Genomic DNA, 56,761 nt, shown 5'->3' on the forward strand with positions numbered 1-56,761 from the left:
GCACGACGATCCAGCCGCCGGCGGGCTTGCTGGGGAGGACGAAGTTGCCCGCGTAGGTGGCGCCGTTGGCGAGCGTGATGACGTCGCCCGGCTGGGCGGCGTCGAGGGCGGCCTGCAGGTCGCCGCCCGCCGGCACGGCGATGACGCGGCCGGTCTGCGCGGGCATGCGCGTGTCGACGGTCGCGCGCGGCAGCTCCGGCGTGGTCTCGGTCGTCGGCGCGGGCGACGTCGGGAGGGGCGCCGGGGTCGGCGACGTCGTCGGAGTGGAGGCCGGCACGTCGCTCGCGACGCGGGTCCAGCGCTGGGCAGCGGTGCCCGTGCAGTACTGGAGCGTCGCCTGCTGTCCGGCGCTCGCGCCGCCCTGCACGCACAGGCCGTTGGCGAGCTTCAGCTCACCGGCGGCCGAGAGCGTCCAGGTCTGCGTCGGCGCACCTGGAATGCAGGTCCACGTGCCGAGCTGGTCCCCGACCCCGCCGCCAGCGCCCCAGTCGTCGAGGCACTGCGCACCGGCGAAGACGGTGAGCAGCGCGGGGGCGCCGGCGGCTGCGCCCTGCCACTGCTGCCCGGCCGTGCCGGCGCACGTGCTCAGCACCGCGCCCACGCCGGTGGCGTTCCGGTCGCCGGCCACGGAGAGGCAGAGCCCCGTCGCGGCGTGCACCAGCGTCCCAACCGTGGTCGTCGGATCGGTCGTGGGGGCGGGCACCGGCGCGGGCGCCGGCACCATCGTCGGCGCGGCGAGGACGAGGAGCGTCGCGCTCTCGGAGGCGAGCGAGTTGCGCGCGGTCACGACGGTGCTGCCCGTGGCCAGCGCCGTCACCATGCCCTGCGACGAGACCGTCGCGACGGCCGGGTTCGACGAGCTCCACGTGGTCGCCGTGGCGATCGTCTTGCCGCGGCGACGCGGCAGCGCCTCGGTCAGCTGGAGCGCCTCGCCAACGACGAGGGTGTCGGCCGTGGCGCCGTTGGTGAGGCCGAGGGTGCGGACGGCATCACGACCTGGCGTCAGGGCCGTGCGGGGCGCGGAGACGTCCGAGCACGCGGCGAGGAGCGCGGCCGCCAGAAGGCCGCGCGTCAGGGTGCGCATCACTGCAGAATCCTGTGGGGAGGGTCCGGAGTCCTGCGGCAACCCGACCGGCGTGGCCCCGGTGTCCCGTGGGCGGTAGCCTCGTGGCTTTGCGTCCCCGGCTTTCGCCGGGTTTGCCTTTGTCGCGACTTCCCAGGAAGCAGCGATCCAGCCGCCGTGCACCGGCGCGATGGCGCCGGCCCGACTCGTACGTGGGGGGAGGAGGGGGGGACGTGCGACACTGAGGCTAGCGCGCCACAGTCCGCGGAGACGTGATCTGGATCACCACCGGCACCGATGCGTCTGCTCTCGCCGGCGCGGCCCGGCGCGCGCGGCCACTTTCGGGCGATCTTCGGGTATATTCCCGACACGCAATCGCTTGGACGTTCCCGACCCGCCCGGTAGTGTGCACCCCATGATGGCCAGAGCCGAGATCACCACCCCCGAGATCATCAGCGAGGAGAGCGTCGTCGAGCTCTCGCTGCGTCCGCAACGCCTGGCGGAGTTCATCGGCCAGGAGAAGGTGAAGGGCAACCTGCGGATCGCGATCGCCGCCGCCATCGCGCGGAAGGAGCCGCTCGACCACACGCTCTTCCACGGCCCCCCGGGCCTGGGCAAGACGACGCTGGCCGAGCTGATCGCGCGCGAGCTGAGCGTGAACATCCACACCACGAGCGGCCCGGCGATCGAGAAGCCGGGCGACCTGGTGGGGAAGCTCACGAACATGCGCGAGGGGGACATCCTCTTCATCGACGAGATCCACCGCCTGCGTCCCGTGATCGAGGAGTTCCTCTATCCGGCGATGGAGGACTACAAGATCGACATCCGCCTGAGCGAGGGCCCGAAGGCGCAGACGATCACGATGCCGATCGAGCGCTTCACGCTGGTGGGTGCGACGACGCGCTTCGGCATGCTGACGTCGCCGATGCGCGCGCGCTTCGGGATCGTGGAGCGGCTGAACTACTATCCCGAGGACGCGCTCGAGCTGATCGTGCGCCGCACGGCGGACGTGCTGAAGGTGCCGTGCGACGCGGGCGGAGCGGCGGAGATCGCGCGCCGCTCGCGCGGCACGCCACGCATCGCGAACCGCCTGCTGCGCCGCGTGCGCGACTACGCGGAGGTGGAGGCGGGCGGCGCGATCTCGAAGGAGGTGGCGGACCTGGCGCTGCGCCGGCTGGACGTCGACGAGTTCGGGCTGGACGACATGGACGCGCGCGTGCTGCGCTGCATCATCGAGAAGTTCGACGGCGGACCGGTGGGCATCTCGACGATCGCCGCCGCGGTGGGTGAGGACGGCGGCACGATCGAGGAGGTGTACGAGCCCTTCCTCGTGCAGCACGGCTTCCTGCAGCGCACCCCGCGCGGCCGCATGGCGACGTCGCAGGCGTACCGGCACTTCGGCTACGAGCCGCCGGCGGGCGGGGCGAACGCGCAGCCGAACCTGTTCGGAGGCTGAACGGCGAACTGCATCGACAGGATGACCAGGAGGCTCCGCGTGGCGCGCTGCTCCAAGCGCCGGTGCGGAGCCTCCTGGTCATCCGGTCATCCTGTCGAAGTCGTTCCGGGAATCGCGCGCCGACCCCATTCGCCTTTGGAGAGGATACGGATTTTTCGGATGTAGCGGATGCTTCGGATCGCTCCGCGTGGCGGCGACGTTTCAAGCGCCTGGGTGGAGCGATCCGAACGATCCGTTCCGATCCGGAGCATCCGTATCCTCCGGAGCATCCGTATCCTCACCACAGGGCAACAGCCCGGGCGCGACGACGACTGTCGAGGGCACGGAGCACGATCCGCCGCCCGCAGTCCGCAGCGCTACGCCGTCGCCAACTCGACGAGGAGCGGAAAGTGATCGCTCGCCGTGCGGGCCTCGGCGGGCGCCGCGAACACCTCGCAGCGGCCGATCCGCGCCTGGTAGCGCCCCGGCGTGAACAGGTAGTCGAGCCGCACGTGCGGCTCCCACGTCGGGAACGAGTATCCCGGCTCGCCCGCGTGCAGCGTGCGCCACGCGTCCACGTAGCCGCCGTCGAGCATCGTCTGGATCGTGTCGCGCGCGATGTCGCGGCCGCTGAGCCAGATCATCGCGCGGATCCACCGTGGAAAGCCGCGCACCTCCAGCCGCTCGCCCGGCGCCAGCGCGTTGAAGTCGCCCGCGATCGCGTGGAAGCCATCCTGGTGCGCCCGGATGCCGTCGAGCAGCGCGCGGATCTCGCGCGTGCGCCGCATCTCGCTCCACTTCGAGAACCACGCGTTGAGGTGCAGCCCGAACAGCCGGCACCCGACGTCGCCCAGCTCCACCTCGAGGAAGGCGTGGCGCGAGCCGCGCGGGTGGTGCCACGCGTGGGACGTGACCGCGTGGCGGCTCAGGTAGCCCGTCGAGTGCCCGATGCGCGCGCCCCACTCGTGCAGGCCCGTCGCTTCCGACAGCCGCCGCACGACCGTGGGATCGCTCGCCTCCTGCAGCATCACCACGTCCGGGTCGGCGGCGCGGATCACCGCCGCCAGCGCGTCCTCGCGCCCGGTGCCGCCGTACTTGATGTTGTAGCTGAGGACGCGGAGCGTCACCCCGCCGCGCGCGCGCCCTCCGCGCCCTCCGCGCCCGACGCGTCGTCCTCCGCCTTCTCGGCCTTCTCGAGGATCGTGAAGTACGGCTGGTCCATCACGATCTCGCGCGCGTACTGCACGAAGTCCGACGTCGCCTGGATGTTCACCGGACGGCCCGCCAGCTCGCACAGCTTTCGCCGCAGCGGGAGCAGCGCCGGCGCCGCGTCGGGGTGATCCTCGCCCATCGGGACGCTGTGCACGCCCGGGATGTGGAACTCGTCGTACAGCTTGAGCATGTCGCCGCCGACCAGCGTCAGATCGAGGTCGCTCGTGCCCGGCCCGTCGGCGTCGAACGGCGCCCCGTCGCTCCACCGGCAGCCGATCACCACGCTCCCGCGCAGGATCACGCCCACGTCGGGCGGGATGGCCTGGCGCAGGGTGGCGACGAACTGCTCGTAGCGTGAGGCGTCGCCGTCGAAGGCCAGCTGGATGATGCGATCGCGGACCGCCTCCGGCGGCATGGCGCGGGTCTCGGCGGTGGCGGCGTAGACCGCGGCGGCGACGTCGTTCATGGGAGCGTGTGGGGGCGGGAGTCGCCCCGCGGAGTGCAATGTCGGGGCCGGCCCGCCGGTCGTGGACCCTGCCCCGTTATCCTTCGCGCCATGCCCGGCAGCCGCACCTCCGACTACGACTTCGCCCTTCCCGAGCACCTCGTCGCGCAGACGCCGCTGGCGCGCCGCGACGCCAGCCGGCTGATGGTCGTCGACCGCGCCAGCGGGTCGATCGCCCACCGCACCTTCGCCGACCTGGCGACGCTCGTCCCCGCGGGCGACGCGCTGGTGGTCAACACGACGCGCGTCTTCCGCGCGCGCCTCCTCGGCGTTCGCGACAGCGGCGCGCCGGCCGAGGTGCTGCTGCTGCGCGCGACGGGTCCGGCGGAGTTCGAGGCGATGGTGCAGCCCGGCGCGAAGCTGAAGCCGGGACGCCGCGTCACGATCGCGCCCGACCTCGCCGTCGAGGTGCTGTCGGTCACCGAGCGCGGCACGCGCCTGGTGCGGCTGCACGCCGACGGCGACCCGATGACGGCGGTCGAGCGCCACGGCCACGTGCCGCTGCCGCCCTACATCCACCGCGCCGACGCGCCCGAGGACGCCGCGCGCTACCAGACCGTGTACGCGGCGCGGAGCGGCTCGGTGGCGGCGCCGACGGCGGGGCTGCACTTCACGCCCGAGCTGCTCGACGCGCTGGCCGCGCGCGGCGTGCGGCGCGTGGACGTCACGCTGCACGTGGGCGCGGGCACCTTCAAGCCGGTGGAGGTCGAGGACCCCGCCGCGCACGTGATGCACGAGGAGTGGTACGAGGTCTCCACCGACGCCGCCGACGCGCTGCAGCGCGTGCGCGCCGCGGGCGGCCGCGTGTGGGCCGTCGGCACGACCTCCGCGCGCACGCTGGAGAGCGCGGCCGATCCCGACGGCCGCGTGCGCGCCGAGGCGCGCGACACCGCGCTGTTCATCCGCCCGGGCTACCGCTTCCGCGCGGTCGACCACCTGATCACCAACTTCCACCTCCCGCGCTCCACCCTGCTCATGCTCGTCGCCGCGCTCGCGGGCCACGAGCTGACGATGCACGCCTACGCCGAGGCGGTCCGCGAGGGCTACCGCTTCTACTCGTACGGCGACGCGATGGTGGTCGTCTGACGCCCATGGCCTTCGAGCTCGAGATCACGCACACGCAGGGGCGCGCCCGCGCCGGCACCTTCACCACGCCGCACGGCACCGTGCAGACGCCCGCCTTCATGGCGGTCGGCACGCTGGCCACGGTGAAGGGCCTCGACCCGCTGGACCTGCGCGCGATGGGCGCGCAGATGATCCTCGCCAACGCGTACCACCTGCACCTGCGGCCCTCCGACGCGCTCGTGCGGCAGATGGGCGGGCTGCACCGCTTCATGGCGTGGGACGGCTCGATCCTCACCGACTCCGGCGGCTTCCAGGTGTTCTCGCTGGAGGGGCTGCGGAAGATCGACGAGGACGGCGTGGACTTCCGCAGCCACATCGACGGGTCGTCGCGCCGCTTCACGCCCGAGAGCGTGATGCGCATCGAGCGCAACCTCGGCGCCGACGTCATCATGCAGTTCGACCACGTGCCGCCGGGGCAGAGCGACGTACCCGTGGCGCGCGACGCGATGGAGCGCTCGCTGCGCTGGCTGGCGCGCTGCCGCGACGAGTTCGCGCGGCTGCTGCGCGAGGACGCGGACGCGCCGACGCCCGAGCAGGCGCTCTTCCCGATCGTGCAGGGCGGCATCCACGCCGAGCTGCGGCGCGAGAGCGCGCGCGCGATCGTCGACATGGGCGCATGGCGCGGCTTCGGCGTCGGCGGCCTCTCGGTGGGCGAGGCGAAGCCCGACATGTACGCGATGCTCGAGGTGGTGGACGACGTGCTCCCCACCGACCGGCCGCGCTACCTGATGGGCGTCGGCTACCCCGAGGACCTGGTCGAGGGCGTGCGCCGTGGCGTCGACCTGTTCGACTGCGTGGCGCCCACGCGCATGGGGCGCAATGGTGCCGCGCTGACGCAGGACGGCCGCATCAACCTGCGCAACGCGCGGCACCGCGACGATCCGGGCCCGCTGGACGAGGGGTGCGACTGCACGGTGTGCACGCGCTTCTCGCGCGCCTACGTGCGGCACCTCTTCACGTCCGACGAGATCCTCGGGCTCCGGCTCCTGAGCCTGCACAACGTGCACTTCCTGGTCGCGCTGATGCAGCAGGCGCGCACGACGCTGGCCGACGGCACCTTCGACGCGTGGAGCACGGAGTGGCTGGCGCGCTACCTGGCGGGCGAGCGCGCGAGAGGCGCGGTGGCGCGGCCGGTGACCCCACACCCCAAACGGTGAAGCACTGCGGGCTGCGGACTGCGGATCTACGACTCATCGGGACACGCCGTCGTAGAATCCGCAGTCCGCAGCCCGCGGTCCGCGGCGCAGTTCACGGCTGCGTCGGCGCGCTCGCGACCACCGGCAGCGTCATCGTCGTCTGGGCCAGCCGGTGCTGCAGCCACTCGCGGTCCGGGGCGCTGAGCAGGGGCGAGCGGGTCAGCAGCGCGCTCTTCTCGACCGACGCGCGCGCGCGGTCGTTGTCGCGCAGCTCCTGCGCGATCGCCGCCACGTCCGCGTAGGCCGACGCCGCGTTGAAGACGTCGCCGCGCGCCAGCGCCTGGTCGGCCGCGCGCTGCATCAGCGACAGCGCCATGCCGGGCTGCTTGAGCGCGTGCCGCACGTACGCCGCCGTCTGCAGGCTCCTGAACGCCTGCGGGTCCTCCGGCGCGCGCAGCGAGGCCGCCTTCTCGCGCAGGCCCGCGGCCTTGGCCCACTTGCGGCGCGAGCCCGTCTCCTCGTACGCGACGGCGCGCTCGTCCAGCCGATCCGCCTCGGCCGTGCGCGCGGAGACCTGGATGGGAGCGAGCGGCTGCTGCGCGCGCGCACCGGCGGGCAGCGCGAGGGCGGTGACGACGGCGGCGGTCCAGAACAGGGGGCGAGTCGAGGCGCGCATTGAGGACTCCTGCGATCTGGCGTGAGGCGTGCGGCGGAGAACGGCTTCTCCGGACCGGTGGAGGGCGTGACCCGTTCCGGTCCCGTCTCCCCTACGTGGTCTGACACGCCGCGATGCGCGCCGGCTGTTTGCGTGTCGTTCGCGAGCGGTGATCTCTCGGGAGCCGCGCCGCGAGGCCGGATTCCCTCCGCACCGCGGAACGGGCCTCTGGCCCCTGCGCACGTCGCACTGGGAGCGCCGCGGGCTCGGGTCGGGACGAATTCGCAGCCCCGAGCGCGCGGGCCGTGTTAGCTTTCCCGCCTCACCTCCGCCCGTCCCATGTACCCGACGCTCCTCCTCCTGCAGGCCACGGCGAACCCGATCTACGGGACGCTGTTCATGTACGTCGCGATCGCGGCGATCTTCTACTTCATCCTCTGGCGCCCGCAGCAGCGCCAGCGGAAGCAGCACGACCAGACGATCCGCGCGCTCAAGCGCGGCGACGAGATCGTCACCGCCGGCGGCATCGTGGGCGAGGTCGTGCACATCAAGGAGCAGACGGCCGGGCAGCCGACGCCCGAGGACCAGATCACGATCCGCTCCGGCGAGTCGCGCCTGGTGGTCGAGCGCGGCCGCATCGTCCGGGTGGGCGCCGCGCGCGGCGCCGCCACGCCCGCGCCCTGAGGCGCGCGCCCGTGTCCGTGCTCGACATCCACGTCCTCGGCGCGCCCATCCTGCGCCAGGAGAGCGAGCCCGTCGCCGAGATGACGCCGGAGCTCCGCCGGCTGGTCGACGACATGTTCGAGACCATGTACGTCGCCAAGGGGATCGGCCTCGCGGCACCACAGGTGGGGCGCCGCGAGCGGCTCTTCGTCGCCGACGTGGACGACCAGCCGCTCGTGCTGGTGAACCCCGAGATCGTGCTCGCCGAGGGCTCGGCGCGCGGCGAGGAGGGGTGCCTGTCGATCCCCGAGATCTACGGCGACGTGGACCGCCCGTCGCGCGTCGTGATGCGCGGCCTGGACCGCGATGGCCGGCCCATCGAGGTCGAGGCGGTGGACCTGCTCGCGCGCTGCATGCAGCACGAGCTCGACCACCTGAACGGGAAGCTCTTCCTCGACTACCTGGGCCTGTTCAAGCGGCGGTCGGCGATGCAGAAGTGGGAGCGCGAGAAGGCGAAGTATCCGTCGCTGCGCCGCGCGCTCATCACCGCGAAGGAGCTGGCCGAGCAGCACAACGAGGAAGCGCTCTAGCCCGGTGAAGATCCTCTTCTGGGGCACCCCCGACTTCGCCACGCCCCCGCTGCGCGCGCTGCTCGGCGAGGGCTTCGACGTCGTGGGCGTCGTCACGCAGCCCGACCGCCCGCGCGGGCGCAGCCGCTCGCAGCTCGATCCGTCGCCGGTGAAGCAGGTCGCGCTGGCCGAGGGACTGCCGGTGCTGCAGCCGGAGAAGCCGCGCGGCGACGCGTTCATGGACGAGGTGCGCGCGCTCGCGCCCGACCTGTCGGTCGTCGTGGCGTACGGGCACATCCTGCCGAAGGCGGTGATCGACCTGCCGCCGCGCGGGACGCTCAACATCCACGCGTCGCTGCTGCCGCTGCTGCGCGGCGCGGACCCCATCCGCGCGGCCATCCGCCAGGGCTTCGCGCACACGGGCGTGGCGATCATGCGCATGGTGCCGGCGCTCGACGCGGGGCCGGTGCTGCACACGCTGCAGACGCCGATCGCCGACGACGAGACGTACGGCGAGCTGACGGAGCGCCTGTCCGAGCTCGGCGCGCTGGCGCTGATGGAGGCGCTGGCCCTGATGGCGACCGGCACGCTGCACGAGCAGCCGCAGGACGACGCGCTCGCGACCTACGCGCCCAAGACCGAGCGCGAGCACGCGCGCATCGACTGGACGCGCCCCGCGGAGGACGTCGCCCGCGCGATCCGCGCCTACGACCCGCGCCCGGGCGCGTTCGGCGCGCTGCGCGGCGCGGACGTGAAGCTGTTCGGCGCGCGCGCCGTCCCCACCGAGGAGCGCCCCGACGTCACCACGGGCGAGGTCATCGCGCTCGGCCCGCAGGGGATGGACGTGAAGTGCGGCGAGGACGCGGTGCGCGTGCTCTATGCGCAGCCCGCCGGCCGGCCGCGGCTGTCGGTGGCCGACTGGGCGCGAGGGCGCGGGGTGGAGTTGGGAGACGTGTTCTCAGGGCCGCCGGCAGAGGTCGTGACCTGAGCTGCGGGCTGCGGATCTGAACGACGCACCGCTCTGACAGGATGATAGGATGAACAGGAGGCTCCGCCGTGCGCGATGTCCCAGGCGCTCGGCGGAGCCTCTTCGTCATCCCGTCATCCCGCCCGGTGCCGTTCCGACTCCCGCGCGCCGCACCCTCTTGCCCATTGGGGGATCCGGATGCTCCGGATGCGAACGGATCCTTCGGATCGTCCCGCGTGGCCGCGACGTCCCAGGCGCCGGGCCGGAGCGATCCGTTCGATCCGTTCCAATCCGCAGAATCCGCATCCCTCCAAGAGGCCGACAGGTCCGGCGCGCCGAGGCATCCTCAGCGGCCGTGCACGCAGCTCGCACCACGCAGCCGCCTCACGAGCCACCGCCCGCGGGCCCGGCCCGGGCTCCCGCGTCCCGCTATGTTTCGTCCATGCCGCCCACCGACGCGCCGCCCATGCCCCGCCGCCCGATCATCGGCGGCGTCACGCCCGCGCGTGTGCTCGCGGCCGAGACGCTCGCGGACCTGCGCAAGGGATTCCTGCTGGACCCGTCGTTCGAGCGGCGGGCCGGGGGGCTCGACGCGCGCGACCGGCGCTGGGCCCAGGAGCTCCTGTGGGGGACGCTGCGCAAGCGCGGCTGGCTGGACGCGCTGCTGGCGGCGCGCGTCAGCGGCGGCCTGGCCCGCCTCGACGCGGACGTGATCGACCTGCTGCGCCTGGGCGCCTACCAGCTGCTCGAGATGACCAGCGTGCCGCCCTACGCCGCGATCGCGCAGACGGTGGAGCTCGCCAAACGGCGGCACGGGATCGGGGCCAGCAAGCTCGTGAACGCGGTCCTGCGGCGGCTGGAGCGCGACCGCGCGGCGCACGGGGCCGAGTCGCTCGCGGGTGTCGTGCCGGCCGACGCCCGCGAGGCGCTGGCCGCGCGCCACTCGCATCCGCAGTGGCTGGTGGAGCGCTGGGCCGACCGCTGGCCGCTCGACGAGGTGGAGGCGCTACTGGCCGCCAACAACCGCGAGGCGCCCGTCGTCGCGCGCCCGTGGGGCCTCTCGGCCGACGCGCTCGCGGCGGAGCTGACGGCGGCCGGTGTCCGTCTGGCCGAGCCGGCGCCGGGCACCGTGTGGGCGCGCGACAGCCTGCAGCTCGCGCCGGGCGCCGCGCTCACCGAGCTCGGGGCATTCCGGCAGGGGCACTTCCACGTGCAGGACCCCGCCTCGACGCTGGTGACGCAGTACGCCGCCTTCCCCGAGGGCGCGACCGTCGCCGACCTGTGCGCGGCGCCCGGCGGCAAGGCGCTGGAGCTGTCGCGCACCGCGGCCGTGGTGTACGCGGGCGACCGGTCCTACGTGCGGCTGCAGCGCGTGCGCGCGAACCTGCGGCGCCTCGCGGTGGAGAACGTCATCCCCTTCGTCGGCGATGCGCGCGAGCCCGCCGTCGGAGCGGTCGACGCGCTGCTGCTCGACGCGCCGTGCACCGGGACCGGCACCTTCCGCCGCCACCCCGACGCGCGATGGCGCCTGAAGCCGTCCGACATGGCCGTGATGCCGGCGCTGCAGCGGCAGATCCTGCGTGCGGCCGCGCGCATCGTGAAGCCGGGCGGGCTGCTGGTCTACAGCACCTGCTCCATCGAGCCCGAGGAGAACGACGCGCCGGTGGACGACTTCCTGGCCACGCACCCCGAGTGGACGCCGGAGCCGCCGCCCGCGGGCGCGGTGCCCGACGCGGTGCTGGACGGCGGGCGCCTGCGCGTGCTGCCGCAGCGGCACGGCGTGGACGGCGCGTTCGCGGTGCGCCTGCGCCGGGCGGGCTGACGATGGCGACCCAGGCCACCCCGTCCCCCGCCGCGCCGCCCGCGCGCACCGTGCCGCGCTGGCGCTCGCGTGCGCGCGGCATCCTGCCGTACGTCGTCACGGGCGCGTCGGGCTTCGTGATCGGCTACCTGATCGTGTACCTGTTCGTGTTCCCGTCGCAGCTGGTGCCGAGCGACCGCCCGGTGCCCGAAGTGGTGGGGCTGCTCGACACCGACGCCCAGCAGCGGCTGCGCGACGCGGGCTTCGTCCCGCAGCTCGGCGAGCAGCAGGCCAACGCGTCGGTGCCGCCGAACACGGTGCTCAAGCAGAATCCCGTCGCGACGTCGCGGAAGCCGAAGGGGACGACGGTCGTGATCGACGTCGCCGTCGAGCCCTGAACGACGCTGCGGGCTGCGGGCTGCGGGTTCGGATCCGCAGTCCGCAGTCCGCAGCTCCCATCTCGCAATTCTGTACGTGCCCACCAAGATCGCTCCTTCGATTCTGAGCGCCGACTTCGCGCGCCTCGCCGACGAGATCGCGATGTGCGAGGCCGGCGGCGCCGACATGATCCACGTCGACGTCATGGACGGCCGGTTCGTGCCGAACCTGACGTTCGGCGCCAAGGTCATCGACGCCGTGCGGCGCTGCACCGCGCTCCCCATCGACGTGCACCTCATGGTCGTCGAGCCGGAGCGCTACTTCGACGACTTCGCGAAGGCGGGCGCGAACGTCTGCACGATCCACGTCGAGGTGTCGCCGCACCTGGACCGGCAGCTCGCGCGCATCAAGGAGCTGGGGATGCAGGCCGGCGCGACGCTCAATCCGGCGACGCCGCTCGTGACGCTCGAGGAGGTCGCGCGCGACCTCGACCTGCTGCTCATCATGAGCGTGAACCCGGGCTTCGGCGGGCAGCGCTTCCTCGAGTACAGCGTCGACAAGATCGCGCGCGCCCGCCGCATGCTGGACGCCGCCGGCAGCCGCGCGCTGCTGGAGGTCGACGGCGGCATCACGCGCGACACGATCCTCCGCTGCCGCCGCGCGGGCGCCGACACCTTCGTCGCCGGCAACGCGATCTTCGCCGCCGCCGACCCGCGCGCCGAGATCGCGGCGCTGCGCAACGCCAGCCTGGAGACCGCATGACCGCGCGCGCGCAGTGGACCCTCGTCCTCGGCGTCATCGCCGCGCTGGCGCTGGGGCTGTGGGCCGCCACGCACCTGCTGAAGGACGAGCTCTATCACGTCGAGGTGGGCAGCGAGGCGCCGCGCTTCGCCGCGGTCACGCTCGACACGCCGGCGAAGCCGCGCACGCTCGACGACTACAAGGGCCGCGTCGTGCTCGTGAACATCTGGGCGACGTGGTGCCCGCCCTGCCGCCAGGAGATGCCCAGCCTGCAGGCGCTGCACCGCGACTTCTCGCCGCGCGGCTTCCGCGTCGTCGCCGTCAGCATCGACGACGCGGGCGCCGAGCAGAAGGTGCGCGACTTCGTGCAGGAGTTCGGGCTCACCTTCGACGTGCTGCACGATCCCGCGGGCGCCATCCAGAAGCAGTACGCGACCACCGGCGTGCCCGAGAACTTCGTCATCGGCGCCGACGGCACGGTGCGCAAGAAGGCGTACGCGCAGGACTGGAACTCGCCCGAGAACCGCGCGCTGATCGCGCGGCTCCTGGACGAGGCGGGCGCGCCGGCGGCCGGCGCGGCGACGACGGCCGGAACGCGCTGACGATGCCGGGACGTGGCGCCGACCGCCGCGCGACCGACCGCGACGACGAGCGCCGCGCCGAGACGTGGGCGCTCGGCCGCGGCACGGCGATGCTGCTCGCGATCGGGCTCGCGGCGCTGCTCTGGCTCGCCGTGCAGCTGGAGCGCGCGACGCACGTGGTGACGGAAGCGGAGACCGCGCGCACGGTGAGCGCGGAGACCACGCGGTGAGCGCGCCGTGAAGACGCTGCGCGTGCTCGGCATCGAGACGTCGTGCGACGAGACGTCGGCCGCGGTGGTGGAGGGGCATCGTGACGACGTCGCGCTGCGCTCGCTCGTGATCCTGTCGCAGGACGTGCACCGCCTGTTCGGCGGCGTGGTGCCCGAGCTGGCGAGCCGCGCGCACCTCACGAGCGTCGTGCCCGTCGTACGCCGCGCGCTCGACGACGCGGGCGTGGGCGTGCGCGACCTGGACGCGGTCGCGGTGACGCACGCGCCCGGGCTCGTGGGCGCGCTGCTGGTGGGCGTGAGCTACGGCAAGGCGCTGGCGCACGCCGCGGGCGTGCCGCTCGTCGGCGCGCACCACATGGAGGGCCACCTCTTCGCGACCGCGCTGGAGCACGCGGACGCCACGCCGCCGTTCACGGCGCTGCTGGTGTCGGGCGGGCACACGCTGCTGCTGGACGTGGCGGCGTGGGGCGACTACCGGCTGCTGGGCGCGACGCGCGACGACGCCGCGGGCGAGGCGTTCGACAAGGTCGCGAAGCTGCTCGGCCTTCCCTACCCTGGCGGCCGCCACATCGAGCGGCTGGCGCGCACCGGCACGCCCGACCGCCACCGCTTCGCGCGGCCGATGGTGCGCGCCAACCAGACGCCCGCCGACGCCGATTACTACGACGTCTCGTTCAGCGGGTTGAAGACCGCGGTGCTGCACGCCGTGCGCCGTGCCGAGGCGGAGGGGGCCGACGCGCTGGACGCCGAGCGGCCGCACCTCGCGCGCGGCTTCCAGGACGCGCTGATCGAGACGCTGGTGGAGAAGACGTACCGCGCCGCGCGCGCGTTCGACCGCCGGCGCGTGGTGCTGGGCGGCGGCGTGGCGTGCAACGGCGCGCTGGTGGCCGCGATGCGCCGCCGGCTGGAGCCGCGCGGCGCGACGGTGTTCGCGCCCACGCCGCGCCTCGCCACCGACAATGCCGCCATGATCGCGCGCGCGGGGCTCTTCCGCCTGGAGCGCGGCGAGACCGCCGACCTGTCGCTCAACGCGTACGCGACGCTGCCGATGCCCGGGCTCGTGGACGAGCGCCGCACCGGACGCGCCGAGTGGCGCGCGGGCGCCGCGTCCGGCTGACCCCCCGCCGGCGCCCCGCCTATCTTTTCCGCATCCCCGACGCCCACTCCATGAATCTCGCCGCTCCGTTCGTCCACGCGCCGTTCTCCCTCGACATCGGCCCGCTGCAGCTCACCGGCTTCGGGCTCGCAGTGCTCGCGGCGTTCGGGCTGTCGCAGATCGTCACGATGCGCGAGCTGACACGGCGCGGCCACGACCTCTACGCGCAGACCACGCCCGACATCGTCTTCGCGGCGCTGCTCGGCTTCCTGATCGGCGCGAAGCTGTACTACGTCGTGCTCACCGGCGACCCGGGCGCGATCTTCAGCCGCGGCGGCTTCGTGTTCTGGGGCGGCTTCATGGGCTCCGTGGCGCTCTGCTGGCTCACCATCAAGCGGAAGAAGCTGAGCTTCGCGCGCTACGCGGACGTCGCGGGCATCGCGATCGCGGGCGGCTACGCGGTGGGACGCACGGGGTGCTTCGCCGTCGGCGACGACTACGGCCGGCCGTGGAACGGGCCGCTCGCGTTCACCTTCCCGAACGGCGCGCCGCCGTCGACCGCGGCCAACATGCAGGACCTGTTCGGCATCCCGCTCGCGCCGGGCACGCCGCCGAACCAGGTGATCGCCGTGCACCCGACGCAGCTGTACGAGACGGCGATGGGCTTCGTGATGTTCCTCATCCTCTGGCGCTTCCGCGACCACGAGCACGCCGAGGGGTGGCTGTTCGGGCTGTACTGCGTGCTGGCGGGGATCGAGCGGTTCATCGTCGAGTTCTTCCGCGCCAAGGACGACCAGCTGACGTTCGGGCTGACGACCGCGCAGGTGATCGCGATCGCCATCGCGCTGGTGGGCGTGATCGTGATGGTCGCGCGCCGCACGCCGCGTCCCGGCGCGCCCGGCATCCACGCGACCGCCGCGGCGGCCTGACGTCGCGGGACGGCATGCCCGGCGCCGCGGTCCACGTCCCCGTGCTCGCGGGTCGGCACGTGCGGCTGGAGCCGCTCTCGCTGGCGCACGTGCCGGGGCTGTGCGAGGTCGGGCTCGACCCGGAGCTGTGGCGCATCACCGTGTCGTACGTCGCCACGCCCGCGGACATGCGCCGCTACGTCGAGGCGGCGCTCGCGGACCGCGACGCGGGGACGGCGTTTCCCTATGCGCAGGTCGAGGTCGCGACGGGACGCGTGGTCGGGAGCACGCGCCTCGCCAACTGGGCGCCCACGCACCGCCGCATCGAGATCGGGTGGACGTGGATCGCGCCGCCCTGGCAGCGCACGGCGATCAACACGGAGGCCAAGCTCCTCCTGATGACGCACGCCTTCGAGTCGCTGCTGTGCCAGCGCGTGGAGCTGAAGACGGACGCGATCAACGATCGGTCGCGGGCGGCGATCCTCCGGCTCGGCGCGGTCGAGGAGGGGACGCTCCGGCGGCACACGGTGACCGACCTGGGGCGGACGCGGGACACGGTGTTCTTCAGCGTGCTGTCCGACGAGTGGCCGCGCGTGAAGGCGGGGCTGGAGGCACGGCTGCTGCCTCGCTGACCGCCTGCTGACTCCATCCGGCGGCCCCTCGTCCGCAATCCCGAATGCGATTGACGTGATTGCGGCCCCATGTCAGATTACGAGGGCGCGAATGAGAACCGTTCTCAACACGCGTCCCGCTTCCGTCGCTCCGTCCCGATCCGCGTGCTGAGCCTCTTCGCCCGCCGTCCGCGTCCGTCGCGCGCGCTGACCGTCGTGTCCGCGCCCGAGAGCGACGCGTCCGCCACGGGATCTGCGACGACGGCCGCCCGCGCGATCACGCCGCCCGCGTCCTGCCCGCTGGCCGCCTGCGGCCCCGGCGCCCGCGCCACGGTGCTCGCGCTCTGCTGCGGCCACGCCGACGCCTGCCGCCTCCGCGCGCTCGGCTTCAGCGAGGGAACGCAGGTGGACGTCGTCGACGCCCGCCACGCCATGCTGCTCGACGTGCGCGGCACGCGCATCGCCCTCGGCCCCGCGCTGACGGCCGGCATCACCGTCCAGCCGCACGCGGGCTGACGGTGGCCTCCCCGCCCGTCACGGCGGGCGGACTCGACGCGAGGACCCCCGGCAGCACGGCCCCCGCGGCCCCGATCCACGACGCGCGCCCGCTCCGCGTCGCCCTCATCGGGAACCCGAACACGGGGAAGACGACGCTCTTCAACGCCCTCACCGGGCTGCGGCAGAAGGTCGGCAACTTCGCCGGCGTCACCGTCGAGCGTCACGAGGGGAGCTACCGCACCGACGACGGCCGCCGCGTCGCGGTCCTCGACCTCCCCGGCAGCTACTCGCTCTCCGCCGGCTCCCCCGACGAGGCGATCGCCCTCGAGGTGCTGATCGGCCGCGGGAAGGACGTCCCGCTCCCGGACGTCGTGGTCGTCGTGATCGACGCGCAGCACCTGGAGCGCAACCTCTTCCTCGCGGGCCAGGTGCTGGAGCTCGGCCTGCCGGTCGTCGTCGCGCTGAACCAGATCGACGCCGCCGTCGCCGCGGGCGTGACGATCGACGTCCCGGAGCTGATCCACGAGCTGGGCGTCACGGTCATCCCCACGGTCGCGAAGCGCGGCGAGGGCGTGGACGCGCTCAAGCGCGCGATCGCCGCCGCCCCAGGCTTCCCGCCGGCCGAGCGGCGCTTCGCGCTGCCGCCGGCGGCCGAGGAGGCGCTGGCGCCGCTCGCGGCGCGGCTGGAGGACGCGGGGCTGCCCCGCTCCGCCGCGCGCATGGAGGCGCTGCGCCTGCTGGGCGTCGCGCACCCCGAGGCGCACCTCGCCGACGTGCCCGACGCGGCGCCGTTGCTGGCGCGGGCGCGCGACGTGCTGACGACGGCCGGCCTCGTGCCCGAGCGGCTGGAGGCGGAGCTGCGCTACGGCTGGATCGCGGGCGTGCTGGCGCGCAGCCTCACGCGCGCCGCGCCGCGCGGCCGCACCGCGACGCACCGCATTGACAGCGTGGCGCTGCACCGCGTGTGGGGCCCGCTGCTGTTCGTGACGCTGATGGCGCTCGTCTTCCAGGCGATCTTCACCTGGGCGACGCCGCTGATGGACGCGATCGAGGGCGTGGTGGGGTGGATGGGCGCGCGCGTCGGCGACGCGCTGCCGCCGGGCGACCTGCGCTCGCTCGTCGTGGACGGCGTGTTCGCGGGCGTGGGCGGCGTGCTGGTGTTCCTGCCGCAGATCGCGATGCTCTTCCTGTTCATCGGCATCCTCGAGGACAGCGGCTACATGGCGCGCGCCGCGTTCCTGATGGACGGGCTGATGCGCCGCGTGGGGCTGCACGGCAAGAGCTTCATCCCGATGCTCTCGGGCTACGCGTGCGCGGTGCCGGGCATCATGGCCGCGCGCACGGTCGAGAACCCGAAGGACCGCCTCGCGACGATCATGGTCGTGCCGCTCATGAGCTGCTCGGCGCGGCTGCCGATCTACGCGCTGCTGATCGGCGCGTTCGTGCCGCCGGTCGCGCTGCTCGGCGGCGCGATGACGCTGCAGGGCGTGACGATGCTCGGCATGTACTTCCTGGGCACCGTCACCGCGCTGGGCGTCGCGGCGGTGTTCAAGCGCACGCTGCTGCGCGGCCCCGCGCGCCCGATGATCCTGGAGCTCCCCGCGTACCGGCTGCCGAGCGCGAAGAGCCTGCTGATCGGCGTGTACGGACGCGCGCTGATGTTCGTGCGCCGCGCGGGCACGGTGATCCTCGCGCTGTCGATCGTGCTCTGGGCGCTCGCGACCTACCCGAAGACGACGCCCGACGCGTCGCTGCCCGAGGCCGCGCAGCAGGAGCAGCAGCTGGAGCGCTCCTTCCTCGGCCGCATCGGCCACGCGATGGAGCCGGCGGTGCGCCCGCTCGGCTACGACTGGAAGATCGGCGTGTCGATCGCCGCCAGCTTCGCGGCGCGCGAGGTGTTCGTCAGCACGATGGGCACGATCTATGGCGTCGGCGACACGGAGCAGGACGACGCGGCGGCGCTGCGCGAGAAGCTGCGCGCCGAGCGCGATCCGCGGACCGGCCGCGCAGCATACACGCCGCTGGTGGCGATCGGGCTGATGGTGTTCTACGTCTACGCGCTGATGTGCATGAGCACCATGGCCGTGACGGTGCGCGAGACGGGCGGCGGCCGCACCGGCTGGAAGTGGGCCGGCGTGCAGTTCGCCTACATGCTGGGACTCGCCTACGTGGCGGCGCTGGTCGTGTACCAGGGCGGCCGCCTGCTGGGATGGGGCTGATGGAGATGCAGACGCTGATCGTCATCGCGATCGTCGCGGTGGCGCTGCTGTTCGTGGGTCGCCGCGCGTGGAGCACGCTGCGTCCGAAGCGGGACGCGGGCTGCGGCCACGACTGCGGTTGTGGACCGGCCGCGTCGCGCACCGAGGGCGACTGGTCCAAGACCTGAGCGCGATGACCATGCACCGCTCGTGGGCGGGCGCGCTCGTCACGCGCATGCTCGTCACGCTCGCGCTCGTGCCGGCGGCTGCGCTGGCGCAGGCGCCCGCCACCGCCGACGTGCCGCGCGTGACGCTCGTGCTCTCGGCCGGCGGCGGCTCGGCCTTCGCGGCGCCGTCGATCCACGACGACCATGCCGCGGTGCTCGGCCTCGTGGGCGCGCGGCGGCAGCTGTGGCGCGCCGTGATGCTGGAGGGTGCGCTGCAGCTGCAGACGTCCTTCGTGCGCGGCAGCGACCTGCTGCTCGTGTGCGTGCCCGTGTCGCCCGGCAGCGACCGGTGCCGGGCCCGCAGCCTCGGCCCGCGCGCCCTCGCGGCCGACGCGTTCGTGAGCGGCCTCGCGCGCGTCGGCGTCGAGCGCCGGCTGGGCACGGGCGGCCCGTTCGTGCGCCTCGCGACCGGCGGCGGCTACATGACCGAGGTGCGCCAGCCGTTCGCGACGCTCGCCGGCGGCCTCGCCTACGGCGGCCGGCGTGCGCGCGTGGCGCTGGAGCTCGATCGCTGGTGGTCGCGCGTGGACGTCGCCGAGGCGACGATCTCGATGCGGAATCCCGAGGACCGCAGCACGCGCACGCTGCACGAGGGCGCGACCTCCACGTTCGTGCGCCTGGGCCTCGATATCCCCGTCGGCGCGCGATGAGGCGCGCCGCGCGACTGGCGATCGCCGTCGCGCTGGTGGCGACCGCCCGCCCGCTCGCCGCGCAGCGGCTCGCGTGGGACGTGAGCGCCGGCGTCGGCGCGATGCCCGACGCGTTCAGCGCGCGCTGCGGCGCCGGCGGTCGCTCGAGCGGCGGCGGATTCCTGCTCGGCGTCGCGGGGCGCTGGCGACTGCCGCCGCTCGTCGTGCTGGAGGCGGACCTCTCGACGGGCATCTCGACGTTCGCGAAGGGGTGCGACGCGGTGCTGCGCGCGCGCGCGACCCCGCTCGGCGATGGCCGCGTGGCGGAGCGCGAGTTCGTGGGCTACGCGGTCGAGACGCGCGATCCCGCGTTCTGGGCCGCGTCGCTGCGCGCGGGCGTCGAGACGCCGGAAGGCGCACCGCGGCGCGTGCCGCTGCTGCGCGCGACCGCGGGCGCTGGGCTCGTGCGCAACGCGGCCAAGCCGCAGCTCGAGCCGCTCGTCGTCCTCGCGGGTGGCGTGGGGACGCGCGGGCGCGGCGCGCGCGTGATGCTCGAAGGCGAGTGGACGTACTTCCGTGCCGATGCTCGCGAGCGCCTCACGGTCGTGCGTCCGGCGACGGCCACCACGCCGCGTTCCGTCGAGAGCACGTCCGAGGGCGCGATCCGGCTGCCGCAGGGGTGGACGGTCGCACGGCTGCGCGTCGAGTTCCCGATCGGCGCGCGACGGCGCTGAGGCGCGACTGCCTCTGGCGCCCCGGGGTACGGGGTGCCATCTTCGGGATATGTTCGGCATTGTCGCCGATCCCGGAATGGACGCAACTTCAGGGCGCGTCCAATCCTGGAGAAGCCATGCCGCCGCGCCCCGCGGCCCCGCGCCGTCCCGACCGCCCCGACGTCGAATCCGCCGATGCGCTCTCCGGTCCCGCGCTCCGCACGTTCTTCCGCATCGCCGACGCGTGGCGGCTGAGCCCCGGTGAGCAGATGACGCTCCTCGGCGGGCCGCCGCGGTCGACCTTCTACAAGTGGCGCGAGGGCGGCGTCGTGCGCCTGCCGCGCGACGTCCTCGAGCGCATCTCGTACGTGCTCGGCATCTACAAGGCGCTGCAGATCCTGTTCGCCGAGCCGGCGCGCGCGGACGCGTGGATCCGCCATCCGAACGACGCGCCGCCGTTCGGCGGCCGCACGGCCCTCGACCGCATGCTCTCGGGCAACGTCGCGGACCTGTACATCGTGCGGCAGTACCTCGACGCGCAGCGCGGCGGCTGGCCGTGAGCGAGGCCGTCCCGGCGGACGGGCCGCCGACGGCGGGCGCGCCGTCGCCGGACGCGGTGCCGGTGACCGCGGTGCGCTGGCGGCCCTGCTACCGGGTGGTGCCGAGCCGCTTCCCGCCCATCCAGCTGTTCGAGCGCGTCGCCGATCCGGCGGACCTCGACGCAGTGTTCGCCGTCGAGGCGATGACCGACGACAGCGTGCGGGCCTCGGTGGGCGACCTCTCGCGCGTCCCGCCCGACGAGCGCGTGACCGGTGCGGGCGCGGGCTACGTGATGGCGCCGTTCACGCACGTCGCGCCGCCGGGCGGCCGCTTCACGGACGGGACGTTCGGCGCGTACTACGCCGCGCGGACGCTGGAGACCGCGGTGGCCGAGACGACGTATCACCGCGCGCGCTTCCTGCGCGCGACGCGCGAGCGGCCGATCGAGCTGGACATGCGCGTGCTCGTGGCGACGCTCGACGCGCCGCTGCACGACCTGCGCGGGCTGCAGGGCCGCTACCCGGCGCTGTACGACGCCGAGGAGTACGGCGCGTCGCAGGCGTTCGGACGCGCGCTGCACGCGGCGGGCGCGTGGGGCGTGGTGTTCGACAGCGTGCGGCATCCGGGCGGCGAGTGCGCGGCGGTCCTGCGCCCGCGCGGCGTGTCCGAGTGCCGGCAGGGGCTGCATCTCGCCTACGTCTGGGACGGCGCGCGGATCGCGATGGTCTACGAGAAGCGCTCGTTCCGGCCATGAGCCGGCGCGCCGCGCTCACGCTGCTCGCGCTGCTGGGCGGCTGCACGAGCGCGGGCGTGCGCGACGGCGTGCGCACGATCGAGCACGACGCGCTGCAGCGGGCCGCGACCACCAACGGCGCGAACGCGAGCCTGCTCGTGGCGCGCCGCACCGAGGCGGGCGTCGTCATCGTGGACCTCGGCTGGCGCGGCGCGGAGCGGGCGCTCGAGGACGCGCTGACGCGGCTCGGTGCGCGACCGCGAGACGTCGTCGCCGTGCTGCTGACGCACAGCCATCGGGACCACGTGGGCGCGTGGCGCGCCGTCGCGCACGCCCCGTTCTACGTCGGCGCGGGCGAGCGCGCGCGGCTGCTGGGACGGGCGTCGCACCGTGGCTGGATTCCGCGCCTGGCCGACCACCTGCGCAGGCCGTCGCTGCCCGACGCACGGCTGGACGTGCGCGAGCTCGCGGGCGACACGGCGCTCGTCTTCGGACGCGACACGGTGCGCGCGTTCGCGCTGCCGGGACACACCGTGGGCAGCCTCGCATGGCTGGTGGGCGACGTGCTGCTCGTCGGCGACGGCGCGTCGCACGCGCCCACCAGCGGACGCCTGACGCCCGCGCGGCGCGGCTTCTCGGACGATGCCCGCGCCGCGCGGCGGAGCCTCGTGCGCCTGCGCGCGGCGGTCGCGCCGTATCACGTACGCGCGCTCTGCACGGCACACGCGCGCTGCGCCACAGCCGACTCGATCACCTGGCGGCGGCTCACGCGCGGTGACTGAGCGTGACACGCCGGACCCGTTGGCCTATTGGGGAGGATACGGATCCTCCGGATGACACGGATGCTCCGGATCGTTCCTCGTTGAGCGAGGTGCGTCGCCGCCACACGGAGCGATCCGAAGCATCCGCTAGATCCGGAGCATCCGTTTCCTCCCCAAGAGCTACAGGGCCCGGCGCGCCGGTGTCACCCGACGTCAGCCTCCAGCACTACGACCGCCGCCGCGGTGTGCTCGGCGTGCGTCAGCGACAGGTGCGCGCGGGTCACGCCCAGCTCCGCCGCACGCTCCGCCGCACGGCCGTGGAAGCGCAGCGTGGGACGTCCGTCCCACTCGACCACGACCTCGATGTCGCGCCAGCCGATGCCGCGCGCGTGCTCCGTGCCGGCGAGCGCCTTGTACGCCGCCTCCTTCGCCGCGAAGCGTGCGGCCAGGTGCCGCGCGGGCTCGGCGCGGTTGGACGCGTAGGCCGCCTCGCCTTCCGTGAACAGCCGCGACGTGGCGCGCTCGCCCTTGTCGGCGAGCATCTCCGCGATGCGCGCGATGTCCACCAGGTCGAGGCCGAGGCCGACGATCATCCCGAGATCACCACGCGGTCACTGCGCGGCGCGCAGCACGTACAGCGTCTGGCGGCGCGTCTGGCCGCCCGCGCGCGCGAGCACCAGATACGCGCCGTTGGCCAGCGCGGTCTGCGAGCCCACGTCCCACGTCACCTCGTCCACCGTCGCGTCGGCCGCGGTACGCCACACCAGCCGGCCGGTGAGGTCGTACACGAGCACGTCGCCCGCCGTGCCGACGAACGGCCACGTGAAGCGCACGCGGTCGCCGCGCACCGGGTTCTCCGAGGCGATGAACGCGATCGCGGCGTTCGGATCGGTCGCGACGCGCGGCAGGTGCCCCACGAGCGCGATCTCGTCGACGTCCCACGGCAGCGCCGACGAGCGCAGCTCCAGCTGCAGCGTCGCGCCACGCACGCCACCGACCTCGCGGCTCTCCGGGTAGAAGAGCGGCGCGTCGCCCGCGACCGTCAGCACGCGCTCGGGAAAGGTGCGCCCGCCGTCGCGCGACAGCCACACGGTGCCGTTGCGCGAGGGACCGAACGCGTCGCCCGCGTGCCGCGACCAGAGCGCGACCGTCACCGTGTCCACGTCGTCCGGCACGCGCACCGCGGGCGAGCGCAGCGTCGCGTTGCCCAGCGTCCGCCACGCCCGTGTGCCCGCGAGCGGCGGCAGGCCGGTGGGCGCGAAGCCCGTCGCCGTCCATCCGCTGTCGGCCGGCTCCGCGCCGCCGGCGAGCAGCACGCGGTAGCGCAGGCTGTCGCGCCCCGCGCGCACCGCGACCTCCGACGGTCGCGCGGGCAGCGAGTCGGCGACGGAGCGGCGCTGGTAGCGGCCGCCGTTCAGCGCGTCCACCGTCGCGCGGCGCGGTGCGCCGTCCACCGTGATCGCGGCCGGCGCGGCGCCCGAGCGCACGCGCACCATCGGGCTCACGGACTCCAGCGCCACGCGCGGCGCGGCGTAGCCCGTCGTGGGCGAGCGCCAACGCGACGGATCGCCCGCCGCCTCGATCGCGTCGAGCGCGAACGGCAGGTTGTCCTCGAACAGCGTGCGGAGCTTCGCCTCGTCGTCCGGGAACTCGAAGCCGTAGAACGTCGCGCCCTCGAAGCCGCTCGAGATCTCGGGCGTGAAGCTGACGGTCCCGAAGCGCTCCGACGCGAAGTCGGTGTACTCGCCGTTCGTCGGATAGAGCTGCCACGACGGCTCCGGACGCTGGTAGCCGTACGGTGCGCCGGGGAGCCGGTCGCGCACCGCCGGCCGCTCGTCGGTGCCGGCGAGCGCGCGGTAGATGCTCAGGTCCCCCGGCAGCAGTCCGTAGCGCCATCCTTCCGGATAGAGCAGCAGCCCCGCGAAGGTGTGGTAGCTCACCGAGACCACTGGCGGATGCAGCACGTGGAAGCGCTCGATCGCCTGCGTCTCCAGCTCTGACGCGGCCGACCCGCCGCGGAAGACCTCGCTGCGCGGATCGGGCGAGGAGCCGAGGTCGTCGACGCCCCAGCGCACCGAGTGGTTGCGGTTGAGGTCCACGCCGACGACCGGCTTCCCCTCGAACGTGCCCTGCTGCCGGCGGTTCTTCCGCCACAGCCGGTCGTTCGTGAAGGTGTACTCGTAGCCGTCCGGGTTCGCGACGGGCACGATCCACACGTCGCGCCGCGCCACCAGCGAGTCGAGACGCGCGCTCGGCGCCGGCGGCGACACGAGGTGGCGCAGCAGGCGCAGCGTCATCTCGGTCGCGGCCCACTCGCGCGCGTGGTACGTCGCGAGGAAGATCACGTTGGGGCGGCGCGTGTCGTCGCCCGCCGGGCCGACCTTCGCCGCGAGGATGGGACGCCCTTCCAGCGTGCGGCCGAGCGTGTCGACGTGCACACGCGTCGGGTGCGCGCGCGCGAGCGAGTCGAGGTACGCGCGCACGCCGCGGCGCGGGTCGTCGTAGCTGCGGTAGACCGTCGTCTGCGCCGCGTCGGCCGCGGTGCGCGGGCGCGGCGCGCGCATCTCCGTCGTCGTCGCGCCCAGGCGCTCCAGCCGCGCGCGCTCGGTGGAGTCGACCACCACCAGCCGCTCGCCGCCGCGCCCCGGCACGACGTCGAAGCCGAGCCGCGCCAGCGCGCGCACGTCCAGCGAGTCGGCGCCGCTCACGCGCACGACCACGTGCACGTCCTGCGCGCGTGCCGCCGGCGCGGCCGAGAGCGCGGCCGCGAGCAGCAGCGCCGGTGCCCCGCCGCGCCGCAGCACGCGGCGCCACAGGCGCCCCGCTCCGCCGCGCGGATCCGCGAGCGCGGGCAGCGCCTCGATCCACGCGCGGTCGGCGCGCGCGAACGCCTCGCCGAGCGCCGCCGACCATTCGCGCCAGCGCAGCAGGCGCACGTCGTCGGCGGCGTCGCGCAGCGCGGCCGCGCGGTCCGCCAGCTCGCGCAGCGCGGCCGCGACCGGCTCGACCAGATCGTGCAGCTCCGCCTCCAGCGCGCGCCGCTCCGGCGGGAGCTGCGGGAACCGCTCGGCCGCCAGCGTGGAGAGCGCGGCGTGCAGCGCGGCGGCCATCGCGTCGCCGTCCGCGTGCGCGGCGGCGCGCCACGGTTCGGCGCCGCCGCGCGCCACCTCGTCGCGCGCGGCGCGCAGCGGGTCCACCAGCGCGGCGAAGAAGCGGTCGTGATCGGAGCCCGGGCTGCCGCGACGGCTGCCGTAGGCGCGCAGCGCGCGCGTGACCTCGGGCAGCGCGTAGGCGCGCGCGCGCAGCGTGGCGCCGAGCGCGCGGAACGCATCGGCACCGTCGGCTTCGGGCGTCAGCTCCAGCGCGTCGCCGCCCGCGACGAAGCACGCGATCTCGCGGTCGTCGACCCGCAGCCCGTCCAGCTGGCCGATGCGCAGCGCGAGCAGCATCGGGCGCCCCTCCGGAAGGGCGACCTCCAGCTGGTCGCCCTCGAGCCGCGCGCGACCGCGCTCGTCCCACTCCGCGCCGCGCAGCAGGCCGCGCACGCGCACCGGCACGGGCGCGGCCGGCTCAGTCATCCGCCAGCTCGTGCGTGCTGAGCGCCGCCGTCTGTCCCGTGCGCCGCTCGAACGCGGCGACGAAGTCGGCGAGGCGCGCGGCCGTGAACGCGGCGCGCGGCAGCCCGGTGGCGACGATCGCCGCCTCCACCGCGGCCGGCGTCCCCTCGACCTCCATCAGCACGTCGAGCCGCGGGTAGCGCTCGAAGCGCAGCGTCGCGTCGCCGAGCGCGTACTGCGCGATCTCGCGCTCCACCTCGCGCGTGACGACGAAGCCGGCCGACGACAGCATGATCTCGAGCACCGCCGCGTCCTCGACGCCCGTCGAGCGCTCCAGCCGCTTCTTGTAGCCGCCCTCGACGCGCGTGGGGCCCTTCCAGTCGAGCGTGTGGCGCGCCGCGCCGCCGACGTGTGCCGCCGGGATGCTGGTGCGCACGCGCACGACCTCGTCGCGGTCGGCGAGCGGGCGGTGCGGCAGGTCCCAGCGCCGATCGATCAGCGCGCCCTCGAAGACGAGGCGCGCGCCCGCCGCCTCGAGACGCGCGCGGCACGCCTCGGGGTCGGGCACCATCGCCTTGAGCTCCGTCTCGTCGATCATGCGTTCACCATGCGCGGGCCTGCGTCAGTCGACCAGCGCGGCGATGACGGCCGCGGTGTCGGTGAGGTCGGCGAAGGTGACCGTGGGCGCGTGCTCCGCCAGCTCGTCCACCGAGTAGCGGCCGGTCGCCACCGCGAGCGTGCGCGCGCCCACGGAGCGCGCACACGCGATGTCGGCCGGCGTGTCGCCGACGACGACGATCGCGTCGCCCTCGAAGTCGCGCCCCACGACCTCGCGGGCACGGCGCTGCGCGACGCGCGGCAGCTCGGGGCGGTGCTCGTGGTCGGAGCCGAACGCGTTGACGCGGAAGCGCGCGACGTCGAGCCCCGCGCAGCGCAGCTTGATCGTCGCGCCGTCGGCGACGTTGCCGGTGAGGAGGCCCAGCACGACGTCGTCGCGCGGCTCCAGCGCATCGAGCAGCGCCTCCACGCCCGGCAGCGCCTGGAAGTTGCGCGCGCCGCCGGACACCTCGCGGCGCAGCCGCTCCAGGTAGCCGTCGATCGCCTGCGGCAGCCGCGCGTCGATGGACGCGTCGTCGTGGCCGGCGAGTCGCATCAGCTCGCGCGCGATCTGCGGATCGGTCTTGCCGTCGTAGTGCACGCTCGGGTCGGGCGTCGTGCCGAAGACGTGCACCAGCGCCCCCTCGAACGCGCGGCGCGCCGAGCCGTCGCCGCGCAGGAGCGTGCCGTCGATGTCGAAGAGGACCAGCTTCATTTGCGCGAGACGAGGAGGCCCGTGGTGATGGCCGCCGCGCCGCCGAGCTGCCACGCGGTGGGCACCTCGTGCAGCGAGACGAAGGCCACCGCCATCGCGATCAGCGGCTGCAGGTTGCTGTACATCGCGGTGCGCACGGGACCGAGCACGCGCACGCCGCGATAGTAGAAGAGGTAGGCGACGACCATCGCCGCGAGCCCCGCGTACGCCACCGACGCCCAGCCGGCCGTCGGCACGGTGCGCGTGTCGAGCGCGAGCAGCGACGGCGCGCCGAGGCCCACGAGCACGCCCACGCCGCCCAGCAGCGTGAACGCCGACAGGTGGATGGGGTGCACGCGCAGCGTGAAGGGCTTGAGCAGCACGGCGTAGAACGCCCACGACATCGAGCCCGCGAGCAGGATCAGCGCGCCGACGAGCGGCGCCTCGGCACTGGACGACGGCTGCACCGCGCTGCCGAGCACCACGCCCGCCATGCCGAGCAGCTGCAGCGCGATCCCGGTCCACTGCCGCCGCGACGGATGGTCGGTGCCGAGCACACGTCCCACGAGGCCGATGAGCGCGGGGCTGGACGCGAGCACGAGCGCCGCGGTCGCGACCGTCGAGCGCGCGACGCCCTGGATGAAGCAGAACTGGTAGACGCCGTGGCCCAGCAGCCCGAGGAGCGCGAGGCGGACCGCGTCGCGGCGCGACGGGCGCTGCGCGCGCAGGGCGAAGGCGACGCCGCACAGCACGACGGTCGCGAGCAGCACGCGCAGCGCGTTGAACGCGAGCGGCGGCATCACGCGCGTGCCGTACTTCACGACGCTGAAGTTGACGCCCCAGATGAGCGCCATCGCCAGCAGCATCAGGTCGGTGAGCCAGGCGCCCGACCGCGGAGCCGCCTCCGTGCGATCGGGCGCCAGTGCCTCGTGGACGTGGGACGCCATCCGCCCAATCTATTAGCTTGGCCCCATGTACGTCGCCTTCGCCCTGCTGGCCGACGCGGCCAACGTCGCCGTGGACGGGAAGCTCAACATCCTCGGCGTCTTCGACGCCCTGCACGCGGCCAGCTTCCCGGCCGTGCACCCACGCGTCAACCTGGTCGCGCGGTTCAAGGGCCAGGCGAGCGACGTCGGCACCCACCGGCTCGGCCTCCAGGTCACGGGCCCGGGCGGCGCGACGCTGCTCGGCCACGAGGCGCAGCTGAACATCCAGGCGCTGCCGGCCGGCGTCACCGACGTCGACATCCCGCTGGTGCAGACCTTCGACCTGCCGCTCGAGCGGCCCGGCCCGCACACGGTCCTGCTGCTGCTGGACGGCCGCGTGGTGGCGCAGCTGCCGCTGGCCGTGCAGGGCACGGGCGCCGCGCCGGTCCCGGCGTTCCAGCCGCCGCCGGGCACCCTCCTCAGCTGAGGGGCCGGCCCGACCGCGTCAGACGCGTCAGACGACGCGGCGCGCGTGCAGGAAGTTGGCGCGCAGCCGCTCGACGTACGGGTCGTCGTCGTCCACGAGGTCCTCGACGCTCCAGCCACCGCGGCCGAGGGCGAGGTGCGCCATGCGCAGCTCGTCGATCGCGAGGCCCACGTGCGTCACGCGGCGGTCCTCGCGGTCGCTGAAGAAGAGCAGGTCGCCCGCGGCCAGGCCGTCCAGCCGGTCGCGATGCTCGCCGACCAGCGCCTGCTGCCAGGCGTCGCGCGGCAGCTCGATGCCGTGGAGCCCGCACACGGCCTGCACGAACCCCGAGCAGTCGGCGCCCCAGGGCGTGAGCCCGCCCCACTGGTACGCGGTGCCCTCGAAGCGCCACGCGCTCTCCGCGATCGCGCCGCCGTCGCGCGGGAAGCGCGCCGCGCGCTCGGCGAACGGCACGGTCTCGCCGTCCAGCCGCGTCTGCGCGCCGAACACCACGGCGCCGAACGGCAGCCGCAGCGTGCGCTCGCCCGCACGGACGGTGCAGCCGAGCGACAGCGCGGGTGCGGCGTCGCCGATGACCGCGTCGTCCTCGCCCGCGTCCCGGCGCTGCGCGAAGGTGCGCTCCTCGTACGGGCGGAACGCGGGCGCGTCCTCGGGGACGCCCTCGGCGTCGTCGATCACCAGATAGCCGAGGTGCGCCCACCCCTCGTAGCCGTCGTGCAGCGTGCGCACGCGCCGCCAGTCGCCGGCCTCGCCGAGGACGAGCAGCGCGTGGCCGAACAGCGCCTGCGAGACCTGGCCGCTGGCGATGCGGGGCTCGGCGTGGAGCGGCGCGACGGGCGCGCGGACGATGGCGATGGCGGGCATTCCGTTTGGCTCCGTGGGGGCGAGCCAAAAATCTAAACGCTACGTGCCGCGAGTTGGGCTCTTCAGGTGTCGTCCCGAGTGCAGCGAGGGACCCGCTCTGCCAGGCGAGTGGCAAGTCGATGCGCGCCGGACCCGAACTGAGAGCAGACAGGATGACAGGATGACGAAGATCTTCCGCAACGGCACACGGAATGACGTGCCACGCGGAGTCTCCTGCTCATCCTGTCATCGTGTCGAAGCCGTTCGCCGTTCCAGATCCGGTGCGCCGACGCGCACCACTCGGCGGGGAGAGTAGGTCCCTCGTGATGCTCGGGACGACAAGAAAGCGCGCCGAGAGGTCGCAGCTCGCAGCGTCAGCCCGCCAGTCCCGGGATCCCGTCCCTTCCCACCGCGAACCGCACCGCGAGCTCCAGCGCGAGCTCCAGCGCCGCGGCCGCGCGCGTCTCGAGGCCGAGCACCTCGGCGGCGGTGGCGGGCGCGGCCTCGGCGGCAGCGGGGCCGATCGCGAACACGATGTCGCCGTCGAACGTCGTGCCGCACGGCGTGACGCGGCGCTGCAGCCCCGCGACCGCGGCGCGCGCGAGCTGCTGCAGCGCGACGCGGTCCAGCGCGCGCCGCGTGGCGACCACGCAGAGCGTCGTGTTGGTCATCGGCGGCGCGCTCACGTCGGCGAAGCGCGCGCTGGCGGACGCGCCCGCGGCCAGCACGCGCGCGGCATCCACGAACGCGCCGTCCGGGCCGCGCGCGCCGGCGAGCACCGCGCCCGCCGCATCGCGCACGTCGCCGAACGCGTTCACCACCGCGAGCGCGGCGCACGCGTCGTCGCCGGCGCCCAGCAGCGCGGCGCCGAAGCCCCCCTTCATCGCCCCACCGGCGCCCAGCAGCTTGCCGACCGTCGTGCCGGTGCCGGCGCCGACGCTTCCCTGCTCCGTCACCAGCGACGCCGCGCGCTCGCACGCGTCGTACGCCATCGCGGGCGTCGGCCGCGCGTCGAAGCGGCCGCACGGCGCGAGGTCGAACACGACCGCCGCGGGCACGATCGGCACGACGCCCGCGCCGACGTCGAAGCCGCGGCCGCGCTCCTCCATCCAGCGCATCACGCCGGCCGCGGCATCCAGGCCGTACGCGGATCCGCCCGTTAGCAGCAGCGCGTCCACGCGCTCGACCAGATGCTCGGGCGCCAGCACGGCCAGCTCGCGCGAGCCGGTCGCGCGCCCGACCACCGCCGCCGCGGCGCGGAACGGCCCGTCGATCCCGCGCACCACCGTGCATCCGGTACCACCGACGACGTCGCTCGCGTGGCCGACCGCGAGCCCGAACGCCGCCAGGTCCACCGGTGGCGGTGCGGCCGTCACCCGATCGACCCCTGCGACGCCGCCGACTCGGCGCCCACCACGAACGCGTCGTCCGGCGGCTCGACGCACGGCAGCTCCACGGTGAACGCCGCGCCGCCGCCCGGCGCGACGTCCACGCTCAGCCGCCCGCCGTGCTCGCGCACGATGCCCGACGACACCGCGAGCCCGAGCCCCGTCCCTTCCCCCACCGGCTTCGTCGTGAAGAACGGCTCGAAGATGCGCTGGCGGTCCTCGGGCGTGAGGCCCGGCCCGCTGTCCGCGACGACGACGAACAGCCGCTGCTCGTCGCGGCGCGTGCGCACCGTCAGGCGCCGCTCGCCCGCGTGCCGCACCAGCGCATGCTCCGCGTTCGTGATCAGGTTCAGGAAGACCTGCTGCAGCTGCGGGCCGTCCGCGAGCGTCGCGGGCAGCTCGTAGTCCAGCTCCAGCACGATGTCCACCTGCTGCGCACGCAGCGCGTAGCGGCGCAGGTCGAGCGCGTCGAGCACCACGCGGTTGAGGTCCGTGGCCGCGCGCTGTGGCGGGTGCTGGCGCGCGAACGCCAGCAGCTTCCCGACGATGCGCGCCGCGCGCCGCGCCTCGCGGTGGATCGTGTCGGTCAGCTCGCGCAGCTCGCGCGCCTCCGGCCCCGACGCCGCGTCGAGCGCCGGCTCGGCCAGCAGCAGCTCGCTGAACGCCAGCACGCCCGCGAGCGGGTTGTTCAGCTCGTGCGCGACGCCGCTCACCAGCTGTCCCATCGCCGCCAGCTTCTCGCGCTGCAGCAGCTGCTCCGCCAGACGGCGCTCGCCCGTCACGTCGCGCACGACGCCCAGCGCGCCGTCCACCACGCCGTGCTCCACCACCGGCGACGTGATCACCGACGCGACACGCGCACGGCCCTGCCGGTCGCGGTAGCGCAGCTCGCGGCGCACGCGCTCGCCGCGCAGCGTCGCCTCGACGATCGCCACCACCGCCTCGCGGTCGCGCGGATCGGCGACGGCGCTGCAGTGCTGGCCGATGAGCGTCGCTCGCGGATGGCCCGTGGCCAGCTCCATCGCGCGGTTGACGCTCGTGAGGCGGCCGAGCGAGTCGATGGTGAAGATCGCGTCGGACGCCGACTCGACCAGGCGCGAGTAGCGCGCCTCGCTCGCGAGCACGTCCTCCTGCGCGCGGCGCTCCTCGGTGACGTCGCGCAGCGAGGCCACGACGCCGCTCGTCGCGCCGACCTCGCGCAGCGGCGCGTTGGACACCTGCACCACGCGCTCCGCACCGTCGGGGCGCACGACGACCACCTCGTAGCGCTGCGGCTGCCCCTCGCGGCCGAGCGCGGAGCGCTGCACGACCTCCTCGGCGTCGTCGGCGCGCACGAGCTCCGACGCGTGCGCGCCGAGCAGCGCCTCCCCGCGCCCGAACAGCGCGAGCGCCGCCGGATTGGCGAAGGTGATGCGCCCGTCGCGGTCGCTGATCACGATCGCGTCGCCCGTCGTCTCGACGACGCTGCGGTAGCGCTCCGCGAGCGCCAGCTGCCCCGTCACGTCGTCGAACGTCACCACCGCGCCGCCGCCCGGATGCGGCGCCGCCACGAGGTCGAACACGCGGCCCGGCACGTCGGGCGTCAGCGGCCCGCGCTCGCCAGCGGCGCCGTCGGCCGCGCGCAGCAATGCGCGCGCGGGTGCGCCCTGCCGGAGCGCGGCGCGCACGAGCGCGGAGGCGCTCGGCGCCGTCCCGTCGGCGGGCAACTCCTCGTCGTCCTCGCCGTCGCGCACCACCGGCGCGACCATCGCGTGGCCCAGGCGCCCCGTCTCGTCGCGCCCCGCGAGGCGCGCATCCAGCGACGCGCCGTACAGCGCCCACGGCGACGCCGCGCCCAGGAGCTCCGCCGCGCGCGCGTTGCAGCGCACGATGCGGCCGTCCTCGTCGAGCACCGCCATGCCGGCCGCAATCGCGTCGAACGACACCTGCCACTCGCGTGTCGACGCTTCGGCCTCCTCGAACAGGCGCGCGTTCACGATCGCGACCGCCACCTGCTCCGCCAGCCGCTCCAGCACGCGCGCGTCCTCGGCGCCGAAGTCGGCGGCGCGGTTCACGACCGCGATCGCGCCGATCACGCCGTGCGCGGTGCGCAGCGGCACGACGACCGTCTTCTGGATCGGCGCCACGCTCTCCAGCGCCGCCACCGACTGCGCGTGGCGCGAGACCTCGTTCAGCACCAGCGGCGCGCCCTCCTCCATCGCGCGGCCGAGCAGGCTCCCCTCGATGGGCAGGTGCACGCCCGCGAGCAGCTCCACGCAGCCGACGCCGGCGACGACGTGGAGCCAGCCGTCACGCTTGAGCGCGATGCACGCGCCCTCGGTGTGCAGCAGGCCCACCGTGTGGCGCAGCACGAGGCGCAGCACCTCGCCCAGGCGCAGCGACGCGCCCACCGCGCGCGCCACCGCCACCAGCGCCTCGCTCTGGCGGCGCTCCGCCTCGCTCTCGGCAAAGAGGCGCGCGTTGGCGATCGCGGTGCCCGCCTGCGCGGCCAGCGTGCGCAGCAGCTCCTCGTGCTCCGGGCCGAACGCGCGCGGCGCGGCCGCGTGCACCGCGAGCACGCCGACGAGCTGCGTGCCCACGCGCATCGGCACCGCGAGCACGCTGCGCGCGGGCCCGCCGTCGCCCACCAGGTCGTCCGCCGCGGCGAGCGGAGAGCGCGCGGCGTCGTAGTCGTCCACGCGCACCGTCACGCCGGTGCGCGCGACCTCGCCGATGGGGCCCGCGCCCAGCGGCTGGTCGGCGCGTGGGCGCTGGATCCCCTGGATCTGCCGGATCGCGGTGCGCACGATCCCGCGCTCGAGGTCCGGATGCGCGACCACCAGCCCGTCGTGGGGCACGAGGCGCGCGACCTGGCGCGCCAGCTCGCGCACGACCTCCTGCGCGTCGAGCGACCGCGTGAGCGCGCCGCCGGCGTCATAGAGTCGCTGCAGCCGCTCCGCCCGCTGCGCCGCGAGCGCCGCGAGGTCGGTCCGCACGCACTCGTGCGCGAGGTGACTCGCGAGCAGCGCGATCCCCTGCACCACCGGCTCGGCCGGCGGCGCGCCGGTGGCACCCTCCAGCAGCACGGTCGCGTGACAGACGCCGTCGGCGCCGCGCGCGGCCAGCACGTAGACGCCCGCCGCCGCAGCGCCGCCGAAGGCCGCGCCGAACTCGTCGCGCGCCCACGGATCGCGCAGGTCGAGCCAGTAGCCCGCGCCCAGACCCACCTGCGCGCGCCGGCGCTCCAGCAGCCGCAGCCAGCGGCGCCACACGCGGCCGGCCACCAGCGTCTCGGGCAGCGCGCGCACCGCTGCCTCGTCCTCGAAGCCCTCGGCCACCAGGAGCGTGCGCTCCATCGCGCCGTCGCGCACCTCGAGCACCGCGCGCCCGAAGCCGAGCGCGCGCATGCCCGCCAGCAGCGCGCGCAGGCGCGCGTCCGGACCGTCGGCCGCGGCCGCGGCGCCCGTCGCGTCGGCGACGACGCGCAGCACGGTACCAGCGTCGATGCCGGCGTCGGCGATCTCGGGATGGGTCATCGGCGGGCGCGTGGCAACCCGCGCGGGGAGCGCGGCCGCGACACGGAACGGCTAGGAGGCGGGAACGAGCAGGGTGGCGGCGAGCGGTTCGACGCGCGCGACGAGGGGCGTGCGGCCGAGCAGCTCGCCGTCCGCCTGGGCCGCGCGCTGGGGCACGGTCTCGATGCGGAACTCGCGTGCTGCACGGTAGACGACGCAGCGGTCGTCGCGAAAGTCCTTGCGCAGCAGCCGCCAGGAGACGCGCACGGCGTCGCCGACCGACTCGGGCGAGAACAGGCACAGGTCGAGACGCCCGTCGTCCGCCCGGATACCCGGCCCGAAGTGGAAGAGGTCCCCCAGCACCGCACCGAAGTTGACGATCATCACCGCCGCCGCGTCCCGCCGCAGCTCCTCGACGCCGTCGATCACGATGCGGACCGTGAACCGGTCGCGGGCGATCAGGGCGCGCGCGGCGGTCAGCGCGTAGGCGAGAACGCCCAGGCGGCGCTTCCAGCGGGCGGGCGTCTCCTCGATCATCCGCGCGTCGATGCCCACCCCCGCCGCGAAGGCGAAGCGGCGCGGCGCCTGCCCCTCGGCCTCGACGACCCCGAGGTCGATGCGCGCGACGTCGCCGTGCAGCAGCGACGCGACCGCGTCCCGCACGCCGAGCGGCACGCCGAGCGTGCGCGCCATGAGGTTGCCGGTGCCGCCGGGGAGGATGCCGACCGGCGTGTCCCCGTGCGCGAGCGCGCCGACGACCTCCATCGCCGTCCCGTCGCCGCCGAGCGTGAACACCGCGTCCACGGCCTCGCGCGCGACCGCCAGCTCCGCCGCGTGGCCGGCGCGGGCGGTGCGCGCGACGGTGCACGCGACGCCGGCCCGCACGAACGCCTCGCAGGCGTCGGCCTCGCGCGCGGCGGCCTGGCGGGCGGCGGGGTTGACGATGAGCAGGACGGAACGAATCAGGCTCCGCTCGGCGCGCGGCGCTCCGCGCTCGGCGCTCACTTCGTCCCGGCGGCGACGCGAGCGCTGAGCGCGGAGCGCCGAGCGACGCGGAGGCGATCGGTCAAAAGCTCCACCGCCGGAAGATGTCGATGCCGCCCTGCGTCGGCGTCTGCTGGTACGAGCGCGTGGACGTCCCGCGCTGGCAGGCCTGCTGCACCGAGCCCGGCTCGAGGCCCAGCTCCACGCTCAGCGTCGGCGTCAGGCGGCGCTCGATCTTGAATCCGAGGCCGTTGGCGAACAGCGCGAGCGAGTTCGCCTCGGTGGGCGAGTTGAGGCCGCAGAGGCCCGTCGTGAACGTGTAGAACGTGCGGCGTCCGAGCTGCCCGCCGAAGCCGAGGCGCGTGCGCGAGAGGATGCTGCTGCTGCTGCCGAGGAAGCCCGTCGCGTCGCCCGCCGCGCCACCGGTCTGCACCTGCACGACGTCGAACGGCCCACCCTGCGTCAGCGCGCCCGAGAGCAGGCTCCCCGCCAGGCGCAGCGCGAGCGCGGCGCCCTGCTCGCTCCCCTGCGTCGTGCCGAGCACCGCGGACGCGGGCTCGCCGGTGACGAGGTAGCTGATCAGGTCCGTGTCGGGGATCGGCGGGTTGTCGGCGCTGGAGAGGCGCAGCGTCGGCTGGTTCAGCGTGCCGCCGATGTTGACCTGCACGCGCACGTCGGGACGGTTGGTCCCGCTGCGCACCTGCCGCACCACGTGCACCGCGCGCACGTCGAGCGTCGGGTTGAGGTCGGGCGTGCCGAAGAAGCGCAGCGTGCCCGGCTCGACCTCGAAGATGGGCTGCGCGAAGCCGAGGTTCAGGCGGTACGTGCCGCGCGTGACGCCGAGCGCGCCGAGGAGCGCGAGCTGCGCCTGGTCGCGGCCCGCGCCGGCGAAGCTGCCGCCGCGCGCGACCGCGCGCGTCACCGCCAGCGACCCACCGAGCTTGATGTTCGCCTCGGGCGACCGCAGCCAGACGTCGTCGCCCACCTCCAGGCGCACGTCGTCGAGCGTGAGGTTCTCGACGAACGCGCTCGGCGCGGGGATCAGCCGGCGGTTCTGGCCGATGGTCGTGTCGACGACGTCGCGGTACTCGTTGAGGTCGACGATGCGCTTGTCGATCAGCTCCGGGATGTAGACGCGCCCGCGCTCCGCGCGCACCGCGCCGCGCACGACGGCGGCGCGGTACGGCCCCGTCACGCTCACCGGCTCCGGCGTCGACAGCCAGAGCGTGGCGAGCCGCGGGCGGTCGATCGCGAGGAAGTTGCGCGCGGCCAGCCGCAGCCCGAAGGTCGGGTTGTCCACCGACGTCAGGCGCACGAAGCCCGTGAGCGCCAGCGTGTCGCCGACGCCGCCGCTGCGCGCGAAGACGCGGCGGACGGCGACGCTGTCGCCCTCCAGCGCGACGTCGGCGGCGAGCGACTGCAGGCGGATCCCCGCGGGCTGCACCGTCGCGGCGCCATTGTCCAGCCGCAGCGCGCCGAACAGGCGCGGGCGCTCCCACGTGCCGCCGAGGTCGAAGCCGATGCGCATGCGGCCCGCGACGTCGCGCAGCCCGGGCACGATCGCGCCGAACAGCGCGAGGTCGAGCGAGTCCGCGCGCACCACGCCGCGCAGCGTGTCGTCGGGCAGGCGCCGCGTGCCGGGCAGCAGCGCGAGGTCGATCGGCAGCGCGGCGTTCGCGGTCAGCAGCTGCGCGCCGTCGCGGAACAGCCCGAGGTTCGCGGTCAGCCGGCGCACCGCGTAGTCGCCGGTGGCGGTGATGCGCTCGACCTTCACGCCGGCCAGCGTCGCGTCGCGCGCGTCGGCGCGCAGCGTCACCAGCGGGAGCGCGCGGGTCCCCGCGAGCTGCGCGCCGAACGTCAGCCGTCCGTCGTACGAGGCCGCGGGCGCGGTCGTCGCCGCTCCGGTGGGCGCGCTGCCCACGAGCCCCGACACGCGCGCGAGGTCCGCGATCGGCACCGCGTCGAGCGCGAGCGCGCCACGCACCGCGCCGGTGTCCTGCAGCTGCGCGCCGACGGCGATGCGCGCGCCCGCGCCGTCGCGCAGCACCAGCGAGTCGAGCGCGATCGCGTTGCCCGCACGCCGCGTCGTCAGCCGCGCGGGCGCGGCCAGCCGGTACTCGCGCCCCGCCGCCACGGCGAGCCGCGCGCTGTCCACCAGCACCTCGGTGCTGTCCGTCGCGAGGCGCGTGCGCCCGACCGCCTCCAGCGCGGCGCCCGAGTCGCTGCCCGCGCGCACCGCCCACGTGCCCGAGCGCGGCGCACCCAGCGCGTCCGCGCGCAGCGAATCCGTCGCGAAGCGCCCCTCGGCCCGTGCCAGCGAGAGGCCGCCGAGCAGCAGCGAGTCGCCCGACGCGGTGAGGCGCAGCGCGGCGGCGCGCAGCAGGTCGTGGCCCTCCAGGCGCGCATCGACGAGCGCGGCGCGCGTGCGCCCGTAGGCGAGCGCCTCACCTTCCAGCCGCGCGGTCAGCGAGAGGCCGGGCGAGGTGACCGCCGTGTCGAGCGTCCCCGCGAGCACGCCCTGCAGCCGCAGCGTGCCGGAGAGCGAGTCGGCGCCCGACGGATCGGCGCCCGTGCTGTTGGCCAGCAGCCAGCGCCGCAGCCCGCCCAGCGAGTCGGCGACGACGCGGACCTGCAGCGAGTCGGTGCGCGTGCTGGTGAGGCCGAGCCCACCCGCGGCGACGAGGCGCGCGGCCGTGCTCTCGACGTCGAGCGTGTCGACGCGCAGGCGACCATCCAGGAACCCGAGACGCGCCACGCCTCCGTAGATGCGCGCGCCGTCCACGATCGAGCGGCCGAGCGTGAGCTGCAGCGATCCCGAGAGATCGGCCGGTCCGCTGCCGACCGCGTTCACCGTGCCGTCGGCCGTGATGGAGGTCTCCGGCAGCTTCGGGTCGCCGAGGAGCGTGCGCAGGTCGAGCTGTGCGGCGCCGATCGCGCCGGTGGCGCCGTAGGACGGCTCGAAGGCGTCGAGCGTGCCGTCGAAGCGGAGCGTGCCCGCCGGGCCGGTGAGCGACGTCGCGACGCGCAGCGCGTCCACCGTGCCCGTCGCGCGCAGCGGGCCCGAGACCAGCCCGCGCAGCGGCAGCGTCGGGTACGAGCGCGCGAGCGCGTCGAGCGACAGCGGCTGCGCCTGCAAGTTCAGCGCGTACGTCATGAACTGCGTGCCCCACGTGACGCGGCCGTCGCCCGTGAAGCGCGACGGCGGCGCGGGGCCGTCGGTGTGCGTCAGGTCCGCGTCGCGGAAGCGGACGTCGAGCCACGACGAGTCGAGCGTCGCGCGCCCCGCCACCAGCCCGCCGATGCGCGGGAAGTTCGGGTTCAGGTACGTCAGCGTGCGCAGGTCGAGCTGCGCGACGTCCACGCGCAGCCCCTGGAACTTCGTGAACGCGGGGAAGAGGATGTCGAGCCCACCGCGCGCCGTGCCGCGCGTGACGGCGCCGGGCACGTTGCGGTCGGCGAAGGTGAAGCGCGCGTCGTCGACCAGGAAGCGGTCGAGCGGGCCGCCGCGCGCCTTCACGGTGCCGGTGATCGTGCCCTGCCAGTCGTACGGGAACGGCTTGCCGTTGAGCGCGCGGATCAGGTCGAAGTCCATCGGGTCCGCGCGCAGGTCGACGTCCTTCACGCCCAGCACCGGCCCGCCGACGGCGTACGTCATCGCGCCGCGCAGCCGCGAGCGCGTGGTGCGCACGTCCATGTCGTGCAGGCCGTAGTCGATGATGCGCAGGTTCCGCGGGTCGTTGCGGATGGTGAGCGTCATGCTCCCGCCGCCCGTGCGCGGCAGCGTGGGATAGACCCACGCGACGTCGCGCAGCGAGACGGAGTCGCCCTTCACGCGCACGTCGTAGCGCATGGGCAGGTTGCTGCCCCAGACGATCTTCGCGCGCCCGCTGCCGGTGGAGCCCGCGAGGTCCCAGTGCGGGATCTCCGCCCAGATCGAGTCGCCCAGCCAGCGCACGTCGCCGCGCACGTTGCGCCAGCGGAACGGCGGGTCGGTCTCATCGACGTCCAGGCGCGCGACGGCGAAGCGGCGGCCCGCGGTGTCGGGATCGGCGAGGCGCGCGTAGCCCAGCGCGACGAAGCCGTTGGTCCACCGCCACGTGCGCGTGAAGTCGCGGCCGCGCCGGCGGATCTCGGCGTCGGGACGCGCGAGGTTGCGCGCGATCGCGCTGTCGCGCCGCGCGCCGCGCAGCGAGTCGGCGGGATGCCACGGCATCGTCAGCACGAACGTCCCGCCGCGCACCACCACGGAGTCGGCGACGATGTAGTCGCCGAAGCTGCGCCCCGTCTTCGGGCCGGACGGCCCGCCCGGCGGGAAGACGCGCTTGTAGTTCCACATCCCGTCCTCGGCCTGCGACAGCCGGACGGTCGGCTTCTCGACCTCGACGCGACGCAGCAGGACGCGCCGGTCGATCAGGTCGCGCACGTCGTACGTGACGCGGATGCGCGACGCGGCGACGAAGAGCGAGTCGTCCGGCCCGCGGATGACGACCGAGTCCACCGTGACGCCGCCGAGGAAGCTGCCGCTGATGCGTCCGACGTAGAGCGAGCCCTTCACCCGCGGCGCGAGCACCTCGACGATCGTGCGCCGCACCCAGTCCTGGCCCGTGCCCGTCTGCGTGACGCCGACGACCATGCCCACCGCCAGCACGCACAGGGCGAGCAGGGCGGCGGCGCTGGCGATGGCGACGGTGCGACGGCGAGGCAAGGGGAGCGGAACGGCGGAGGACGGAACCGCGGAGAACGAGACGGCGGAGGACGGAGGGGCGCGATACGGAACGGCGGCGCTGGGCCAGCCGCGAACGATACCGATCCGGCGGGAGCGCCGGGAGCGATGCGGTCGCGACCGCTGCGTACCCCGGGTGGGGCAGCCCGGTCCGCCGGCCGCCGCCCCATCGTTTCACGCCCCACCGTCCTCCGCCCCTCCGTCCTCCGCGGTTCCGTCTTCCGCCGTTCCGCTCTCAGAAGGCTTGTCCGATCCAGATCGACGGGTTCAAGCGCTTCAGGAACCCGCTCGGCGCCCGCGGCCGGAAGTCGGCGGGGCAGCTCCCCGGCTCCTGCACCGGGTACGCGTCGCCCGGGCGCGTGGGGCGGACCAGCAGCTGGTTGGGCGGCGCCACGCAGTAGAGCTCCTGCTGGCTCGTGCCGTTCGCCCGATCCCGCGGCTCGGTGACGTAGTACGCCGCGCCGCCGATCGGGTCGTACGGGTTGTAGCCCAGGTCCACGCGGATGGCGCCGAACGGCGACCGGATGCGGACGCCCGCGCCCGGCGTGAAGCGCAGCCGCCCCTGGATGTCGGCCGTGCGAACCTTCCGGTCCCACACCGCGCCCGCGTCGGTGAACAGCGCCAGCGACAGCAGCTGCGGCAGCACCGGGCTGCGGAGCTGCGCCTCGAGGTTGCCCACCACCAGCGAGTTGCCGCCGACCGGAATGGTGCGCTCCACGGGCACCTCGGCGGGGTCGGCGAAGTAGGTCACCTCGCCCGTCACGGGCGCCGTCAGCGTGTCGAAGCGCTGCACGAGGTAGACGACGGGCCCCAGCTCGTTCTGCCGGAAGCCGCGCACGGTCGTCGGCCCGCCGGCGAACAGGCGCTCCTGCGGCGGCGCGCCGCCGAACAGCGCCCCGCCCTGCACGTGCGCGATCAGCAGCGAGCCCGATCCGGCGCCGCCCAGCCGCTGGTACCACGTCGCGTCCAGCGTCGCCTTGCTGAAGCGCTGCGACCGGTCCGAGCCCGTGAACGCCGACGAGTGCCGGAGGCTGAGACGCTGCTGCGTGCCACTGGTCGGGTTCAGCGGATCGTTCGTGCGATCGCGCACCAGCGAGTAGCCGAGCGCGCCCAGCGGCACGCGCCGCGCGAGGAACTCGCGCGCGTCGCGGTCGCAGGCCGAGAACACCGCGCAGAACACCGCGGCGTTGGCCTCGGTGCTCCCCAGCTCCAGCTGGTACGTGAAGGTGCTCGGCAGCCGCGAGCCGGCGCGGCTGGCGACCGAGAAGAGCGCGCCGACCGACGTCGTGCGGCGGAAGGCGTTGTACTCCGACTGCCGCGACGTGAACAGCGTCAGCGACGGCACGCGCCGGAGCCGGAAGAGGCGCGGCTGCCGGATCGTGGCGCCCAGGTAGTAGTTCAGCTTGTCGCTGTAGAGATCGTTCTTCGCCTGCGGGCACAGGTCCTCGGCGCCGTCCAGCGGGTCCCCGATCCCGATGCGCGAGACGCGTCCCGTCAGCTCCAGCCGCTGCGCGCGCGGCAGGAAGTAGTAGCTCGTGAGGTCGCCCTGGGTGCGGAAGCAGTCGAGCGTCGCCCAGCCGGCGGAGACGCGCGCGGCGCGCAGGTCGCCCTCCGTCACGGTCACGATCAGGTTCGCCACCGAGTCGGGGACGCCGGCCGCGGTGTCGACGCGGATCTCGACGCGGCGGTACGCGTCGGTCTGGTAGAGCGTGCGCTGCGCCTCGACGATGTCGGCGGCGCTGAACGGATCGCCCGTGCGCAGGCCGAGCGTGCGGCGCACGACCGGCTCGGGGATGCGCGGCAGGCGGCCGCCCGTGGTGTCCGCCTGCACGGTGATCCGGCCCAGCCGCGTGAACGGCCCCGGCACGAAGCGGAGCGTCGCCGTCGCGGTCATCGTCGCGAGGTCGGTCGTCCACTCGGGGAGCGCGTCGGCGGCGGGATACCCCGTGTCGCGCAGCCGCGCGATGATCGAGTCGCGCCCCGCCTCCAGCAGGTTCCGGTCGAAGACGCCGCCGCGGCGCAGCGGGAAGTCGCGCGCGAGGCGCGCGCCGTCGCGCACGGAGTCGAGCCCCGCGATCGTCAGCGACTCGAGCCGGAGCGGCGCGCCCTCGGTGATGCGGAAGGTCACCGCGACCGCGTTCGGCGCGACGGCGCGCACCGTCGTGTCCACCTCCGCCTTCGGGTAGCCGCGCCGCCGGTAGTACGCCTGCAGGCGCAGCAGGTCGCGCGGGAACTCGTCGGGGTCGAGGCAGCGGCGCGTGCCGACGATGCGCAGCCGGCTCACGACCGACGACGGCGTCGTCACCACCACGAGGCCCAGCTCGACGTCCGAGAAGGCGCGGTTCCCCTCGAAGCGGAGCGCGCGCACCTCGCGGTCGCCGGCCTCGCAGGCGACGTCCTGGGCGTGGACGGCCGGCGCGGCCGCCGCGCCCAGCAGGCACGCGACCGCCAGCCGCGCCAGGCGGCGCGTCAGGAGACGCGCCGTGCGGACGACGCTCACTCGGCGGCGCGCGGTCGCGGGACGGGCCGCGTGCGCGGCAGCGGACGGGGCGTCGGTCGGGGCTGCGTGGGCGCGAGCGGCGCCCGCGACAGCCAGATCGACGACAGGTACGCGGTCACCAGCCCCGCGATGAGGCCCGCGCCGACGGCCGCCAGCGTCGTCGGGCCATCGAGCGGCCGTCGGATGACGAACGCCGAGACGGAGCGCGCGACGGCGCGCTCGGCGGCCGCTTCCCGCTCTTCCTTAGTTGGCTTGTCGCTCACAGCCGCTCCACCAGGATGGTGCCGGCGCCCGTCGCCTTCGCACGCCGCTTGGCGTCCGCGGCGCGCACGCCCAGGTCCACGCTCGATCGCCAGCGCGCGGCGTCCACCAGGAGGACCACCGCCGTCAGCGTCGCGAGCGGAAACTCGCGCAGCGTGCCCTGGCGGTCGAGCCCCGTGAAGCGGCCGTGCGCGCTCACTTCGGCGCCCACGCGCCGCTCCACCAGCTTGCGGAAGGCGCGCTGCGCCTCGCGCACCAGCCCCTCGGCGCGCGCGGGCGTCGTCACCAGCAGGAAGTCGTCGCCGCCGATGTGGCCCGCGAAGTCGCCGTCCGGCCCCAGCACGCCGCCGGTGGCGGTGACGCACTCCTGCAGCACCGTGCCCGCGTCGCGGATCACCGCGTCGGCCACCGCGAAGCCGAAGACGTCGTTGAACGGCTTGAAGTGGTCGACGTCCAGGTAGCACACCGCGAACGGGTGGCCACGCTCGGCGCGGCGCGCCAGCTCGTCGTCGATCGCGCGGGAGCCCGGCAGCCCGCTGGTCGGGTTGCGGTCGCCCTCGCGGCGCACCAGCCGCACGAGCGCGTTGACGCGCGCGCGCAGCTCGCGCGGGTCGAACGGCTTGGCGAGGTAGTCGTCGGCGCCCGCGTCGAAGCCCTCGACCTTGGCCTCGATGTCCGACTCCGCGGTCAGCATCAGCACCGGCACGCGCGCGGTCATCGGGTTGCCCTTCACCGCGCGGCAGACGTCGAAGCCGGACATCCCGGGCATGGCGACGTCCAGGATCAGCAGGTCGGGCTCGCGCGCGCGGAGCTGCGCGAGCGCCGCGGGCCCGTCGGGCGCGAGCGCGACCTCGTGGCCCGACGCCTCCAGCAGGTCGCGCACCATCAGGCGCATCTGCTCGTGATCGTCGGCGTAGAGAAGGTAGCTCACGGGGTGTTTGACGGGCCTCGGGACGGCCGGGTAAGTTCACGCGCCTGAATCGCTTGTGTCAACTGCGTCGGCGACCGCGCGGCGTGGGCGCACATCCTGCGCCGCGACGACGCGGCGCCCGAGTGACTGGCGTCACCGCACCCTCATCGCCCGCTCCGCCATGCGCCGGCTGCCCCGCCCCGTCCGATCCGTCTCCGCTGCCGCGCTGACCGCGCTCGCGGCGGTCTCCGTGCTCTCCGCCTGCCGCGGCGGCGACGCGGCGCCGGATCGGCGGGCGTTCGTCGACTCCCGCGACACGTACGACCCGCGCTCGCTCGACCCGGCGCTCTCCACCGACGTGCCCACGGGCCGCGCGGTGAGCTACCTGTTCGATGGGCTGGTGCGCTTCACGCCCGACGCGCGCGTGGTGCCCGCGCTCGCGGCGCGCTGGGACGTGTCGCCCGACGGGCTGACGTACACCTTCCACCTGCGCCAGGGCGTCACCTTCCACGACGGCACGCCGCTGAAGGCCGCGCTGGTCACGAGCAGCTTCCAGCGCGCGCTCGATCCGGCGGTGCGCGGGGGGCGCGGCTGGCCACTCTACCCGATCCGCGGCGCGCGCGAGTTCTCCGACGGCAAGGCGACGTCGCTCGCCGGCGTGCGCACGCCGGACGACAGCACGGTCGTCGTCACGCTCACCGAGCCGCTGGCGATCTTCCCCAAGCTGCTGGCCATGCCGGTCGCGGCGATCGTGCCGGAGAAGGTCGGCCCGGACTTCGGGCAGAACCCGGTCGGCACGGGTCCGTGGAAGTTCGTCGAGTGGAAGCACGACGACTACGTGAAGTTCGCGCGCTTCGAGAAGTACTGGGGCCAGCAGCCCGGCGCCGACACGCTCATCGCGCGCATCATCCCCGAGCCCAGCACCGCGGTCGCCGAGTTCGAGAGCGGCACGGTGGACGTGCTGCAGGTGCCCGAGGGCGAGACGCGCAGCTGGGAGCAGACCGACGAGAAGAGCGCGCGCCTGCAGAGCGCGCCCGCGCTCATCCTCTACCACGTCGCGATCAACACCACGCGCGGCCCGCTCGGCGACCCGCGCGTGCGGCAGGCGCTGAACCACGCGGTCGACACGCGCGCGATCCTCGACCAGCTGCTGGCGGGACGCGGACGCCTGTCGGCGAGCGTCATCGCGCCGTCGCTGGAGGGCGCGGACACGGCGCGCGCGCGCTACGCCTACGACGTGAACAAGGCGAAGCAGCTGCTCGCCGCCGCCGGGCACCCGACCGGCATCGACGTCGAGCTCTGGTCGTCGCAGGACGCGACCATCGCGCGGCTGGCGCAGAGCATCCAGGGCTACCTGAACGCCGCCGGCATCCGCACGAAGCTCGTGCAGCGCGACGCGTCCGCGGTGCGCGAGGCGGCGCGCAACGGCCAGGCGGACCTGTTCGTGAAGACGTGGTACGCCGACTACCCCGACGCCGACGCCTTCCTCTACCCGCTGCTGCACTCGGCCAGCAAGGGCGTGGGCGGCAACTACTCGTTCTACGGCAGCGCGGCGGTGGACAGCCTGATCACGCTCGCGCGCCGCACGCAGGACGACGCGCAGCGCGCCGCGCTGTCGCGCCAGGCCGACTCGCTCGCGTTCGCCGACGCGCCGATGATCTACCTGTTCCACTACAACGAGCTGTACGCGGTCCAGCCGTGGATCCGCGGCTTCCAGGTGCCGACGATCTTCAACGGCCAGCGCTGGCAGGACGTGAAGATCGACGCGACGGGGACGCGATGACGATTCGCGCCCTCACCGCTCGACGCTCGCCGCTCGACGCTCGGCCCGCCCGCGGGTTGACGCGAGCGTCGAGCGGCGAGCGTTGAGCGTCGAGTAGCTCATGCTGTCATTCATCCTCCGCCGCCTCCTGCTGGCCATCCCCACCCTGCTCGGCGTCCTCGTCGTGACGTTCCTGCTGCTCTTCGTCGCGCCCGGCGACCCGGTGGCCGAGATCGTCGGCGAGCGCGCGGACCCGGCCACCGTCGCGCGGCTGCGCGCGGAGCTGCGGCTCGACGATCCGCTCCCGCAGCAGTTCGCGCACTACGCCGGCGGCGTGCTGCGCGGCGACCTCGGTCGCTCGTTCATCACCAACCGCGAGATCTCCAGCGACATCGCGGAGCGCTTCCCCAAGACGCTGCTGCTCGCGGGCACCGCGATGCTGTTCGCGTCCGTGCTCGGCATCCTGCTGGGCGTCGTCAGCGCGCGGCGCCCCGGCGGCTGGGTGGACCGCACCGCGCTCGGCGGCGCGTACCTGGGGATCTCGTTCCCGGTGTACTGGGTCGGGCTGCTCTTCATCCTGCTGTTCGCGGTGCAGCTGCGCTGGCTGCCCGCCTCGGGCTACGGCGGGTTGAAGTACCTCGTGCTGCCCGCGCTCGCGCTGGGCATGCGCTCCATCGCGTTCCTCGCGCGCGTCACGCGCTCGGCGATGCTGGAGGTGCTCAACAGCGACTTCGTGCGCACCGCGCGCGCGAAGGGGCTGGGCGAGCGCACGGTCACGCTGCGCCACGGGCTGCGCAACGCGCTCATCCCGGTGGTGACGGTGCTGGGCCTCGACTTCGGCTACTACCTCACGGGCAGCATCCTCACCGAGACGATCTTCAGCTGGCCGGGCCTCGGCCGCTACGTCGTCAACGCCATCGGGCGGCGCGACCTGCCCGCCATCCAGGGCGCGGTCCTCTTCCTGAGCGCCGTGTTCGTGATGGTCAACCTGCTGACCGACGTCGCGTACGCGAAGACGGATCCGCGCGTGCGCTATGACTGAGACCGCGGCGGGGCTCGCGGCGCTGCTGGAGACGCAGCGCGCGGCCTTCGCCCGCGGGGCGCCGGACCACGATCGCCGCATCGCCGCGCTCGACACGCTGCGCGACGCGCTGCGCGAGCACCAGGACGCGCTGGTCGACGCGGTGTCCGAGGACTTCGGCGGCCGGGCCGCGGAGGAGACGCTCCTGCTGGAGCTCTTCCCGCTGCTGGCGGAGATCGCGCACGCGCGTCGCCACCTGAAGCGCTGGATGCGTCCGCGCACGGTGCGCCCCGCCTGGTACCTGCTGCCGGGCCGCGCCCGCGTCGTCTGGCAGCCGCTGGGCGTGGTGGGCGTGATGAGCGCGTGGAACTACCAGCTGCTGCTCTCGCTCTCGCCGCTGGTGGGCGCGCTGGCCGCCGGCAACCACGTGATCGTGAAGCCGTCCGAGGTCACGCCGCGCACCGCCGACCTGATCGCGCGCATCGTCGCCGAGCGGTTCCCGCGCGAGTACGTCGCGGGCGTGACGGGCGACGCGGACGTCGCGGCGGCGTTCTCCGCGCTCCCGTTCGACCACCTGATCTTCACGGGCTCCACGCGCGTCGGGAAGCTGGTGATGCGCGCCGCGAGCGAGCACCTGGTGCCGGTGACGCTGGAGCTGGGCGGCAAGTCGCCGGTGATCCTCCACCGCGACGCGCCGCTGGCGCGCGCGGCGGACCGCATCGTCACGGGGAAGCTGTACAACGCCGGGCAGACATGCGTCGCGCCCGACTACGCGCTGGTGCCGCGCGACCGCGTCGACGCGTTCGTGCAGGAGGTGCGGCGCGCGAGCGCGGCGCGCTATCCGCGCCTCGTCGCGACGCGCGACTACACGCGCATCGTCACGCGCCGCCACTGGGAGCGGCTGCAGGCGCTGGTGGACGACGCCCGCGCGCGCGGCGCGCGCGTCCAGACGGTGGACCCGGCGAGCGAGGCGTTCACGCCCGAGAACCGCGTCTTCCCGCCGACGCTCGTCCTCGACGCGAGCGACGCGATGTCGGTGATGCAGGAGGAGATCTTCGGGCCGGTGCTGCCCGTCGTCCCGTACGACACGCTCGACGACGCGATCGCCTACGTCAACGCGCGCCCGCGCCCGCTCGCGCTGTACTACTTCGACGACGACCGGCGGCGCATCGACGACGTGCTGGCACGCACGACCTCCGGCACCGTGGCGGTCAACGACGTCGTCGTGCAGCTCGGGGTGAACGACCTGCCGTTCGGCGGGGTGGGTCCGAGCGGCATGGGACAGTACCACGGCTTCGACGGCTTCCAGACCTTCTCCAAGAAGAAGGGCGTCTTCCTGCAGAGCCGCTTCGGCGGCGCCGGGCTGCTGGCGCCGCCGTACACGGGCCGCACGCGGGCGCTCATCCGGCGGCTGCTCCGAATGACCTGAGCGGCGCCACCGGCGCCCGTGCGCCGGCCCTTCCGCGCCGCGCGCCCGGCTGTATCGTAGCGCGCCATGGCCGCCCTCTTCTCGACGCACGCGCCGTCCGTCCTGATCGTCGGCGCCGGCGTGATCGGCGCCAGCGTCGCCTGGCACCTGGTCGCGCGCGGCGCGCGCGACGTCGTGCTGCTGGACGCGGGCGACGCGCCCGGCGCGGGCAGCACGGCGCGCGCGACCGGCGGCTTCCGCGTGCAGTTCGCGACCGCGCCCAACGTCATGCTGTCGCTGCTGGCGCGCGAGAAGCTGCGCCGCTTCGCCGACGACACGGGCGGCGACGCGGGCTATCGACCGGTGGGGTACCTCTTCCTGGCGCACGACGCGGCCGCGCTGGCGGCGTTCCGCGACGCGCGCGCGGTGCAGCACGCGTGCGGCGCGCCGGAAACCATCGAGCTGACGCCCGCGCAGGCGGCCGCGATCAATCCGCACGTGGAGCTCGACGGCGCGGTGGGCGCGGCGTGGGGCCCGGCCGACGGCACCATCCGCCCGATGGGGATCCTGCGCGGCTACCTGGACGACGCGCAGCGGCGCGGCGCGCGCGTGCGCTGGGGCGCGCGCGTCGCGCACGTCGATCGCGCGGCCGACGGACGCATCGCCGCGGTGCACGCGGACGGCGAGCGGTGGACGCCCGACGTCGTCGTCAACGCGGCGGGCGCGTGGGCCGGCGCGCTGGCGCAGCGCTGCGGCGTGTCGCTGCCGGTGCGGCCCGTACGGCGGCAGATCGCGGTCTCACGGCCCGTGCCCGCGCCGCTCGACGACGGCTTCCCGATGACGATCTGGACGCGCGACGCCTTCCACCTGCGCGTGCGCGACGGCCGCGCGCTGCTCAACTGGCCGGTGGACACGCCCGGCGCGAACGGCGACGCGTGGGACCTGTCGCTGCACCGGCCGTGGCTCGACGCGGTGCGCGCCTTCACCGACGCGCGCGTGCCCGCGCTCCGCGGCGTGCCGCTGGACGACGCGGCGCACTGGGTCGGCCTCTACGAGATGTCGCCCGACAAGACGCTCATCCTCGGCGTCGACGACGCATGTCCGAACCTCGTGCTCGCGAACGGCAGCTCGGGGCACGGCGTGATGCACGCGCCCGCGATCGGGCAGCTGGTGGCGGAGCTGATCCTGGACGGCCGAACGGGCGCGCTCGACGCGCGCCCGTTCCGTCCGTCGCGGTTCGCCGAGGGCGACGCACTGCCCGTCAGCGACCTGCTGTAGGCGCGTTCAGCGCGGCAGGTCGCGGTTGTACCACCAGAGCGCACGGTTGAGGGCGCGGTCGGCGATCTGTGCGCGCCAGCCGCCCACGAGCGACATCCCGGCGCCGGCCACGAGCATGGTCGCGCGCGTGTTCGACAGCTCGACGCCATCGCGCGAGGCGTCGATCAGCGCCACCGCCCCCAGCACCGAGCCTGCGAGGAGCAGCACACCGGCCACGCCGGCCTCGCGGCGGTGGATGCGCGCCTCGGCCATCGCGCGCGGAGAGGTCGCGAGCGCGGAGTCGAGGCGGAAGCCCGCGAAGCCCTGGCGCGCCACCACCCGCCCATCGACGCCGGCGAGGATGCGCTGCGAGAAGAACACGCCCTCGCGGCGCAGCGCGCACGCGTCGTAGGTGCAGCCGCCGCCCGGCGCCTGCGCTCCGAGCGACGTCGAGGCGCCCGCGAGCGCGAGGGCGATGCCGAGGAGGCGCCGGCGGTCCATCGTCAGTCGTCCTTCTGCCCGAAGATCGCGAGGTTCGAGCTGTGGCCCGGCGTGACCTTCTTCTCGGGATAGATGTGGTGCACGGCCTGGTTGACGGCGATCGCGGCCTCCGAGAAGCCCGAGGCGATGAGCTTCAGCTTCCCGGGATAGGTCGTGATGTCGCCGGCGGCGTAGACGCCGTCGCGCCCCGTCTCCATCTGCGAGTTCACCACGATCTCGTCCTTCTCCAGGCGCAGCCCCCACTCGGTGAGCGTGCCGAGGTCGCTCACGAAGCCGAGCATCGGCAGCACGACGTCGACCTCCAGCGGGAGCGTCTCCTTCGTCTTCGTCTGCCGCAGCACGACGTGCGTGAAGCGGTCGTCGCGCCCGTCGTGGCACTGGATCTCGTGCAGCTCGTGGAAGGTGTGCAGCGAGGCGCGGCCCGCGGCGACGTGCGCCTCGAACTCCGACACCGTCGCGCCGTGCGCGCGGAAGCGGTCGGTGCGATGCGCGAGCGCCACGTGCGACGCCTTGCCGACGAGCTGCGTGGCCCAGTCGAAGGCGCTGTCGCCGCCGCCGATGATGAGGACGCGCTGGCCGGCGTACGCGTCCGGATCGGTGACCACGTCGAAGATCCCGCGGCCGTACCACGGCTCGGCGCACGCCTGCGGGAGGCGCCGCGGCGAGAACGCGCCGATGCCCGCGGCGACGACGATCGCGCGCGTCGGGAAGCGGTCGGTCTCGGTCACGAGCACGAGGTGCTTCCCGTCCGCGTCCTCGCCCTCCTCCAGCCCGACGACGCGCTGCCCGAGGTGCGCGGGGAAGTTCCAGCGCGCCTGCTGGTCGACGAGCTGCTTCACGAGGTCCTTGGCGAGGATCTGCGGGAAGCCGGCGACGTCGAAGATGTACTTCTCGGGATAGAGCGCGGTCAGCTGCCCGCCGAGCTGCGCGAGGGCGTCCACGACCTGCGCCGTGGCGCCGCGCATGCCGGCGTAGAAGGAGGCGAACAGGCCCGTGGGGCCGCCGCCGATGATCGTGATGTCGACGATGGGATGGGTTGCCATGGGACAAACCTAAAACGGCGGAGAACGGAAGGGCGGAGGACGGTGAAGCGGAAGACGGAAGGGCGTGAAACGAGAGGGCGGACCCTCCAAGCTCGAAGCGTCGAGCCGAGGGGTCCGCCTTCTGGTATCACGCCCCACCGTCCTCCGCCCTTCCGTTCTCCGCCGTATCGTCCTCCGCTACTTTGCGACCCTATGAAGATCTACACCCGGACCGGTGACACCGGTGGCACGGCGCTGTTCGGCGGCGGGCGCGTCTCCAAGGACCACCCGCGGGTCGAGGCCTACGGCGACGTGGACGAGCTCAATGCGGCGCTCGGGCTCGCGCGGGCGATCGAGCTGATGCCGCGCGTGGACGAGGTGCTGGTGCCGGTGCAGCGCGACCTGTTCGCGATCGGGGCGCTGCTGGCGACCCCCGACCACGCGAAGATGCGCGAGCAGCTGCAGAAGGCCCGCATCGACGACGAGCGGATCGCGGAGCTGGAGCGGGCGATCGACGACTGCGAGCAGGAGCTGGAGCCGCTGCGGAGCTTCATCCTCCCGGGGGGAACGCCCAAGTCGGGGGCGCTGCACGTGGCCCGCACGATCTGCCGCCGGGCGGAGCGGCGGGTGGTGACGCTGGCGCAGGAGGTCGAGCTGCCGGCGCTGGTCATCCAGTACCTGAACCGGCTCTCGGACCTGCTCTTCATGCTGGCGCGCGTGGCCAACCGGCGCGCCGGCGCGGGAGAGGTCACCTGGTGAGCGACGGCGGTCCGGGCGCCCCCGCGGCCCCCGGCCGGCACGTCCCGCCCCGAGCCGGCCTCTCCGACGCCGCGGAGGGGCGCCTCCCCTACCCGGTCTGGATCGGCGAGGGGGCCCTGGATGGCCTGGGCGCCATCGTCGCGGCGCACGCGCCGGCCCACCGGCTGGTCCTGATCACCGACACGACGGTCGCGGGGCTGCACGCCGACCGGGTCCGGGCCACGCTGGCGCCGATCGGCGAGCCGCTCGTGCTGCAGGTGCCGCCCGGCGAGTCCGAGAAGACGCGCGGGCGGTGGGCGGAGCTGACTGACGCGATGCTGGCCGCCGGCTGTGCACGGGACACGACAGTGATCGCCCTCGGGGGCGGCGTCGTGGGCGACCTGGCCGGCTTCGTGGCCGCGACCTTCATGCGGGGCGTGCCGGTCGTCCAGGTGCCGACCACCCTGCTGGCGATGGTGGACGCGTCCGTCGGCGGGAAGACGGCCGTGGACACGCCGGCCGGGAAGAACCTCGTCGGGGCCTTCCATCCCCCGGCGGCCGTCGTCATCGACTCGGCCGTGCTCGTCACCCTCCCGGGCGCCGACCTGCTGGCCGGAGCGGCCGAGTCCGTCAAGCATGGTGTGATCGCGGACACGGCGTACTTTCACGCCGTCGCCGAGCTTCTGCCGAGCCTGTCACGCTGGCGGCCGGCGTCCACTGATGGACGTGACCGACCGGCGTGGCTGGCGTCCCTCACTGGGGTGGTCGCGCGCAGCGTGGCCATCAAGGCGTCCGTGGTCGCGCACGACGAGCGGGAGGGCGGCATGCGCAAGATCCTGAACTTCGGGCACACCCTCGGGCACGCGCTCGAGTCCGAGAGCGGCTTCGCCCTGCGGCACGGTGAGGCGGTCGCGGCCGGCATGGCGCTCGAGGCGCGACTCGCCGAACGGCTGGGGCTGGCCGAGCCGGGCACCGCGACCACGGTGGCGGCGGCGCTCGACCGGGTGGGGCTCCCCAGCGGACGCCCGACCGCCCTCGACCCGGAGGCCGTGCTGGCGGCGACCCGCGGCGACAAGAAGTCGCGCGCCGGCGTCGTCGAGTACGCGCTGCCCAGGCGCATCGGGGCGATGGAGCCCGCGGGCGGCCGGTGGGCGGTGCCCGTGCCGGACGCGCTCGTGCGCGAGGTGCTGGCGCCGGCGTGGCACGCGGAGCGTCGCGCGTGAGTCGTCCGGCCGCCGCGCCGGTCCCCGACCGCCGCCGGGCGCGCGCCGGACGTCGCCGGCCGACGCTGGCCGGAGCGCTGGCGTGGATCGCCGTCGCCGGGCTGGCCGCGCTGGCGCAGCTGGGCGAGGGGCTGCGCGGGTCGGACGAGGAGGCGGAGACGCTGGCCACCGGGCTCGCGGTGGACTCCGCGGCGACCGACTCGACCGAGAGCGACACCGAGCGGCACGCGCCGGTGCTGGTCGTCGGCGACTGGCTGCACCACCCCGTGCACGTGAAGGCCGTCGCGCCCCCGGTGGTCGCCGTGAGGAAGGCCGCCGCCAGGCCCGGTGCCCGCGAGCTGCCCAAGCCGTTCGCCGCGCTCAAGCTGGCGTCGTCGGGGCTGATCATGCCGCGCCTGGCGCTGCCGCGGGTGCTCAGCCCGCGCCTCCCCGCGCTCCGGTCGCTGCTGACCCGGGCGCGGCCGGGCGAGGCGGTGCACGTGCGCCTGTCCGCCTACTGCCTGCGCGGCCGCACCCGGCGTGGGACGGTCGTCCGTCCCGGGATCATCGCCGCCGATCCGCGCGTCTTCCCGCTCGCCCGGCACGTCGAGCTGTACGCGGCGGGGCGCTACCTGGGCCGGTTCAAGGTCGAGGACACCGGGTCGGCCATCAAGGGCACGCGGATCGACATCTGGACGCCCGACTGCGGGGACGCGGTGCGGTTCGGGATGCGGGACGGGATCGCGCAGCTGGTGGGCGCGGGGGACTGAGACCGGCTGCGTGTGACGTACGGCGTGCTCCGTGGCGTGCACCGTCGCGCCGGCCCCGAACGGCATGCAAGGAGAAGTTCTGAAGAAGGTCTGATAACGACGGATCGCTCCGTGTGGCGGCGAGGAATGTCGCACTCCACCGGAGCCATCCGTCGTTATCCGATCTTCTCAGACTTTCATCCTTGCTGATGCAGTTCGCCGTTCAGGTCCAGCGCACCAACGTGTCCCGAGCGGCCGGTCACGCGGGACGCAGCGTTCTCGTCCGGCTGGCCCCGCACTTGCCCCTCGGGTACGCGTCCGGCCGCAGGGCCGCCTTCGCCCCCCGACCCGAGAGGATTCCCGGCATGTCGTCCTTCGGCACCTACCTGACCGGCTTCCTGCTGGTGATCGTCGGCCTCGCGGTCGGCGCCTACCTGCTGAACGTGCCGCCGACCTGGATCGGCGTCGGCGTCATCGTGATGATCGGCATCGGCGTCCTGACCGCGACGACCCGCACGCGCCCCAAGGACCCGGTCTGACCCCTGGCGAGGACGCCCCGGCGGGCGCCTCGCGACCGCGCCCCGTCACGCCCGACCGCCCCGGCCTACCGCCGCGGCGGCGCGTGACATTTTTGTTGACGGGCTGCGTACCCAGCATTACCGTGGCGCCCTGCCACCCGCGAGGCCAGCGCGCGCGGGTCCATTCCGCGCGCTTTTCCTTCCCGCGACACGGTACGGGGCGTCTATGCAGCGAGCGACAGAGGGTCGGTCCACCAAGCAGTTCTTCCGTGCCTCCCCCTCCAGCGCCTTCGACCAGTACCTCCACGACATCCAGCGCCTCCCCCTCATCGAGGACCCGGAAGAGGAGCGCCGCCTCGCCCGCCTGGCCCAGAAGGGCGACCAGGTGGCGGCCGAGCGGCTGGTGACGGCCAACCTGCGGTTCGTCATCTCGTACGTGAAGAAGTACCAGGGCCACGGGCTCGAGCTGAGCGAGCTGGTGGCGATCGGGAACGAGGGGCTGCTCAAGGCGGTCCGGAAGTTCGATCCCGACCAGGGGGTGAAGTTCATCTCCTACGCGGTGTGGTGGGTCCGCCAGGCGGTCCTCAAGGCGCTGGCCGAGCAGACGCGCTCCGTGCGCATCCCGCTCAACCAGAACTCCGCGCTCATCCGCATGAGCCGCGCGGAGACGATCCTTGCCCAGGTCCTCCGGCGCGACCCGACCGACGAGGAGCTGGCGAAGCTGATCGAGGAGGAGCCGGAGGTCGTCCGCAGCGCGCGCCAGCTGAGCACGATCGAGGTCTCCCTCGACGCGCCCGTCGACCGCAGCGACCGCGACGCGAGCACCCTGGGCGAGCGCTTCGCGGACGAGGCCAGCGAGGACATCGAGGACGCGACGCACCAGAAGCTGATGCGCGAGTCGCTGCACAGCGCCCTCGCCCAGCACCTGACGCCGCGGGAGCGGAAGATCCTCGCGCTCTACTACGGCCTCGAGGAGGGGGCCGAGGAGATGACGCTGGAGCGCATCGGCGCGCTGATGGGCGTGACCCGCGAGCGCATCCGCCAGATCCGCGAGCGCGCCTTCGCGAAGCTGCGCGAGAGCGCGGACGGGACCGCCCTCGCCGGGTTCTGGCACGCGGCCTGACCGCCGCGCGCACCGCGAGGACGTCACGAAGGGGAGCCCCGACACGGGGCTCCCCTTCGTCGTTCCGGCGCAGCCGCGGGCGCACGCACGAGGCCGCCTGCACGGGGCGATTCGTGACGTGGGACGCCGCTTGGCCTCATGAACGCTCCGGATATCTTCCGAAGCCGGCCCGCCGCGATCCACGCGACGCCGGCGCTTCCCGCGTCCCATCCCGGTCGTATGCACGATCCGTCCGAACCCCGCCCCACGGCGCCCGCCGCGACTCCGAGCGACGCCGCGCGCCCCCGCGCGCTGCTGGTGGACGACGAGCCGGTGATCCGCCAGGCGCTGCGCCGCTTCTTCGTGCGCATGGGGTGGGACGTCGACGAGGCCGAGGACGGGACCGAGGCGCTGCGCCACCTGCTGGGCGACGACGACGGGGCGCCGACGCGCGAGTACGCGGTGATCATCTCGGACCTGCGCATGCCCGGCATCTCCGGCATCGAGCTGCACGCGCGGCTCGCGGCCGCGCGGCCCGAGCTGCTCGACCGGCTGATCCTCTCGACGGGCGACTCGGTGTCGTCGGAGGCCGCGGACTTCCTGCGCCACTCGAGCTGCCCGGTGCTGAACAAGCCGTTCGAGCTGGCCGAGCTGCGCGCGATGCTCGCGCGCGTGCACGCACCGGGCTGAGCGCGCACCGGCACCGGCGCGCCCGAGCGCGCGCGAGGCGCGCAGCGCTCCCCCTCACGAACCGGCGCAGGTAGCTTGCCCGGGTGACGTCGTCTGCCCGCCTGCCGCTCTTCCCGCTGCCGCTCGTGCTGTTCCCCGGTGCGACGCTGCCGTTGCACGTCTTCGAGCCGCGCTACCGCGCGCTGCTCGCGGACTGCGAGCGTGGGGACGGGCGCTTCGGCATCGTGTTGAGCGCGGGGAGCGAGCCGCCGCGCGCCGGGGCCGTGGGCTGCGTGGCCGAGCTGCGCGACGTCGTGACGCTGCCCGACGGACGCTCCAACATCCTCGTCGAGGGCGCCGAGCGCTTCGCCGTCGCGCGACTGGTGGAGTCGGAGACCGCGTACCTGGTGGCCGAGGTGCGTCCGTGGACCGACGAGCCGGAGCCCGACGCGCACGACACGCTGCGCACGTTGGACGCGGGGACGCGCGAGGCGTTCCAGCGCGTGGCGCGCGCCGCGCGCGCGATCGCCGACGACGGCGACCCGATCCCCGACCTGCCGTCCGATCCGGCCGCGCTGTCGTTCGCGATCGCGGCGGCCGTGGAGCTGGAGCTGGGCACGCGCCAGCGGCTGCTGTCGTCGCGGTCCGCGGTGGCGCGGCTGCGCGAGGTGCACGAGATGCTGACGCGCGCGCTGCCGGGCGTGGAGATGCGCGCGCAGGTGCACGTGGGCGCTCGGCGCAACGGGCACGGGCCGTACGCGCCGCCCGACGCTCCGCCGTCGGCCTGAATGGCGGCGCACACTGCGGAGATCGGAGGGCACGCGCTGGACGCCGACGCGCTCGCGCGCGTGGCCGCGGCGCTGACCGCGATCGTCGGCGAGCGGCACGTGCTGCGGCGTCCCAGCGCGCTGCGCGTCTACGACTCCGACGGCCTGCCGGGCTACCACCGGCAGCCGGCGCTGGCGGTGCTGCCCGGCACGCGCGACGAGCTGGTGGCGGTGGTGCGCGCGCTGGCGGCGGAGGGCGCGCCGTTCGTCGCGCGTGGCGCGGGCACCGGGCTCTCGGGCGGCTCGCTCGCCGACGGCATCGTCGTCGTGGGGCTGAACCGGCTGAATCGCATCGTGTCGATCGACGCCGAGAACGCGCTCGCGGTGGTGGAGCCGGGCGTGGTGAACGTGACGCTGACGCGCGCGGTGGCGCCGTACGGGCTGCACTACGCGCCCGATCCGTCCAGCCAGAGCGCGTGCACCATCGGCGGCAACGTGGCGGAGAACGCGGGCGGGCCGCACTGCCTGAAGTACGGCGTGACGCTCAACCACGTCGCCGCCGTGACGGTGCTGCTGCCCAGCGGCGAGATCGTCACCCTCGGCGACGCGGACGGCGAGGACGACGGCTACGACCTGCTGGGCGCGTTCGTCGGCAGCGAGGGGTGCTTCGGCATCGCGCTCGACGTGACGGTGCGGCTGGCGCGCG

General features: G+C 74.5%; 54 protein-coding genes and 1 riboswitch (1 of these 55 cut by a window edge). Of the genes, 35 read left to right on the forward strand and 19 right to left on the reverse strand.

Going from position 1 to position 56,761, the window contains the following annotated elements:
• On the reverse strand, positions 1–1,084 hold a 1,084-nt coding region (locus tag rosag_RS24370), incomplete at its 3' end, for a ricin-type beta-trefoil lectin domain protein (protein ID WP_284352799.1).
• 34 nt (positions 1,085–1,118) lie between these two features.
• Positions 1,119–1,212, reverse strand: a riboswitch (cyclic di-GMP riboswitch).
• A 269-nt stretch (positions 1,213–1,481) separates the two neighbouring features.
• On the opposite strand from rosag_RS24370, the gene ruvB reads away from it, so the two are divergent.
• Positions 1,482–2,519, forward strand: a complete 1,038-nt coding sequence (ruvB, locus tag rosag_RS24375) for a Holliday junction branch migration DNA helicase RuvB (protein ID WP_345784882.1) — start codon at positions 1,482–1,484, stop codon at positions 2,517–2,519.
• 356 nt (positions 2,520–2,875) lie between these two features.
• Here ruvB and rosag_RS24380 read toward each other — a convergent pair whose 3' ends face one another.
• On the reverse strand, positions 2,876–3,625 hold the full coding sequence (locus rosag_RS24380) for an endonuclease/exonuclease/phosphatase family protein (protein ID WP_284352801.1): 750 nt from the start codon (positions 3,623–3,625) through the stop codon (positions 2,876–2,878).
• Positions 3,622–4,176 (reverse strand): hypothetical protein, encoded by a 555-nt coding sequence (locus tag rosag_RS24385; protein ID WP_284352802.1) that lies wholly within the window; start codon positions 4,174–4,176, stop codon positions 3,622–3,624. Before rosag_RS24385 ends, rosag_RS24380 begins: the two co-directional genes overlap by 4 nt.
• A gap of 90 nt (positions 4,177–4,266) precedes the next feature.
• Between rosag_RS24385 and queA the strand changes: the two genes are divergently transcribed.
• Together queA and tgt are read left to right on the forward strand one after the other, a co-directional pair.
• Positions 4,267–5,301 carry a tRNA preQ1(34) S-adenosylmethionine ribosyltransferase-isomerase QueA gene (gene queA / locus rosag_RS24390; RefSeq protein WP_284352803.1) on the forward strand — a complete coding sequence of 345 codons (1,035 nt, stop codon included), beginning with the start codon at positions 4,267–4,269 and terminating at the stop codon, positions 5,299–5,301.
• Positions 5,302–5,306: 5 nt separating this feature from the next.
• Complete coding sequence (tgt, locus tag rosag_RS24395; RefSeq protein ID WP_284352804.1) at positions 5,307–6,497, forward strand: tRNA guanosine(34) transglycosylase Tgt; 1,191 nt, start codon at positions 5,307–5,309, stop codon at positions 6,495–6,497.
• A 91-nt stretch (positions 6,498–6,588) separates the two neighbouring features.
• Here the strand turns inward: tgt and rosag_RS24400 are convergent, their stop codons facing one another.
• Positions 6,589–7,152, reverse strand: coding sequence for a hypothetical protein (locus rosag_RS24400; RefSeq protein ID WP_284352805.1), 564 nt, complete (start codon positions 7,150–7,152; stop codon positions 6,589–6,591).
• Positions 7,153–7,470: 318 nt separating this feature from the next.
• Here rosag_RS24400 and yajC point away from each other — a divergent pair, with 318 nt between their 5' ends.
• The 19 genes from yajC to rosag_RS24495 all read left to right on the forward strand — a co-directional run bounded on the left by yajC (position 7,471) and on the right by rosag_RS24495 (position 21,996).
• Positions 7,471–7,815, forward strand: a complete 345-nt coding sequence (yajC, locus tag rosag_RS24405; protein WP_284352806.1) for a preprotein translocase subunit YajC — start codon at positions 7,471–7,473, stop codon at positions 7,813–7,815.
• Between the two features lie 11 nt (positions 7,816–7,826).
• On the forward strand, positions 7,827–8,384 hold the full coding sequence (gene def, locus rosag_RS24410; RefSeq protein ID WP_284352807.1) for a peptide deformylase: 558 nt from the start codon (positions 7,827–7,829) through the stop codon (positions 8,382–8,384).
• Between the two features lie 4 nt (positions 8,385–8,388).
• Positions 8,389–9,351: a methionyl-tRNA formyltransferase gene (gene fmt, locus rosag_RS24415; RefSeq protein WP_284352808.1), complete on the forward strand. Its 963-nt coding sequence runs from the start codon at positions 8,389–8,391 to the stop codon at positions 9,349–9,351.
• A 421-nt stretch (positions 9,352–9,772) separates the two neighbouring features.
• Positions 9,773–11,152 carry a 16S rRNA (cytosine(967)-C(5))-methyltransferase RsmB gene (gene rsmB / locus rosag_RS24420; protein WP_284352809.1) on the forward strand — a complete coding sequence of 460 codons (1,380 nt, stop codon included), beginning with the start codon at positions 9,773–9,775 and terminating at the stop codon, positions 11,150–11,152.
• 2 nt (positions 11,153–11,154) lie between these two features.
• Positions 11,155–11,529: a PASTA domain-containing protein gene (locus rosag_RS24425; RefSeq protein WP_284352810.1), complete on the forward strand. Its 375-nt coding sequence runs from the start codon at positions 11,155–11,157 to the stop codon at positions 11,527–11,529.
• A 76-nt stretch (positions 11,530–11,605) separates the two neighbouring features.
• Positions 11,606–12,271, forward strand: coding sequence for a ribulose-phosphate 3-epimerase (gene rpe, locus rosag_RS24430; protein ID WP_284352811.1), 666 nt, complete (start codon positions 11,606–11,608; stop codon positions 12,269–12,271).
• Positions 12,268–12,852: a TlpA disulfide reductase family protein gene (locus rosag_RS24435; protein ID WP_284352812.1), complete on the forward strand. Its 585-nt coding sequence runs from the start codon at positions 12,268–12,270 to the stop codon at positions 12,850–12,852. Before rpe ends, rosag_RS24435 begins: the two co-directional genes overlap by 4 nt.
• A 2-nt stretch (positions 12,853–12,854) precedes the next feature.
• Positions 12,855–13,061 (forward strand): hypothetical protein, encoded by a 207-nt coding sequence (locus rosag_RS24440; protein ID WP_284352813.1) that lies wholly within the window; start codon positions 12,855–12,857, stop codon positions 13,059–13,061.
• Positions 13,062–13,077: 16 nt separating this feature from the next.
• Positions 13,078–14,178 carry a tRNA (adenosine(37)-N6)-threonylcarbamoyltransferase complex transferase subunit TsaD gene (tsaD, locus tag rosag_RS24445; RefSeq protein ID WP_425607536.1) on the forward strand — a complete coding sequence of 367 codons (1,101 nt, stop codon included), beginning with the start codon at positions 13,078–13,080 and terminating at the stop codon, positions 14,176–14,178.
• Between the two features lie 50 nt (positions 14,179–14,228).
• On the forward strand, positions 14,229–15,086 hold the full coding sequence (lgt, locus tag rosag_RS24450) for a prolipoprotein diacylglyceryl transferase (RefSeq protein WP_284352815.1): 858 nt from the start codon (positions 14,229–14,231) through the stop codon (positions 15,084–15,086).
• A 14-nt stretch (positions 15,087–15,100) separates the two neighbouring features.
• The gene (locus tag rosag_RS24455) at positions 15,101–15,697 is read left to right on the forward strand and encodes a GNAT family N-acetyltransferase (protein ID WP_284352816.1); all 597 of its coding nucleotides are present in this window, start codon (positions 15,101–15,103) and stop codon (positions 15,695–15,697) included.
• 144 nt (positions 15,698–15,841) lie between these two features.
• Positions 15,842–16,192 carry a FeoA family protein gene (locus rosag_RS24460; protein ID WP_284352817.1) on the forward strand — a complete coding sequence of 117 codons (351 nt, stop codon included), beginning with the start codon at positions 15,842–15,844 and terminating at the stop codon, positions 16,190–16,192.
• A 2-nt stretch (positions 16,193–16,194) separates the two neighbouring features.
• Positions 16,195–18,393 carry a ferrous iron transport protein B gene (feoB, locus tag rosag_RS24465; protein ID WP_284352818.1) on the forward strand — a complete coding sequence of 733 codons (2,199 nt, stop codon included), beginning with the start codon at positions 16,195–16,197 and terminating at the stop codon, positions 18,391–18,393.
• Positions 18,393–18,560, forward strand: a complete 168-nt coding sequence (locus rosag_RS24470; RefSeq protein WP_284352819.1) for a FeoB-associated Cys-rich membrane protein — start codon at positions 18,393–18,395, stop codon at positions 18,558–18,560. Before feoB ends, rosag_RS24470 begins: the two co-directional genes overlap by 1 nt.
• Before the next feature lie 5 nt (positions 18,561–18,565).
• Entirely contained in the window at positions 18,566–19,249 is a 684-nt protein-coding gene (locus rosag_RS24475) for a hypothetical protein (protein ID WP_284352820.1), read from the forward strand.
• Complete coding sequence (locus rosag_RS24480; RefSeq protein WP_284352821.1) at positions 19,246–19,962, forward strand: hypothetical protein; 717 nt, start codon at positions 19,246–19,248, stop codon at positions 19,960–19,962. Before rosag_RS24475 ends, rosag_RS24480 begins: the two co-directional genes overlap by 4 nt.
• A gap of 116 nt (positions 19,963–20,078) precedes the next feature.
• Complete coding sequence (locus tag rosag_RS24485) at positions 20,079–20,501, forward strand: MbcA/ParS/Xre antitoxin family protein (protein ID WP_284352822.1); 423 nt, start codon at positions 20,079–20,081, stop codon at positions 20,499–20,501.
• Positions 20,498–21,235 (forward strand): RES family NAD+ phosphorylase, encoded by a 738-nt coding sequence (locus tag rosag_RS24490; protein ID WP_284352823.1) that lies wholly within the window; start codon positions 20,498–20,500, stop codon positions 21,233–21,235. The genes rosag_RS24485 and rosag_RS24490 overlap by 4 nt, the downstream gene beginning before the upstream one ends.
• A complete protein-coding gene (locus rosag_RS24495; protein WP_284352824.1) occupies positions 21,232–21,996 on the forward strand; it encodes an MBL fold metallo-hydrolase in 765 nt (254 codons plus the stop codon). Before rosag_RS24490 ends, rosag_RS24495 begins: the two co-directional genes overlap by 4 nt.
• A gap of 182 nt (positions 21,997–22,178) precedes the next feature.
• On the opposite strand, the gene rosag_RS24500 is transcribed toward rosag_RS24495, so the two are convergent.
• The 5 genes from rosag_RS24500 to rosag_RS24520 are packed head-to-tail and all read right to left on the reverse strand — an operon-like array spanning position 22,179 to position 27,770.
• Positions 22,179–22,568 (reverse strand): holo-ACP synthase, encoded by a 390-nt coding sequence (locus rosag_RS24500; protein WP_284352825.1) that lies wholly within the window; start codon positions 22,566–22,568, stop codon positions 22,179–22,181.
• 18 nt (positions 22,569–22,586) lie between these two features.
• Positions 22,587–25,553: a M14 family metallopeptidase gene (locus tag rosag_RS24505; protein ID WP_284352826.1), complete on the reverse strand. Its 2,967-nt coding sequence runs from the start codon at positions 25,551–25,553 to the stop codon at positions 22,587–22,589.
• The gene (locus rosag_RS24510; protein WP_284352827.1) at positions 25,546–26,130 is read right to left on the reverse strand and encodes a class IV adenylate cyclase; all 585 of its coding nucleotides are present in this window, start codon (positions 26,128–26,130) and stop codon (positions 25,546–25,548) included. The genes rosag_RS24505 and rosag_RS24510 overlap by 8 nt, the downstream gene beginning before the upstream one ends.
• Before the next feature lie 24 nt (positions 26,131–26,154).
• A complete protein-coding gene (locus rosag_RS24515) occupies positions 26,155–26,844 on the reverse strand; it encodes an HAD family hydrolase (RefSeq protein WP_284352828.1) in 690 nt (229 codons plus the stop codon).
• The gene (locus rosag_RS24520; protein WP_284352829.1) at positions 26,841–27,770 is read right to left on the reverse strand and encodes a DMT family transporter; all 930 of its coding nucleotides are present in this window, start codon (positions 27,768–27,770) and stop codon (positions 26,841–26,843) included. The genes rosag_RS24515 and rosag_RS24520 overlap by 4 nt, the downstream gene beginning before the upstream one ends.
• A gap of 25 nt (positions 27,771–27,795) precedes the next feature.
• Here rosag_RS24520 and rosag_RS24525 point away from each other — a divergent pair, with 25 nt between their 5' ends.
• Positions 27,796–28,236: a DUF6941 family protein gene (locus tag rosag_RS24525; protein ID WP_284352830.1), complete on the forward strand. Its 441-nt coding sequence runs from the start codon at positions 27,796–27,798 to the stop codon at positions 28,234–28,236.
• Positions 28,237–28,263: 27 nt separating this feature from the next.
• Here the strand turns inward: rosag_RS24525 and rosag_RS24530 are convergent, their stop codons facing one another.
• From rosag_RS24530 to rosag_RS24565, 8 genes are all read right to left on the reverse strand, one after another.
• Positions 28,264–29,100 carry a C40 family peptidase gene (locus rosag_RS24530; RefSeq protein ID WP_284352831.1) on the reverse strand — a complete coding sequence of 279 codons (837 nt, stop codon included), beginning with the start codon at positions 29,098–29,100 and terminating at the stop codon, positions 28,264–28,266.
• 353 nt (positions 29,101–29,453) lie between these two features.
• Positions 29,454–30,455: a P1 family peptidase gene (locus tag rosag_RS24535; protein WP_284352832.1), complete on the reverse strand. Its 1,002-nt coding sequence runs from the start codon at positions 30,453–30,455 to the stop codon at positions 29,454–29,456.
• Positions 30,452–33,982: a PAS domain S-box protein gene (locus tag rosag_RS24540; protein WP_284352833.1), complete on the reverse strand. Its 3,531-nt coding sequence runs from the start codon at positions 33,980–33,982 to the stop codon at positions 30,452–30,454. The genes rosag_RS24535 and rosag_RS24540 overlap by 4 nt, the downstream gene beginning before the upstream one ends.
• A gap of 51 nt (positions 33,983–34,033) precedes the next feature.
• Complete coding sequence (locus rosag_RS24545) at positions 34,034–34,966, reverse strand: diacylglycerol/lipid kinase family protein (protein ID WP_284352834.1); 933 nt, start codon at positions 34,964–34,966, stop codon at positions 34,034–34,036.
• A 61-nt stretch (positions 34,967–35,027) separates the two neighbouring features.
• A complete protein-coding gene (locus rosag_RS24550; protein WP_284352835.1) occupies positions 35,028–39,650 on the reverse strand; it encodes a translocation/assembly module TamB domain-containing protein in 4,623 nt (1,540 codons plus the stop codon).
• A 253-nt stretch (positions 39,651–39,903) separates the two neighbouring features.
• The gene (locus rosag_RS24555; RefSeq protein ID WP_284352836.1) at positions 39,904–42,168 is read right to left on the reverse strand and encodes a BamA/OMP85 family outer membrane protein; all 2,265 of its coding nucleotides are present in this window, start codon (positions 42,166–42,168) and stop codon (positions 39,904–39,906) included.
• Positions 42,165–42,431, reverse strand: a complete 267-nt coding sequence (locus rosag_RS24560; protein WP_284352837.1) for a hypothetical protein — start codon at positions 42,429–42,431, stop codon at positions 42,165–42,167. The genes rosag_RS24555 and rosag_RS24560 overlap by 4 nt, the downstream gene beginning before the upstream one ends.
• Positions 42,428–43,360 carry a GGDEF domain-containing response regulator gene (locus rosag_RS24565; RefSeq protein ID WP_284352838.1) on the reverse strand — a complete coding sequence of 311 codons (933 nt, stop codon included), beginning with the start codon at positions 43,358–43,360 and terminating at the stop codon, positions 42,428–42,430. The genes rosag_RS24560 and rosag_RS24565 overlap by 4 nt, the downstream gene beginning before the upstream one ends.
• A 160-nt stretch (positions 43,361–43,520) precedes the next feature.
• Between rosag_RS24565 and rosag_RS24570 the strand changes: the two genes are divergently transcribed.
• The 4 genes from rosag_RS24570 (at position 43,521) to rosag_RS24585 (ending at position 48,808) form a co-directional block, all read left to right on the forward strand.
• The gene (locus rosag_RS24570; protein WP_284352839.1) at positions 43,521–45,122 is read left to right on the forward strand and encodes an ABC transporter substrate-binding protein; all 1,602 of its coding nucleotides are present in this window, start codon (positions 43,521–43,523) and stop codon (positions 45,120–45,122) included.
• A 100-nt stretch (positions 45,123–45,222) separates the two neighbouring features.
• Positions 45,223–46,143 carry an ABC transporter permease gene (locus rosag_RS24575; RefSeq protein WP_284352840.1) on the forward strand — a complete coding sequence of 307 codons (921 nt, stop codon included), beginning with the start codon at positions 45,223–45,225 and terminating at the stop codon, positions 46,141–46,143.
• Entirely contained in the window at positions 46,136–47,551 is a 1,416-nt protein-coding gene (locus tag rosag_RS24580) for a coniferyl aldehyde dehydrogenase (RefSeq protein WP_284352841.1), read from the forward strand. The genes rosag_RS24575 and rosag_RS24580 overlap by 8 nt, the downstream gene beginning before the upstream one ends.
• A 66-nt stretch (positions 47,552–47,617) precedes the next feature.
• Positions 47,618–48,808 carry an NAD(P)/FAD-dependent oxidoreductase gene (locus tag rosag_RS24585; protein ID WP_284352842.1) on the forward strand — a complete coding sequence of 397 codons (1,191 nt, stop codon included), beginning with the start codon at positions 47,618–47,620 and terminating at the stop codon, positions 48,806–48,808.
• Positions 48,809–48,814: 6 nt separating this feature from the next.
• Here the strand turns inward: rosag_RS24585 and rosag_RS24590 are convergent, their stop codons facing one another.
• Both rosag_RS24590 and rosag_RS24595 read right to left on the reverse strand, forming a co-directional pair.
• A complete protein-coding gene (locus tag rosag_RS24590; protein WP_284352843.1) occupies positions 48,815–49,288 on the reverse strand; it encodes a hypothetical protein in 474 nt (157 codons plus the stop codon).
• Positions 49,289–49,290: 2 nt separating this feature from the next.
• Entirely contained in the window at positions 49,291–50,331 is a 1,041-nt protein-coding gene (locus rosag_RS24595; RefSeq protein WP_284352844.1) for an NAD(P)/FAD-dependent oxidoreductase, read from the reverse strand.
• A gap of 192 nt (positions 50,332–50,523) precedes the next feature.
• Here rosag_RS24595 and rosag_RS24600 point away from each other — a divergent pair, with 192 nt between their 5' ends.
• The 8 genes from rosag_RS24600 to rosag_RS24635 all read left to right on the forward strand — a co-directional run.
• The gene (locus tag rosag_RS24600; protein WP_284352845.1) at positions 50,524–51,069 is read left to right on the forward strand and encodes a cob(I)yrinic acid a,c-diamide adenosyltransferase; all 546 of its coding nucleotides are present in this window, start codon (positions 50,524–50,526) and stop codon (positions 51,067–51,069) included.
• Positions 51,066–52,271 carry a 3-dehydroquinate synthase gene (gene aroB / locus rosag_RS24605; RefSeq protein WP_284352846.1) on the forward strand — a complete coding sequence of 402 codons (1,206 nt, stop codon included), beginning with the start codon at positions 51,066–51,068 and terminating at the stop codon, positions 52,269–52,271. The genes rosag_RS24600 and aroB overlap by 4 nt, the downstream gene beginning before the upstream one ends.
• Positions 52,268–53,020 (forward strand): 3D domain-containing protein, encoded by a 753-nt coding sequence (locus rosag_RS24610; RefSeq protein WP_284352847.1) that lies wholly within the window; start codon positions 52,268–52,270, stop codon positions 53,018–53,020. Before aroB ends, rosag_RS24610 begins: the two co-directional genes overlap by 4 nt.
• Positions 53,021–53,364: 344 nt before the next feature.
• Positions 53,365–53,538 carry a hypothetical protein gene (locus tag rosag_RS24615; RefSeq protein WP_284352848.1) on the forward strand — a complete coding sequence of 58 codons (174 nt, stop codon included), beginning with the start codon at positions 53,365–53,367 and terminating at the stop codon, positions 53,536–53,538.
• 205 nt (positions 53,539–53,743) lie between these two features.
• Positions 53,744–54,640: a sigma-70 family RNA polymerase sigma factor gene (locus tag rosag_RS24620; protein WP_284352849.1), complete on the forward strand. Its 897-nt coding sequence runs from the start codon at positions 53,744–53,746 to the stop codon at positions 54,638–54,640.
• Positions 54,641–54,859: 219 nt separating this feature from the next.
• Positions 54,860–55,309, forward strand: coding sequence for a response regulator (locus rosag_RS24625; protein ID WP_284352850.1), 450 nt, complete (start codon positions 54,860–54,862; stop codon positions 55,307–55,309).
• Between the two features lie 83 nt (positions 55,310–55,392).
• Complete coding sequence (locus tag rosag_RS24630) at positions 55,393–56,076, forward strand: LON peptidase substrate-binding domain-containing protein (protein ID WP_284352851.1); 684 nt, start codon at positions 55,393–55,395, stop codon at positions 56,074–56,076.
• Positions 56,077–56,761: the beginning of an FAD-linked oxidase C-terminal domain-containing protein gene (locus rosag_RS24635; RefSeq protein ID WP_284352852.1), read on the forward strand. The gene runs 800 nt beyond the window's last position; the window shows 685 of its 1,485 coding nt (coding positions 1–685); it begins with the start codon at positions 56,077–56,079; its stop codon lies beyond the right edge, outside the window.

Source organism: Roseisolibacter agri, from assembly GCF_030159095.1.
Classification (GTDB): domain Bacteria; phylum Gemmatimonadota; class Gemmatimonadetes; order Gemmatimonadales; family Gemmatimonadaceae; genus Roseisolibacter; species Roseisolibacter agri.

Coding starts and splice junctions, on each gene's coding strand:
- ruvB (WP_345784882.1), top strand. CDS start 1,482: ATGGCCAGAGCCGAGATCACCACCCCCGAGATCATCAGCGAGGAGAGC.
- rosag_RS24385 (WP_284352802.1), bottom strand. CDS start 4,176: ATGAACGACGTCGCCGCCGCGGTCTACGCCGCCACCGCCGAGACCCGC.
- queA (WP_284352803.1), top strand. CDS start 4,267: ATGCCCGGCAGCCGCACCTCCGACTACGACTTCGCCCTTCCCGAGCAC.
- tgt (WP_284352804.1), top strand. CDS start 5,307: ATGGCCTTCGAGCTCGAGATCACGCACACGCAGGGGCGCGCCCGCGCC.
- rosag_RS24400 (WP_284352805.1), bottom strand. CDS start 7,152: ATGCGCGCCTCGACTCGCCCCCTGTTCTGGACCGCCGCCGTCGTCACC.
- yajC (WP_284352806.1), top strand. CDS start 7,471: ATGTACCCGACGCTCCTCCTCCTGCAGGCCACGGCGAACCCGATCTAC.
- rsmB (WP_284352809.1), top strand. CDS start 9,773: ATGCCGCCCACCGACGCGCCGCCCATGCCCCGCCGCCCGATCATCGGC.
- rosag_RS24425 (WP_284352810.1), top strand. CDS start 11,155: ATGGCGACCCAGGCCACCCCGTCCCCCGCCGCGCCGCCCGCGCGCACC.
- rosag_RS24435 (WP_284352812.1), top strand. CDS start 12,268: ATGACCGCGCGCGCGCAGTGGACCCTCGTCCTCGGCGTCATCGCCGCG.
- rosag_RS24440 (WP_284352813.1), top strand. CDS start 12,855: ATGCCGGGACGTGGCGCCGACCGCCGCGCGACCGACCGCGACGACGAG.
- lgt (WP_284352815.1), top strand. CDS start 14,229: ATGAATCTCGCCGCTCCGTTCGTCCACGCGCCGTTCTCCCTCGACATC.
- rosag_RS24455 (WP_284352816.1), top strand. CDS start 15,101: ATGCCCGGCGCCGCGGTCCACGTCCCCGTGCTCGCGGGTCGGCACGTG.
- rosag_RS24470 (WP_284352819.1), top strand. CDS start 18,393: ATGGAGATGCAGACGCTGATCGTCATCGCGATCGTCGCGGTGGCGCTG.
- rosag_RS24475 (WP_284352820.1), top strand. CDS start 18,566: ATGACCATGCACCGCTCGTGGGCGGGCGCGCTCGTCACGCGCATGCTC.
- rosag_RS24480 (WP_284352821.1), top strand. CDS start 19,246: ATGAGGCGCGCCGCGCGACTGGCGATCGCCGTCGCGCTGGTGGCGACC.
- rosag_RS24485 (WP_284352822.1), top strand. CDS start 20,079: ATGCCGCCGCGCCCCGCGGCCCCGCGCCGTCCCGACCGCCCCGACGTC.
- rosag_RS24495 (WP_284352824.1), top strand. CDS start 21,232: ATGAGCCGGCGCGCCGCGCTCACGCTGCTCGCGCTGCTGGGCGGCTGC.
- rosag_RS24500 (WP_284352825.1), bottom strand. CDS start 22,568: ATGATCGTCGGCCTCGGCCTCGACCTGGTGGACATCGCGCGCATCGCG.
- rosag_RS24505 (WP_284352826.1), bottom strand. CDS start 25,553: ATGACTGAGCCGGCCGCGCCCGTGCCGGTGCGCGTGCGCGGCCTGCTG.
- rosag_RS24510 (WP_284352827.1), bottom strand. CDS start 26,130: ATGATCGACGAGACGGAGCTCAAGGCGATGGTGCCCGACCCCGAGGCG.
- rosag_RS24515 (WP_284352828.1), bottom strand. CDS start 26,844: ATGAAGCTGGTCCTCTTCGACATCGACGGCACGCTCCTGCGCGGCGAC.
- rosag_RS24520 (WP_284352829.1), bottom strand. CDS start 27,770: ATGGCGTCCCACGTCCACGAGGCACTGGCGCCCGATCGCACGGAGGCG.
- rosag_RS24525 (WP_284352830.1), top strand. CDS start 27,796: ATGTACGTCGCCTTCGCCCTGCTGGCCGACGCGGCCAACGTCGCCGTG.
- rosag_RS24530 (WP_284352831.1), bottom strand. CDS start 29,100: ATGCCCGCCATCGCCATCGTCCGCGCGCCCGTCGCGCCGCTCCACGCC.
- rosag_RS24540 (WP_284352833.1), bottom strand. CDS start 33,982: ATGACCCATCCCGAGATCGCCGACGCCGGCATCGACGCTGGTACCGTG.
- rosag_RS24570 (WP_284352839.1), top strand. CDS start 43,521: ATGCGCCGGCTGCCCCGCCCCGTCCGATCCGTCTCCGCTGCCGCGCTG.
- rosag_RS24575 (WP_284352840.1), top strand. CDS start 45,223: ATGCTGTCATTCATCCTCCGCCGCCTCCTGCTGGCCATCCCCACCCTG.
- rosag_RS24580 (WP_284352841.1), top strand. CDS start 46,136: ATGACTGAGACCGCGGCGGGGCTCGCGGCGCTGCTGGAGACGCAGCGC.
- rosag_RS24585 (WP_284352842.1), top strand. CDS start 47,618: ATGGCCGCCCTCTTCTCGACGCACGCGCCGTCCGTCCTGATCGTCGGC.
- rosag_RS24590 (WP_284352843.1), bottom strand. CDS start 49,288: ATGGACCGCCGGCGCCTCCTCGGCATCGCCCTCGCGCTCGCGGGCGCC.
- rosag_RS24595 (WP_284352844.1), bottom strand. CDS start 50,331: ATGGCAACCCATCCCATCGTCGACATCACGATCATCGGCGGCGGCCCC.
- rosag_RS24600 (WP_284352845.1), top strand. CDS start 50,524: ATGAAGATCTACACCCGGACCGGTGACACCGGTGGCACGGCGCTGTTC.
- rosag_RS24615 (WP_284352848.1), top strand. CDS start 53,365: ATGTCGTCCTTCGGCACCTACCTGACCGGCTTCCTGCTGGTGATCGTC.
- rosag_RS24620 (WP_284352849.1), top strand. CDS start 53,744: ATGCAGCGAGCGACAGAGGGTCGGTCCACCAAGCAGTTCTTCCGTGCC.
- rosag_RS24625 (WP_284352850.1), top strand. CDS start 54,860: ATGCACGATCCGTCCGAACCCCGCCCCACGGCGCCCGCCGCGACTCCG.